The sequence below is a fragment of the Pseudonocardia acidicola genome (genome assembly GCF_012911935.1).
In the GTDB taxonomy this organism is placed as follows: Bacteria; Actinomycetota; Actinomycetes; order Mycobacteriales; family Pseudonocardiaceae; genus Pseudonocardia; species Pseudonocardia acidicola.
This window is the reverse complement of record NZ_JAAXLA010000009.1, coordinates 1-55,431: the sequence shown is the minus strand read 5'-3', so window position 1 is coordinate 55,431 and position 55,431 is coordinate 1. Positions and strand designations below refer to the sequence as shown.

Annotated in this window: 58 protein-coding genes, 1 tRNA gene, 1 other RNA gene and 2 pseudogenes (1 of these 62 only partly in view); 35 read left to right on the top strand and 27 right to left on the bottom strand. The window is 71.1% G+C overall.

The window, feature by feature from the left end; genetic code table 11:
- Positions 1–145: the 3' portion of an antibiotic biosynthesis monooxygenase gene (locus HF526_RS07230; protein WP_169380493.1), read on the top strand. It extends 449 nt beyond the left edge of the window; only the last 145 of its 594 coding nucleotides appear in the window; its start codon lies beyond the left edge, outside the window; its stop codon occupies positions 143–145.
- Here the strand turns inward: HF526_RS07230 and HF526_RS07225 are convergent.
- On the bottom strand, positions 139–576 hold the full coding sequence (locus tag HF526_RS07225) for a Fur family transcriptional regulator (protein WP_169380492.1): 438 nt from the start codon (positions 574–576) through the stop codon (positions 139–141). The two genes, HF526_RS07230 and HF526_RS07225, sit on opposite strands and share 7 nt — an antisense overlap.
- Before the next feature lie 134 nt (positions 577–710).
- Between HF526_RS07225 and HF526_RS07220 the strand changes: the two genes are divergently transcribed.
- The 3 genes from HF526_RS07220 to HF526_RS07210 all read left to right on the top strand — a co-directional run bounded on the left by HF526_RS07220 (position 711) and on the right by HF526_RS07210 (position 3,090).
- Complete coding sequence (locus HF526_RS07220) at positions 711–1,352, top strand: Dps family protein (protein WP_169380491.1); 642 nt, start codon at positions 711–713, stop codon at positions 1,350–1,352.
- 212 nt (positions 1,353–1,564) lie between these two features.
- Positions 1,565–1,903 carry a Rieske (2Fe-2S) protein gene (locus HF526_RS07215; protein ID WP_169380490.1) on the top strand — a complete coding sequence of 113 codons (339 nt, stop codon included), beginning with the start codon at positions 1,565–1,567 and terminating at the stop codon, positions 1,901–1,903.
- Between the two features lie 167 nt (positions 1,904–2,070).
- Positions 2,071–3,090, top strand: coding sequence for an amidohydrolase family protein (locus tag HF526_RS07210; RefSeq protein WP_169380489.1), 1,020 nt, complete (start codon positions 2,071–2,073; stop codon positions 3,088–3,090).
- A gap of 66 nt (positions 3,091–3,156) precedes the next feature.
- Here HF526_RS07210 and HF526_RS07205 read toward each other — a convergent pair whose 3' ends face one another.
- A complete protein-coding gene (locus tag HF526_RS07205) occupies positions 3,157–4,305 on the bottom strand; it encodes a glutathione-independent formaldehyde dehydrogenase (RefSeq protein WP_169380488.1) in 1,149 nt (382 codons plus the stop codon).
- 107 nt (positions 4,306–4,412) lie between these two features.
- Between HF526_RS07205 and HF526_RS37305 the strand changes: the two are divergent.
- The 3 genes and pseudogenes from HF526_RS37305 to HF526_RS07195 all read left to right on the top strand — a co-directional run.
- Positions 4,413–5,303 (top strand): annotated as a pseudogene (locus tag HF526_RS37305) (FAD-dependent oxidoreductase); the annotation flags it as partial.
- A 602-nt stretch (positions 5,304–5,905) separates the two neighbouring features.
- Positions 5,906–6,193 carry a hypothetical protein gene (locus HF526_RS34510; protein WP_211176905.1) on the top strand — a complete coding sequence of 96 codons (288 nt, stop codon included), beginning with the start codon at positions 5,906–5,908 and terminating at the stop codon, positions 6,191–6,193.
- 109 nt (positions 6,194–6,302) lie between these two features.
- On the top strand, positions 6,303–6,545 hold the full coding sequence (locus tag HF526_RS07195) for an RNA-binding S4 domain-containing protein (RefSeq protein WP_169380487.1): 243 nt from the start codon (positions 6,303–6,305) through the stop codon (positions 6,543–6,545).
- Between the two features lie 123 nt (positions 6,546–6,668).
- Here HF526_RS07195 and HF526_RS07190 read toward each other — a convergent pair whose 3' ends face one another.
- Positions 6,669–8,711 carry an acyltransferase family protein gene (locus HF526_RS07190; protein WP_169380486.1) on the bottom strand — a complete coding sequence of 681 codons (2,043 nt, stop codon included), beginning with the start codon at positions 8,709–8,711 and terminating at the stop codon, positions 6,669–6,671.
- Between the two features lie 333 nt (positions 8,712–9,044).
- Here HF526_RS07190 and HF526_RS07185 point away from each other — a divergent pair, with 333 nt between their 5' ends.
- Entirely contained in the window at positions 9,045–9,947 is a 903-nt protein-coding gene (locus tag HF526_RS07185; protein WP_169380485.1) for a hypothetical protein, read from the top strand.
- 47 nt (positions 9,948–9,994) lie between these two features.
- Here the strand turns inward: HF526_RS07185 and HF526_RS36830 are convergent, their stop codons facing one another.
- The gene (locus HF526_RS36830) at positions 9,995–10,813 is read right to left on the bottom strand and encodes a transglycosylase SLT domain-containing protein (RefSeq protein ID WP_169380484.1); all 819 of its coding nucleotides are present in this window, start codon (positions 10,811–10,813) and stop codon (positions 9,995–9,997) included.
- A 312-nt stretch (positions 10,814–11,125) separates the two neighbouring features.
- Complete coding sequence (locus HF526_RS07175) at positions 11,126–11,704, bottom strand: SDR family oxidoreductase (RefSeq protein ID WP_169380483.1); 579 nt, start codon at positions 11,702–11,704, stop codon at positions 11,126–11,128.
- A gap of 56 nt (positions 11,705–11,760) precedes the next feature.
- Between HF526_RS07175 and soxR the strand changes: the two genes are divergently transcribed.
- From soxR to HF526_RS07160, 3 genes are all read left to right on the top strand, one after another.
- The gene (gene soxR, locus HF526_RS07170) at positions 11,761–12,231 is read left to right on the top strand and encodes a redox-sensitive transcriptional activator SoxR (protein WP_169380482.1); all 471 of its coding nucleotides are present in this window, start codon (positions 11,761–11,763) and stop codon (positions 12,229–12,231) included.
- A 338-nt stretch (positions 12,232–12,569) separates the two neighbouring features.
- Positions 12,570–12,890 carry an NIPSNAP family protein gene (locus HF526_RS07165; RefSeq protein WP_169380481.1) on the top strand — a complete coding sequence of 107 codons (321 nt, stop codon included), beginning with the start codon at positions 12,570–12,572 and terminating at the stop codon, positions 12,888–12,890.
- Positions 12,891–13,023: 133 nt separating this feature from the next.
- Positions 13,024–13,776: a tyrosine-protein phosphatase gene (locus tag HF526_RS07160; protein WP_338051343.1), complete on the top strand. Its 753-nt coding sequence runs from the start codon at positions 13,024–13,026 to the stop codon at positions 13,774–13,776.
- Positions 13,777–13,796: 20 nt separating this feature from the next.
- Here the strand turns inward: HF526_RS07160 and HF526_RS07155 are convergent, their stop codons facing one another.
- Both HF526_RS07155 and HF526_RS07150 read right to left on the bottom strand, forming a co-directional pair.
- Positions 13,797–14,189 carry a hypothetical protein gene (locus HF526_RS07155; protein WP_169380480.1) on the bottom strand — a complete coding sequence of 131 codons (393 nt, stop codon included), beginning with the start codon at positions 14,187–14,189 and terminating at the stop codon, positions 13,797–13,799.
- Positions 14,190–14,199: 10 nt separating this feature from the next.
- Positions 14,200–14,442 (bottom strand): ribbon-helix-helix domain-containing protein, encoded by a 243-nt coding sequence (locus HF526_RS07150; protein WP_169380479.1) that lies wholly within the window; start codon positions 14,440–14,442, stop codon positions 14,200–14,202.
- Between the two features lie 146 nt (positions 14,443–14,588).
- On the opposite strand from HF526_RS07150, the gene HF526_RS07145 reads away from it, so the two are divergent.
- Both HF526_RS07145 and HF526_RS07140 read left to right on the top strand, forming a co-directional pair.
- On the top strand, positions 14,589–15,758 hold the full coding sequence (locus HF526_RS07145; protein ID WP_169380478.1) for an acyl-CoA dehydrogenase family protein: 1,170 nt from the start codon (positions 14,589–14,591) through the stop codon (positions 15,756–15,758).
- Between the two features lie 12 nt (positions 15,759–15,770).
- The gene (locus HF526_RS07140; protein WP_169380477.1) at positions 15,771–16,808 is read left to right on the top strand and encodes an acyl-CoA dehydrogenase family protein; all 1,038 of its coding nucleotides are present in this window, start codon (positions 15,771–15,773) and stop codon (positions 16,806–16,808) included.
- Between the two features lie 161 nt (positions 16,809–16,969).
- Here HF526_RS07140 and HF526_RS07135 read toward each other — a convergent pair whose 3' ends face one another.
- The 5 genes from HF526_RS07135 to HF526_RS07115 form a co-directional block, all read right to left on the bottom strand.
- Positions 16,970–17,821, bottom strand: a complete 852-nt coding sequence (locus tag HF526_RS07135) for a hypothetical protein (protein WP_169380476.1) — start codon at positions 17,819–17,821, stop codon at positions 16,970–16,972.
- A gap of 146 nt (positions 17,822–17,967) precedes the next feature.
- Positions 17,968–19,659 carry an ABC transporter family substrate-binding protein gene (locus HF526_RS07130; RefSeq protein ID WP_169380475.1) on the bottom strand — a complete coding sequence of 564 codons (1,692 nt, stop codon included), beginning with the start codon at positions 19,657–19,659 and terminating at the stop codon, positions 17,968–17,970.
- 36 nt (positions 19,660–19,695) lie between these two features.
- Entirely contained in the window at positions 19,696–21,849 is a 2,154-nt protein-coding gene (locus HF526_RS07125) for a dipeptide ABC transporter ATP-binding protein (protein ID WP_169380474.1), read from the bottom strand.
- Positions 21,846–22,817 carry an ABC transporter permease subunit gene (locus HF526_RS07120; RefSeq protein WP_169380473.1) on the bottom strand — a complete coding sequence of 324 codons (972 nt, stop codon included), beginning with the start codon at positions 22,815–22,817 and terminating at the stop codon, positions 21,846–21,848. Before HF526_RS07120 ends, HF526_RS07125 begins: the two co-directional genes overlap by 4 nt.
- Before the next feature lie 27 nt (positions 22,818–22,844).
- Positions 22,845–23,822, bottom strand: a complete 978-nt coding sequence (locus tag HF526_RS07115) for an ABC transporter permease (RefSeq protein WP_169380472.1) — start codon at positions 23,820–23,822, stop codon at positions 22,845–22,847.
- A 628-nt stretch (positions 23,823–24,450) separates the two neighbouring features.
- Here HF526_RS07115 and HF526_RS07110 point away from each other — a divergent pair.
- From HF526_RS07110 to ftsX, 4 genes are all read left to right on the top strand, one after another.
- Positions 24,451–24,960, top strand: a complete 510-nt coding sequence (locus tag HF526_RS07110; protein ID WP_169380471.1) for a PadR family transcriptional regulator — start codon at positions 24,451–24,453, stop codon at positions 24,958–24,960.
- A gap of 60 nt (positions 24,961–25,020) precedes the next feature.
- Positions 25,021–26,136: a peptide chain release factor 2 gene (prfB, locus tag HF526_RS07105; protein WP_169380470.1), complete on the top strand. Its 1,116-nt coding sequence runs from the start codon at positions 25,021–25,023 to the stop codon at positions 26,134–26,136.
- Positions 26,137–26,273: 137 nt separating this feature from the next.
- Positions 26,274–26,963: a cell division ATP-binding protein FtsE gene (gene ftsE / locus HF526_RS07100; protein ID WP_169380469.1), complete on the top strand. Its 690-nt coding sequence runs from the start codon at positions 26,274–26,276 to the stop codon at positions 26,961–26,963.
- Between the two features lie 4 nt (positions 26,964–26,967).
- The gene (gene ftsX / locus HF526_RS07095) at positions 26,968–27,870 is read left to right on the top strand and encodes a permease-like cell division protein FtsX (protein WP_169380468.1); all 903 of its coding nucleotides are present in this window, start codon (positions 26,968–26,970) and stop codon (positions 27,868–27,870) included.
- Here ftsX and HF526_RS07090 read toward each other — a convergent pair.
- Entirely contained in the window at positions 27,830–29,089 is a 1,260-nt protein-coding gene (locus tag HF526_RS07090) for an MFS transporter (protein WP_338051342.1), read from the bottom strand. The two genes, ftsX and HF526_RS07090, sit on opposite strands and share 41 nt — an antisense overlap.
- A gap of 13 nt (positions 29,090–29,102) precedes the next feature.
- Complete coding sequence (locus HF526_RS07085; protein ID WP_169380467.1) at positions 29,103–29,753, bottom strand: GntR family transcriptional regulator; 651 nt, start codon at positions 29,751–29,753, stop codon at positions 29,103–29,105.
- 150 nt (positions 29,754–29,903) lie between these two features.
- Here HF526_RS07085 and smpB point away from each other — a divergent pair, with 150 nt between their 5' ends.
- From smpB to HF526_RS07065, 4 genes are all read left to right on the top strand, one after another.
- Complete coding sequence (gene smpB / locus HF526_RS07080) at positions 29,904–30,389, top strand: SsrA-binding protein SmpB (protein WP_169380466.1); 486 nt, start codon at positions 29,904–29,906, stop codon at positions 30,387–30,389.
- Entirely contained in the window at positions 30,386–31,351 is a 966-nt protein-coding gene (locus tag HF526_RS07075; RefSeq protein ID WP_169380465.1) for an amidohydrolase family protein, read from the top strand. Before smpB ends, HF526_RS07075 begins: the two co-directional genes overlap by 4 nt.
- A gap of 54 nt (positions 31,352–31,405) precedes the next feature.
- Positions 31,406–31,777: a transfer-messenger RNA gene (gene ssrA, locus HF526_RS07070) on the top strand.
- Positions 31,778–31,937: 160 nt separating this feature from the next.
- On the top strand, positions 31,938–33,170 hold the full coding sequence (locus HF526_RS07065) for a cytochrome P450 (RefSeq protein WP_169380464.1): 1,233 nt from the start codon (positions 31,938–31,940) through the stop codon (positions 33,168–33,170).
- Between the two features lie 5 nt (positions 33,171–33,175).
- On the opposite strand, the gene HF526_RS07060 is transcribed toward HF526_RS07065, so the two are convergent.
- Positions 33,176–34,243, bottom strand: a complete 1,068-nt coding sequence (locus tag HF526_RS07060; RefSeq protein WP_169380463.1) for a tartrate dehydrogenase — start codon at positions 34,241–34,243, stop codon at positions 33,176–33,178.
- Between the two features lie 111 nt (positions 34,244–34,354).
- Between HF526_RS07060 and HF526_RS07055 the strand changes: the two genes are divergently transcribed.
- Positions 34,355–35,662 (top strand): MFS transporter, encoded by a 1,308-nt coding sequence (locus HF526_RS07055; RefSeq protein ID WP_169380462.1) that lies wholly within the window; start codon positions 34,355–34,357, stop codon positions 35,660–35,662.
- 521 nt (positions 35,663–36,183) lie between these two features.
- Here the strand turns inward: HF526_RS07055 and HF526_RS07050 are convergent.
- Positions 36,184–36,921 carry a VIT1/CCC1 transporter family protein gene (locus tag HF526_RS07050; RefSeq protein WP_169380461.1) on the bottom strand — a complete coding sequence of 246 codons (738 nt, stop codon included), beginning with the start codon at positions 36,919–36,921 and terminating at the stop codon, positions 36,184–36,186.
- 270 nt (positions 36,922–37,191) lie between these two features.
- Between HF526_RS07050 and HF526_RS07045 the strand changes: the two genes are divergently transcribed.
- The 3 genes from HF526_RS07045 to HF526_RS07035 all read left to right on the top strand — a co-directional run bounded on the left by HF526_RS07045 (position 37,192) and on the right by HF526_RS07035 (position 38,663).
- Complete coding sequence (locus tag HF526_RS07045) at positions 37,192–37,338, top strand: hypothetical protein (protein ID WP_169380460.1); 147 nt, start codon at positions 37,192–37,194, stop codon at positions 37,336–37,338.
- Between the two features lie 66 nt (positions 37,339–37,404).
- On the top strand, positions 37,405–37,887 hold the full coding sequence (locus HF526_RS07040; RefSeq protein ID WP_169380571.1) for a MauE/DoxX family redox-associated membrane protein: 483 nt from the start codon (positions 37,405–37,407) through the stop codon (positions 37,885–37,887).
- A 2-nt stretch (positions 37,888–37,889) separates the two neighbouring features.
- Complete coding sequence (locus HF526_RS07035; RefSeq protein WP_169380459.1) at positions 37,890–38,663, top strand: thioredoxin domain-containing protein; 774 nt, start codon at positions 37,890–37,892, stop codon at positions 38,661–38,663.
- A 43-nt stretch (positions 38,664–38,706) separates the two neighbouring features.
- Here HF526_RS07035 and HF526_RS07030 read toward each other — a convergent pair whose 3' ends face one another.
- Entirely contained in the window at positions 38,707–40,695 is a 1,989-nt protein-coding gene (locus tag HF526_RS07030) for a S9 family peptidase (RefSeq protein WP_338051341.1), read from the bottom strand.
- Between the two features lie 121 nt (positions 40,696–40,816).
- Here HF526_RS07030 and HF526_RS07025 point away from each other — a divergent pair.
- Positions 40,817–40,889: transfer RNA gene (locus HF526_RS07025), tRNA-Ala, on the top strand.
- A gap of 230 nt (positions 40,890–41,119) precedes the next feature.
- On the opposite strand, the gene HF526_RS07020 is transcribed toward HF526_RS07025, so the two are convergent.
- Positions 41,120–42,421, bottom strand: coding sequence for an NRAMP family divalent metal transporter (locus HF526_RS07020; protein ID WP_169380457.1), 1,302 nt, complete (start codon positions 42,419–42,421; stop codon positions 41,120–41,122).
- 163 nt (positions 42,422–42,584) lie between these two features.
- On the opposite strand from HF526_RS07020, the gene HF526_RS37300 reads away from it, so the two are divergent.
- The 6 genes from HF526_RS37300 to HF526_RS06990 all read left to right on the top strand — a co-directional run bounded on the left by HF526_RS37300 (position 42,585) and on the right by HF526_RS06990 (position 47,418).
- Positions 42,585–42,857, top strand: coding sequence for a transposase (locus HF526_RS37300; protein WP_420821597.1), 273 nt, complete (start codon positions 42,585–42,587; stop codon positions 42,855–42,857).
- A gap of 372 nt (positions 42,858–43,229) precedes the next feature.
- Entirely contained in the window at positions 43,230–45,257 is a 2,028-nt protein-coding gene (locus HF526_RS07010) for an erythromycin esterase family protein (RefSeq protein ID WP_169380455.1), read from the top strand.
- A 60-nt stretch (positions 45,258–45,317) separates the two neighbouring features.
- Complete coding sequence (locus HF526_RS07005; RefSeq protein WP_169380454.1) at positions 45,318–46,007, top strand: alpha/beta family hydrolase; 690 nt, start codon at positions 45,318–45,320, stop codon at positions 46,005–46,007.
- A gap of 75 nt (positions 46,008–46,082) precedes the next feature.
- Entirely contained in the window at positions 46,083–46,403 is a 321-nt protein-coding gene (locus tag HF526_RS07000) for a hypothetical protein (RefSeq protein WP_169380453.1), read from the top strand.
- Positions 46,400–46,927: a phosphate-starvation-inducible PsiE family protein gene (locus HF526_RS06995; protein ID WP_239028410.1), complete on the top strand. Its 528-nt coding sequence runs from the start codon at positions 46,400–46,402 to the stop codon at positions 46,925–46,927. The genes HF526_RS07000 and HF526_RS06995 overlap by 4 nt, the downstream gene beginning before the upstream one ends.
- Positions 46,924–47,418, top strand: a complete 495-nt coding sequence (locus HF526_RS06990) for a hypothetical protein (protein ID WP_169380452.1) — start codon at positions 46,924–46,926, stop codon at positions 47,416–47,418. The genes HF526_RS06995 and HF526_RS06990 overlap by 4 nt, the downstream gene beginning before the upstream one ends.
- 12 nt (positions 47,419–47,430) lie before the next feature.
- Here the strand turns inward: HF526_RS06990 and HF526_RS35175 are convergent, their stop codons facing one another.
- The 4 genes and pseudogenes from HF526_RS35175 to HF526_RS35165 form a co-directional block, all read right to left on the bottom strand.
- On the bottom strand, positions 47,431–47,793 hold the full coding sequence (locus tag HF526_RS35175) for an ATP dependent DNA ligase (RefSeq protein ID WP_239028414.1): 363 nt from the start codon (positions 47,791–47,793) through the stop codon (positions 47,431–47,433).
- 21 nt (positions 47,794–47,814) lie between these two features.
- A pseudogene (locus HF526_RS36250) lies at positions 47,815–47,904 on the bottom strand (hypothetical protein); the annotation flags it as partial.
- A gap of 4 nt (positions 47,905–47,908) precedes the next feature.
- On the bottom strand, positions 47,909–48,043 hold the full coding sequence (locus HF526_RS35170) for a hypothetical protein (protein ID WP_338051340.1): 135 nt from the start codon (positions 48,041–48,043) through the stop codon (positions 47,909–47,911).
- Between the two features lie 17 nt (positions 48,044–48,060).
- A complete protein-coding gene (locus HF526_RS35165) occupies positions 48,061–48,603 on the bottom strand; it encodes a DNA polymerase ligase N-terminal domain-containing protein (RefSeq protein WP_169380451.1) in 543 nt (180 codons plus the stop codon).
- Between the two features lie 127 nt (positions 48,604–48,730).
- On the opposite strand from HF526_RS35165, the gene HF526_RS06970 reads away from it, so the two are divergent.
- Positions 48,731–48,916, top strand: coding sequence for a DUF2795 domain-containing protein (locus HF526_RS06970; RefSeq protein ID WP_420821592.1), 186 nt, complete (start codon positions 48,731–48,733; stop codon positions 48,914–48,916).
- Between the two features lie 127 nt (positions 48,917–49,043).
- Here HF526_RS06970 and HF526_RS06965 read toward each other — a convergent pair whose 3' ends face one another.
- Positions 49,044–49,523: a DsbA family protein gene (locus HF526_RS06965; protein WP_211176872.1), complete on the bottom strand. Its 480-nt coding sequence runs from the start codon at positions 49,521–49,523 to the stop codon at positions 49,044–49,046.
- 632 nt (positions 49,524–50,155) lie between these two features.
- Between HF526_RS06965 and HF526_RS06960 the strand changes: the two genes are divergently transcribed.
- Positions 50,156–51,145: an AI-2E family transporter gene (locus HF526_RS06960; RefSeq protein WP_338051339.1), complete on the top strand. Its 990-nt coding sequence runs from the start codon at positions 50,156–50,158 to the stop codon at positions 51,143–51,145.
- Between the two features lie 222 nt (positions 51,146–51,367).
- Here HF526_RS06960 and HF526_RS06955 read toward each other — a convergent pair whose 3' ends face one another.
- The 4 genes from HF526_RS06955 to HF526_RS36240 form a co-directional block, all read right to left on the bottom strand.
- On the bottom strand, positions 51,368–52,036 hold the full coding sequence (locus HF526_RS06955; protein WP_211176871.1) for a DedA family protein: 669 nt from the start codon (positions 52,034–52,036) through the stop codon (positions 51,368–51,370).
- Positions 52,037–52,414: 378 nt separating this feature from the next.
- Positions 52,415–53,110 carry an HdeD family acid-resistance protein gene (locus HF526_RS06950; RefSeq protein WP_169380448.1) on the bottom strand — a complete coding sequence of 232 codons (696 nt, stop codon included), beginning with the start codon at positions 53,108–53,110 and terminating at the stop codon, positions 52,415–52,417.
- Between the two features lie 217 nt (positions 53,111–53,327).
- Positions 53,328–53,687, bottom strand: coding sequence for a lyase family protein (locus tag HF526_RS36245; protein WP_275403914.1), 360 nt, complete (start codon positions 53,685–53,687; stop codon positions 53,328–53,330).
- The gene (locus tag HF526_RS36240; RefSeq protein WP_275403913.1) at positions 53,591–54,094 is read right to left on the bottom strand and encodes a lyase family protein; all 504 of its coding nucleotides are present in this window, start codon (positions 54,092–54,094) and stop codon (positions 53,591–53,593) included. The genes HF526_RS36245 and HF526_RS36240 overlap by 97 nt, the downstream gene beginning before the upstream one ends.
- Before the next feature lie 781 nt (positions 54,095–54,875).
- Between HF526_RS36240 and HF526_RS06940 the strand changes: the two genes are divergently transcribed.
- A partial coding sequence (locus HF526_RS06940; protein ID WP_169380447.1) for an acetamidase/formamidase family protein occupies positions 54,876–55,431 on the top strand: 556 nt, incomplete at its 3' end.

Genomic DNA, 55,431 nt, shown 5'->3' with positions numbered 1-55,431 from the left:
GGCCTTCGTCGTGCCCCGGTTGGCGGGCTGGCCGCTCTGGGCGAGGGCGGCGATGTTCCCGCTGATCATCCTGACCCTGATGACGTACGTGGTGATGCCGATCGTCAGCCGGCTGCTGCGCCGGTGGCTCTACAGGGGCTACTGAGTACGACAGCCGGAGCAGACACCCCAGTAGAGGACCTCCACCTCCGCGATCTCGTAGCCGTGGTCGTCCTGCGCTTTCAGGCAGGGCGCCTCGCCCACGGCGCAGTCGACGTCGCTCACCGCGCCGCACGAGCGGCACACCAGGTGATGGTGGTTGTCGCCGGTCCGGGCCTCGTACTGGGTGGGGTGGCCCATCGGCTGGATCCGGTGGACCAGGCCGCGCCGGTCGAGGACGTGGAGCACGTCGTAGATCGCCTGTTGGGAGACGTGACCGAGACGCCGGCGGGCCCGGCCGGTGATCTCCTCGACGGTGAGGTGACCGCCGCTCTGCAGAATGTTCAGTACGGCCAGTCGCGGCGCGGTGACCCGGAGGCCGGCGGCCCGCAGCCGGGCGACGTGCTCATCTCTCAGGGACGGGCGGGACTCGGTCATCCCAGCACCTCGGCGGTCGTGTCTGTTGACGGAACACGGTACTTCGTACCCTAGACGCGCCCAAGCCTCCGGATTACTCAGTCCCTGGGGTCTTCCCAGAGGACGCAGTGATCCCACCACGATGGAGGAATGTCATGGGCCGCGTAGCGCGAGAAATGGTGGAGAAGGCCGGCCTGGACGTCAACACGCTGATCGAAAAGCTGGTGGCGGCGGCCGGGGCCGAGTTCACGACATTCTATTACTACACGATCTTGCGGGTGAACTCGATCGGGCTCGAGGGCGAGGGCATGAAGGAGATCATCGAGGACGCCCGTATCGAGGACCGTAACCACTTCGAAGCACTGGTGCCGCGGATCTACGAGCTCGGCGGCCGGCTGCCCGACGACATCCGGGTGTTCGCCGACCAGGCCGGCTGCCCGGACGCGTACCTGCCGGAGAGCCTGAACGGCGGGGCGGGCGAGCGGCGCGGCTCGGGGCAGGCCACGATGGGCAGCTACCCGGTCGTCGTGGGCGAACCGACCCGCGACCTGCTCACGGTGCTGGTGGAGGCCGAACGATGCGCGATCCGGACCTACACCGACATCTGCAACTACACGGCCGGCAAGGACCACCGCACCTACGAACTCGCCCTCGCCATCCTCAACGAGGAGGTCGAGCACGAGTCCTGGTTCTCCGAGTTCCTCGGTGAAGGCCCGTCCGGGCACTTCCGCCGTGGGGCGCCGGGGCGCTCGCCCTACGTCGGGCGGTTCATGACGGCGGACGTGGGCCGTGGTTGAGGCGGATGACTGCGCTCGCAGAGTGCGCGTGAGCTGGACACGGCTGCGCGCTACGAACCGGGACTGGACGGTGCGGCTGCAAGAGTCGTGAGGCGGCACGTGGTCGGCACTCGCGCTGGACGGACGCCGCGTCGCCGGCGTGGGGGCCGGGGCCTCCCGGGAGGAGGCCGTCGCCGTTCTCGCCACCCGGCTGCCGGACACGGGCGAGGAACATGCAGTGGCACAGGGCGGCCCCGAGCGCTGAGGTGGGGCGTGATCTGCGCCGGGTCGAGATCGCGGGCCGCGCGGTGCTCGTCGGCCGGACCGCCGACGGCGACCCGATCGCGACGGATCCGATCTGCCCGCACCAGAACCGGCCGATGGACGGCGCCGCCGTGTACGGCGACGAGATCGACTGCCCGCATCACCACTACACCTACGACGCGCACACCGGGGAGAACCGGTACCCGAAGCGGGTGTTCCCCCGGGCGCGGGCCGCGGCCGTGCAACCGATCCGGGTCTTTCCGGCGCGCGAGGACGCCGGGTGGGTGTGGGTGGGGCTGGTGGACTGAACCTCGGTATGCCGTCGGGTCCGCTCAGCCTGCCGGGGTCCGCCCGGCCGGTGCGCGGACTTTCACGGCGCCCGGAGGCATCCGAATGGCCGAACGGCCCTATTCCGGGCGAGCGACCGCTCACACACTGGCCGGTCATCGATAGCGATCGAAGGGGGCTCGGGATCATGTACGAAAAGGATGGCGAGAAGTATTTCATCGTTGACTCGCATATGCACTACTGGGACGCCAGCCGGGAGAACTGGGTACCGGGGAAGGAAAAGTTCGCCAAGGGTTGGATCGACTGTTTCTACGGCTACCACCAGCTCGGCCCGCCCGACGCCCAGTGGGACTACGAGAAGTACCTGAAGTACTCCGAGGGCGACCTGATGCGCGACGTCTTCGAGGACGGCCACGTCGACATCGCGATCACCCAGCCGACCTACCTCAAGGAGTGGTACGTCAACGGCTTCAACACCGCCGAGCGCAACAACACGCTGGCCGAGAAGTACCCGGGCAGGTTCATCACCAACGGCCGCTGGGACCCCCGGCACGGGCACGCCGGGCTGGACAAGCTGAAGGAGGACGCCGAGCGGTACGACCTCAAGGGCGTCAAGCTCTACACCGCGGAGTGGGAGGACGGCTCCCGCGGCTGGCAGCTCACCGACCGGGAGGCCTACAAGTACCTGGAGAAGTGCCAGGAACTGGGCATCAAGAACATCCACGTGCACAAGGGCCCGACGATCTGGCCGCTGGACAAGGACGGCTTCGAGGTCACCGACGTCGACCACGCCGCGACCGACTTCACCGACCTGAACTTCATCGTCGAGCACGTCGGCCTGCCGCGCATCGAGGACTTCTGCTTCATGGCGGTGCAGGAGCCCAACGTCTACGCGGGCCTGTCGGTGGTGATCGGCGGGCTGATGCACGCCCGGCCGAAGTTCTTCGCCAAGGTGATGGGCGAGCTGCTGTTCTGGGTCGGCGAGGACAAGATGACCTTCGGCAGCGACTACGGCATCTGGGAGCCGAAGTGGCAGGTCGAGGGCTTGGTCGACTGGCAGATGCCCGATGACGAGCAGTACGCCGACTACCCGCGGCTCACCACCGCCGGCAAGAAGAAGATCCTCGGGCTGAACGCGGCGAAGCTGTACGACATCGAGGTCCCGGCCGAACTCAGGCCGAAGGCCCCGATCGCGGCGCCGGCCTGATCGGCCGACGGCTCCGGCCCGCCCGGTGGGCAGGCCGGAGCCGTCGGAACGGCCGGATCAGGCGGATCAGGCGGTCATCTGCGGCTTGAGGACGACCTTGGTCCAGCCCTGCGCGCGGGCGTCGAAGTTCTTGTAACCCTCGGGTGCCTGCTCGAGCGGCAGTTCATGGGACACGATCCATGACGGCGTGCACTTGCCCTCGTGGATCAGGTCGCGCAGGTTGCGGTTGTACCGCTTGACCGGGCACTGGCCGGTGCCGATCGCCTGGCCCTTGAACCAGTGCATCCCGAAGTCGAAGGGGACCTTGCCCTGCTTGGCCAGATCGTTCGGGCCGCCCGGGTCCTGCGGGATGTACACACCCACGCAGCCGATGCGGCCGGTGAACTTCACCGAGGCGACCAGAGCGTTCAGCGTGGCCGAGTTGTCCTCGTGGCCCTCCACGTCGTGGGCCTGGTAGCCGACGCACTCACAGCCGCAGTCGGCGCCGATACCGCCGGTCTGGGCCTTGACCTGTTCGGCAGGGTCGCCCTTCGAGCGGTCGATCGGGATGGCGCCGATCTCCTCGGCCAGCTTCAGCCGGTCGGGGTGCCGGTCGACGACGAAGACCTTCGACGCGCTCTTCAGCGTCGCCGACAGGGCGGCCATCAGCCCGACCGGCCCACCCCCGTAGATCACGCAGGTCTCACCGGGCATCAGGCCTGCCATCTCCGTGGCGTGCCATCCGGTGGGGAAGATGTCGGAGCACATCACGTAGTCGTTCTGCTTCTCCCGGCCGTCCTCGGGCAGGCGCAGACAGTCGAAGTCGGCCCACGGCACGCGCAGGTACTCGGCCTGGCCACCCGGCCACGGGCCCATGTCGGCGAACCCGTAGGCGGCGCCGGCGATGCCCGGCGCATTGGCCCGTTCGCAGTAGTTGGTCAGGCCGTGCTCGCAGTTGGAACAGTGCCCGCAGCTGACGTTGAACGGCGCGGAGATCATGTCCCCGACCTTGACCTTCTCCACGGCGCTGCCGACCTCGACCACCTCGCCGAGGTTCTCGTGGCCGAAGATGTTGCCGGGTTCGAAGTCGGTGCGGCCCTCGTACATGTGCAGGTCGGAGCCACAGATGTTCGTGCTGGTGATGCGTACGATCGCGTCGGTCGGCTTCTCGATCTTGGGGTCGGGAACGTTGTCGACGCTCACATTTCGCGGCCCGTGGTACACCACTGCCTTCATGGCCTGCAGGTCCTTCCGGTTCGAGTTCCAAAGTGGACGCGCCCGCCCGCGCTCTGTCCCGCCGATTCGGATCGGGGAGCGCCGGCTGGTTCACGCCGAGCCGACATATGCCGGACGAGTCATGCTTTCGATTCGGGGCCCCGGCCGCGTCGCCCTGCCGGACCGAAGCCGGGCGCGCGAAACCGTCCTCGCATGAGGTGTCGGGCGCGGGTCCTCGCCTGAACGCTGACGCCTCCCGGTTGCGCCACGTCGCGCCGGCTGCAGCCGCCCGGTCGGCGTGGACCCACGGTCGGGCAGGGGACCGCAGCATCGTTCGGGACCGTTTCCACACGGCCGATGCCGGGCGGCCGGACGGCCGCTTTCCCGCGCATCACCTCGGCACGAAGCTGGATGTGCGGCGGCGGGAGTCAGGGGCAGGAGGCCGGTGTCCCGGCTGCTCGATCTCGACGTCGCGTCCGCTGTCCGCCGGATCGCCCTGGGAACGGAGGATCGAGGTGTATGACGTCATCGTGGTCGGTGCCCGAGGCGCGGGCGCCTCCACCGCGATGCTGCTCTCCCGTCGTGGACACCGGGTACTGCTGCTCGACCGGAACACGTTCCCGTCGGACCTCACGCCGTCCACCCACCTGCTCCGGCAGCCGGGCGTGGCCGCGCTCGCGTCGTGGGGGCTGCTCGACGACCTGATCGCCACCCGGTGCCCGCCGGTGACCACCGGGTGCCTCGACTGCGGCCCGTTCGCCCTGACCGGCAACTTCCCGGCCGTCGACGGTGTGTGCGAGGCGTACCCGCCGCGGCATATCAGCCTCGATCAGATCCTCGTGGATGCGGCGGTCGCGACCGGTGCCGAGTTCCGGGACGCCTCCACGGTCGAGGGATTCGAGTTCGACGACGGCACGGTGACCGAAGTGCCGTGCCGGAGCGGGGACGGCACGCTGTCGATCGAGGGCGCCCACCTGGTGGTCGGTGCGGACGGGATGAACTCGACGATCGCACGATCGGTCCAGGCGCCCGAATACCGGGCCGGGCCTGCCCTGCAGGGCACCTACTTCACCTACTGGAGCGGGGTGCCGATCAAGGGGGTCCGGCTCAACCCGCGGGAACACCGCGCCGTCGGCGACCGGCTGACCGAGGACGGCCTTGCCCTGGTCGGTGCCAGCTGGGCGGCCGCGGACGTCCCGGACGTCCGCGGCGACGCAACGACGCAGTGCTGCCGATGTAGGAGTTCACCTGCTCGCCGGCGTCCCTTGAGCCGCCCACACCGCAGGTGGCCGAGCTGTTCGGATCGCTCGTCGGCGACCGGCAGCGGACCGCGTGCTTCCTCGGGGTGTTCGCCGGCTCGGTCCCGCTCGCCGAGTTCTTCCCGGCACCCGTATGACTCCGGCACGGAACAGCACCGTGCCGGTGGGGGAGGGGGTGCCGCCCCGGCCTGCCCGGAAGATCAGCCGGCCGGGGCGGCTGCACCGGTTCGCACACCACGGGCCTCCACGGCCGCTTCGCGGCGTCCGGGCCCGGTGCGCCCGCGACGTTCACCGCCCTGCTGTCGAAGGCGCGGGCCGTCCTCGCGCCCGCCGAGATCCGCGGCGGGAGCAGCCTGCAACTGGTGCTGCCGCCCGGTTCGATCATCGACGCCGCGGTGGCCGACGCCGCGCTGCACCGCGCCGAGGCGGCAACCGCCCTGCACGACCGGCGCCGGGCCTGGACGCAGGCGCTGAGCGCGCTGTTCGTCACCCAGCGCCGGTTCCTGTCCGACTTCGACGATCCGTGGGTCGAGCAGCGTTGCGAGGAACTGGCGTACGGGCACCGCCGGGCGCTGGCCTGCTACGCCGAGGCATGCCTGCAGCTGGGGCCACCGAGCTGGCCGGTGCCGATCGCAGCGCCCGCGCGCTGATCGCGCAGGACCCGCTGTCGGAGACCGGGAACTGCCTGCTCATGCGCGCACTGGCCCGGCGCGGTGACCGCGGCGCCGCGTCGCGGGCGGGACCGGACATGATGGACCCATGTCGAAGGCCCCGATCCAGGACGTCGAGATCGCCGAGGAGCCGATCCGCCTCGGTCAGTTCCTCAAGCTGGCCGGGATCGCCGAGGACGGCGGGCATGCCCGGGAGCTGCTGGAGGCCGAGCAGGTGCTGCTCAACGGCCGGTTGGAGACCCGCCGCGGGGCACAGCTGCGGGCCGGCGACGTGGTCGCGGTGGGTGAGCGGCGGGCCCGCCCGGTCGCGCCGCGTGACCCCGGCGCCTGAACCCGCAGTGCAAACCCGCCGAACGCTGCACTACGGCACCCGCCCGGTCACGCCGACTGCCACATCGCAGAATTCGGCGCCGGATGGTGGCGGCTCTGGCAGCCCGGCCGGTCCGAGACGGGCTCACCAGCCCAGCGCGGCGTTCAGCTCCTGCTCCACGAACGGCGCCATCGACGTCAGGTAGGTCGCCGTCAGGTGGTTGAAGTCCATGTACACCAGCACGTTGCCGATCTCGGCGGGACAGAACCGGTCGTCGCACAGGTAGTCGGTGAAGTCGAGGAACGAGACGTTCGGTGGCACATCCGGGATCTGCGCGTACGGCGCCACCGGCGAGAAGACGGCGTCGCGCGCGATTCCGCACTCGGGGGCACCGCGGCCGTGCTGCTGGATGCAGTCGGGCGGGGAGAAGTCGAAGCGCGGGTTGTCCCGGACCGCGATCACCCGGATGCCCAGGTCGTTCATCCGCCGCCACTGTTCGACGAACCCGGGCGGGGTCTGCTCGGTCAGCCCGGCTCGCACGTCACGGGTGGCGAGGGTGAACACCGCATCAGGCCGTAGGTCGGCGATCTCGTCGGCCGCCGCGGCGTTCCACTGCACACAGCCCTCGTTGACGGGGTCGGTCTCGGAGACGGTGGAGAACGGGCAGGCCCCGCGGAGCATGGAGATCAGCTGCCAGTTCCGCTTGGCGGCGATCGGTTCGAGCGCGGCGATGTACTGCTGGGCGTGTGAGTCGCCGACGACGACGATCCGCCGCTCCGGCGGCGCCGGCATGGCCTGCGAGCAGACCTCCAGCTCCGTGTCGTGAGCGGACGCGGCGCAGTCCCAGGCGCCGGCCTTCTGAGCCCAGTCCTCGGTCACGGTGACCATCGGGGGCACCAGGGGCGCGTCCGTCCTGCCCGCATAGCTGAAGCCGTCGAGGCGGGCGACTGCACCGGGATGATCGGCGTCGCCCGCGGCCGACAGGTCGTGGGCCCGCTGCCCCGCAGCGAACTGCCAGATCCCGGCGGCCAGCAGCACGACGGCCATCGACAGCGCGCCCAGCCGGTACTGCGCGCGGATCCCGAACGACGCCCGCCGCACCGGCTCCTCGACGAGGTGGTAGGTGAGCACGGCGAGGACCAGCGAGATGGCGATGATCACCGCCCCGGCACCGGGGCCGACCGTCGCCTGCCCACTGACGACGAGGAAGAACAGCAGCACCGGCCAGTGCCACAGGTACAGCGCGTAGCTGACGTCGCCGAGGTGATGCATCGAGCGGCTGCTCAGGACCCGGTCCACCCCGTGCGCGCTGCCGGTCGCGCCGGCCAGGATGACCAGCCCGGCGCACACGGTCGGCCACAGCGCGGCGTAGCCGGGGAAGATGCGGCCGACCTGCAGCACCATCCCGCAGGACAGCAGCCCGATCACGCCGATCCAGCCGATCGCGATCCGCACCCGGCGGGCCAGCACGATCGCGTTGATGACCAGCGCGAGTAGTCCGCCGAGCGCGAACTCCCAGGCCCGGGTGAGCGAGTGGAAGTAGGCCAGCGGCTGGTTGGTGATCGTCAGGGCGACCGAGAAGGACAGCGAGGCGACGAGGACGCCGATCAGCGTCACGGTGAGGTATCCGCGCAGCCGGTCGCGCGCCTCCCGGGCGACCAGCGCGACGAGCGCCACCAGCAGCGGCCACACGACGTAGAACTGCACCTGGATCGACAACGACCAGAAGTGCTGGACCACACTGGCGGTGTTGTGCTGGGCGGCGTAGTCGACCGACGCCGCGGCCAGCCGCCAGTTCTCCAGGAAGAAGACCGAGGCGACGACCTCACGCACGGTCTGCAACCAGCGCGCCTCGGGAAGCAGGAACATGCCGGCGATCACGGTCGCGAGCAGCACCGTCAGTGCCGCTGGGAACAGCCGGGTGATCTGACGGCCCCACATCGCGCGGAACCTGATCGGGCCCCGCTCGGCCGCGCGGACGAGCTGCCCGGTGATCAGGAAGCCCGAGATGAGGAAGAAGACGTCGACGCCACCGGAGATCCGGTCGAACCAGACGTGGTAGATCACCACGAGCGTCACGGCGAGCGCGCGCAGCCCCTGCAGTTCGGGCCGGAACCGGCGTTCGCCGGTGCCTGCGTGCAACGCCGTGGCGGGGGAGCCGGATGCCGTCGGTGGAACCTGCGTCATCCGGTGTCGGTCCTCCGCTGCATGGTCGGCACGGCGTGCGGGGCTCCGCCGGGACCCCGCCCCATGATGACATCGGCCGGTCACTGACCGTTCGCCCAGGTGCCCCGCTCGGTGACCGTCCGTTGCCAGTATGCGAGATGACCTGCCCATTTCCGGACGAAGCAGGCGGGTGGCCGCGATATTCGGCGGACTGGGCCGAAGGACTGAAAACGGACAGGTCGCCGGAGTGAAGGAAACGTTCGTCGCCGATCAGCCGAGGTTCACCCCACAGATCACCCGCTCCTCCGGCGACGACACGGGCGTACCGCGTGGGGCCGACGAGAGGTGCCCGACGTGCTCCTGCTGCTGTGGTCGCTGGTCGGGCCGCGCCGAGCACCGCAGAACCCTGGCGGGGCCCGGTGGTACGGCCGGTACTTCCGGCGGCCGCCGGACCCGCGCATCCGCGCGAATTACCAGGTGATCGGTGGGATCTCCGACCTGCTGCTGCTGTTCGCGCTCATCGCCATGGTGCAGGTGGCGCCGACCGCGGCCCTCGTGCTGGCCGGGCTGGGTGCCATCGCCGGAGGGCTGGCCGTGGCGAGGCGCGCAGGCTACGAACGCCACGTCGGTGACGTGTCGCCGCGGCCGTCGGACGAGGAGATGGACGCCGCGCTCGCCGGGCACCTCATCGAGATCCAACGGCGCGCGTTGACCGCGCTGGGCCTCGCCGGCGACGACATCGTGCCGGCCGGGACGTTCTGGGATCCGGTCGGGGTACTGCAGGGGATGAACTGGCTCAGCCGCCGGGACAACAGCCCGCTGATCGTCTACTCGCCGGTGGTGACGACGCGATCCGCGATCGGGTTGGACGGCATCTGGCGGTTCACCGCGTACGAGGTCACGGTGCTGTGCCCGACGCGCTGTCACCTGGCGGTGTTCCACTGCCGGCAGGATGTGCTCACCGGCAAGCGCAGCGACGAGCACACCCACGAGTTCTTCTACCGGGACCTGGTCTCGGTCCAGACGGCCGCGGTCCCCGGCCCGGACCTCGTCACCGATCCGGTCGACCACCGGCCGTGGGGCTGGCTTCCGTTGTCCAAGCCCGGTCGCCGCGAACTGCAGTTCGCCGTGCCGAGTTCGGACCGGACCGTGGTCGCCGTCGGGGTCACCGGCCCCACGAGCGGCGCCGAGATCCGGGCTTCCGGCATCGACGCCGCGACCGAGGCCGTGCGCACTCTGCTGCGGGCGACGACGTGACGCAGCGGGGTGGCTTCGGGGATCTGGTCCCCGGGTGACCCGTCGGCTCAGTAGCCGATGTAGCTGCCCGCGCCGTTGCTGCGCCCACCCGCCTTCACGGTGGCGATGCCGTAGTTGGCGATCATGTACCGGACCCCGGCCGTGATGTTGGCGACCGGGTCGGTGATCGGCCGACCGGCCAGGCTCGGGGCCACGTACGCCCGGAACGTCGACGGGATCACCTGCATGAGCCCCTGCGACGGGGTCCCACGCTGCGCGTTGGCGTCCCAGTTGTTGATGGCCCGCGGGTTGCCGCCGGACTCAGCCATGATGATCTTCTTGACGCCCGGGGCCAGCGACTGCGGCAGGTCCATGATGTTCAGCGCCTCGGCGATCCAGCCGTCGATCCCGCCGGTCGCGATCACAGCGTTCAGGCGGTCCTGCGCGGCCTGCTCCTGTGCGGCCTGCGCGTGCATCGCGGCGATCTGGTCGGCCAGCTTGCCGGCCTTGTCGAGCGACGCGAGGCTGGGGTCCTGCCCGGCCGGGGGGTCGTTCGTCGTGTTGTCGGCGCCGGTGATGAACGCGACCGGGGTGAGGTACCCGCCGCTCGCGGCGTGCGCGCCGCCCTGGCTCGGGGCGAGCGTCGTGGCGTTGGCGGCCAGCGCGGCCGGGCCGATGCCCTCCGCGGCGTCGGCCGTGGTCGAGGTGCCGTCCAACGGGGTGGGTACGACGACGGCGAACGCACCGGTGGCGACGACACCTACCGCGGCGCCGACCGCCGCGGTCGTGTTGGCGACGGTACGACGCGGTGACGCACCGGCGATTGCCGGTGTGCGGGCAGCATGGTGCCGGGGTGCGGTCCGGTTCGGGGCCGGGACCGCCGGCACACGTCTGCCGCTGGGGGAGCGGTGACCTGCCAAGACCTGTCCTTCCGCGTTCGGGCGATCCGCGGGCGGGCAACCGGTCGGGGGTCCGGTGAACCGGCTGGGGAGTCCGGCTCGATGCTCGCTCGTGATCGGATCGTGACGACTGCGGAGCGAGATTACGGAAGGTCAACGGGCGCTCACAAGTGGCGTCCATGCATGTCGGCGCTGCCTGGGGGCCGCTCACCTCGTAGATGAGATTGTTACTGAACCGCCGAGCTGTCGACGAACGGTCACCCTGGGCGACCGGTGGTCATCCGCGCAGGATGACGCCGGTCAGCGGCGTAGCAGCAGGCAGGAGTCGCCGAACTCGTGCCGGAGGTAGTGCCGCGCGAGCGCCGCCGCGTAGGCCTGCTCGACCGCGAGCACCGCCGCGAACTGGTCCAGCGCCGCCTTGCCGGAGTCGTATCCACCCCTGCCCGGGTAGGCCTCGACGGCTGCGTCGGAACTGATGGTCACGACGGTGGGTGCGCTCGCCGCCCCGAGCAACGGCAACGCGAGCCGGGTGAGGGCGATCGGTGCGAACAGCGTGGTCTCGAACACCGCCCGCAGTGCGTCGAGGGGTGGTCGGCCGGTGTGGGCAGTGGACTCGGGCCCAGCTCGCCGGCGTTGTGCACGAGCAGGACGAGTCCGCCGGTGCGGGCGGCGGCAGCGACCACTTCGGCCCGGTGGGCGGGTCGGGACGTCCCGGGGGACGGCCACGACGAGCTCGGAGCGGTGCAGGCCGGCGGTGGCGGCGTGCAGCCGGGCTGCGTCGCAGGCGTCGACGACAACGGTCCAGCCGTGCGCGGTCAGGCCGGCGGTGAGAGCGAGACCGAAGCCCCGAGCTGCTCCGGTGCCGATTGCCGTACTCATCTGCCTACCATGTGAGCTGAAGTCAGCTTCAGGTCACGGGGGCGCGGGGATTCCGGGTGGACGCGAAAGATCTGCTGAGCATCGGGGAGGTCGTCGAGCGCAGCGGCTTCCCGCACTCGGCGTTGCGCTACTACGAGCGCGCGGGACTGGTGCAGGCCGCCCGGACCCCGGGCGGGCAGCGGCGTTACGAGCGCGGCGTACTGCGCCGGCTGGCCTTCATCCGGGCGGCCCGGGCCATCGGCGTGGGGCTGGACGACGTGCGCGAGGCGCTCGACCGGCTGCCCGGGAGCCGCACCCCGACCAAGGCCGACTGGACCCGGCTCTCCCGCGCCTGGCGCGGCCGGCTCGACGAGCAGATCGAGGCGCTGGTCGCCCTGCGCGACGGGCTGGACTCCTGCATCGGCTGCGGCTGCCTGTCGCTGGCCCGATGCCGGCTGTGGAACCCCGACGACCGGGTCGCCGCGCACGGCGGCGGCGCGAGGCTGCTGCCGCCGGCGCTGCGGCGCACTCCGGCGCAGGGCGTCTGAGCCAGCGCTCCGAAGCGACGAACGACGCCTCCGGTGGGTGGCCGGAAGCGCCGTTCGCCGCTGGTGGTCCAGGGCTTCCCCGGTCCCCGGACCGCCCGGTGACCAGGCCCCAGGAGGACCGGGCCGGTCGCCGGCAGCGTGATCGCATTACGCCGAACGGGCGTAGTGGCGCCGTTAATGTACATCGTATGGGGTAATCACTGACGGTGACTGCCCACAATGGCGGGGCCGGCCACGGCTGAGCGCCGTCGTCATGCGGCTACGTGTCCGATCATGAACCATCGGGTGGCCCGAGGAGCGACTTACGATCCGGCGGGTTCGCACAGGAGGGATCGAGGATGATCTACGAGATTCGCGAGTACACGACGGTTCCGGGTCGGATGCCGGCGCTGGTCACGCGGTTCAAGGACCACACGCTCGGGCTGTTCGAGAAGCACGGCATGGAGTGCGTGTTCATCTCCCTGACCGAGCTCGGCGACAACGGCAACAACGAGCTCGTCTACATGATGAAGTTCGATTCCTACCAGGAGATGGCCGACAAGTGGGCGGGGTTCATGGCCGACCCGGAGTGGGTCAAGGTCAAGACCGCCAGCGAGGCGGACGGCCCGATCGTCGCGAAGCTGTCCCGGCGGGTGCTCAACCCGGGTCCCTTCGCCTGACCCGGCGAGCGCCGGGACGTGCCGGTCGGGGTGGTGCCGGTGGCCCGGCCCGGGAGACGGGCCGGGCGACCGGCGGGCGGGAGCCCGGTCGGGGCGGACGCACCGGACGGCGGCGTGCGGATACGGTGCCGGGGTGGCCGACGCCGTGACAGGACAGGGGATCCACAACCGCTGGCTCGCGCTGGAGGGCCTGGACAACGTCCGTGACGTCGGCGGGCTCCCCCTCGCCGGCGGCGGTACGACCCGGGCCGGGATGCTGCTGCGCAGCGCCTCGCTGCACTACGCGACGCCCGGCGACGTCGCACACCTCGTCGAGGTGTACGGGCTCAGCCTGGTGCTCGACCTGCGGACCGCCCGCGAGATCGACCGGGACGGTCCGACGGCGATCACGCGGGCGGGCGTCGAGACGGTGGCGTTGACGTTCCTCCCCGAGGAGGGCCGGACGCTACCGGAGACCGGCGACGACAGCGATCCGCTGCTGCGTCACTACCTCGGCTACCTGGCCGACCGGCCGGACAACGTCGTCGAGGCCGTCCGCAGGCTCGCCGCGCCGGGGACCGGTCCGGCCCTGGTGCACTGCGCCGCGGGCAAGGATCGCACCGGTGTGCTCGTCGCCCTCGTGCTCGACACGGTGGGTGTGCACCGGGAGGCCGTGATCGCCGACTACGCGCTGTCGGCGGAACAGGTCGAGGCGATGTTCCGGCGGTGGACCACTGCGGCCGGCACCGAGATGCCCGATGACCTCACCCCGCACCTGCCCCGGGCCGAGGTCATCGCGACCGTGCTGGCCACCCTGGATCAGCGCCACGGCGGCGCGGCCGGCTGGCTACGCGACAACGGACTCGACGACGCGTCGATCGACCGCCTCCGCGACCGCCTCGCCTGAGGCTGCTCCCCGGCGTGCGGTCAGGGGAGTTCTTCGATGGCGACGGCGTGGTCGATCTTGCGCAGCGCGCCGGGCTCGCCGGTGACGGCCGGCCAGCCGCGCCGCCGGGCCGACGACGCGACCTGGCCGGCGGCGATGTCGTCCTGCCCGCAGGCGGCGAGCAGCAACCCGGACTCCTGCGCGACGGCCGGGCTCAGCTCGTCGATGACGGTGTTGGGCAGGTCGAGCAGCACCTGCAGGGCCGCGTGGTGTTCCGGGGACAGCAGTGCCCAGGCCCGGCCCAGCGCTGCGCTCGGGATGGCCAGCACCAGGTTCTCCTCGACCGCGGCCCACACCAGGGCACGCACGTACACCGGCCGTCCGGTCGCGAAGGCGGCCAGGGCCGTGGCATCGAGCACCCGCCCGCCGATCACGACGGTCCCATCAGACGGCGGCCACGGGTGGAACCAGGCGCAGCGAGCGCCGCGCCGCGTCCAGTTCGTCCGGTGGCGGCGGACCGCCGTAGAGATCCGCCAGAGTGGCCAATGACCGGTCCCTGGACTGCCGGTTGGCGACCGCCTCGGCCACGTAGGCCGACAGGCTGGCCGCACATCCTCGCCGCACCGCGTCCCGCGCCTCGGCCACCAGTTCGGCCGGCAGGCTCACGGTCACCCGCTCGCTGCGCATACTCGCAGGCTACTCGGTGCATACCGGTGGCCCGGGGACAGGCTCGCCGTAGGCCCTTCGAGGGACGCCCGCCCGCGGGTTACTCGCGGGTATGCCATGGTGGGCCCAGCGCCCGGGTGTGGCGACCAGCGTGCGAGGAGGCCCTGATGGAGCTGACCTACACCGAGGCCGAGGAGGAGTTCCGCCGCGAGCTCCGCTCCTGGCTGTCGGCGAACATCCCCGAGGAATGGACCCGGCCGGGATTCTGGGAGTCCCTCGACGACGCCGAGAGCTTCCGGTTGCGCCGGGACTGGGAGCGGGACAAGGCACTGGCCGGGTTCGCCGGCATCCAGTGGCCGACCGAGTACGGCGGCCGCGGCGGCACGCCCGGCATGAAGGCGATCTACGACGAGGAGACCGTCCGGGCGCACGCGCCGCGCACGGTCAACCCGCTCGGCCTGACCTTTCTCGCGCCCACCGTGATGGCCATCGGCACGGACGCGCAGAAGAAGGAGATCATCGGCCCGATGCTGCGCAACGAGGTGATCTGGTGCCAGGGCTTCTCCGAGCCCGGCGCCGGCTCCGACCTCGCGGCGCTGAGCACCAAGGGCGTCCGCGACGGTGACGATTTCGTGGTCAACGGCCAGAAGGTCTGGACCACCAACGCCGTGCACGGCGACAAGATCTTCACGCTGGTGCGCACCGAGCCGGGCAGCGCCAAGCACCGCGGCATCTCGATGCTGCTCATCGACATGCACCAGCCCGGCGTCGACGCCCGCCCGCTCAAGCAGATGAGCGGGGCCAGCGAGTTCGGCGAGGTGTTCTTCGACGACGCGCGGGTGCCGGCGACGGAGTGCCTCGGTGAGATCGGCGACGGCTGGCGCACCGCGATGCTGCTGCTGTCCTTCGAGCGCGGGGCGTCCGGCATCGCGCAATACACCGAATTCCGCCGCCAGTACGACCAGATCGTCCAGGTGGCCCGTGCGCGCGGCCGCGACCGCGACCCGGTGGTCCGCGGCAAGCTCGCCCGGGTGCTCACCGAGCTGGAGTGCCTGCGGCTGCACGCGATGCACGTGCTCACCCAGGTCGAGCGGGGCCGCGACCTCGGCTTCGAGGCCTCGATGACCAAGCTGCAGTGGTCCGAGGCGTTCCAGGACCTGTGGGAGGTCTTCGACGACATCCTCGGCGAGGACGCGACGCTGGACTCGGTCGACGGCATCGACCTGAAGGCGATGCACGCGCAGGCGATGTGGTCCCGGTCGGTGACCATCTGGGGCGGGTCCTCGCAGGTGCAGCGCAACATCACCGCCGAGCGCGTGCTCGGCCTGCCGCGATAGGAGGTCGGGCACATGTTCTTCGCACTCACCGACGACCAGCGCGAGTTCGACGCCGCCGTGCGCGGCTACCTCGCGGAGCGGTTCGATCTGGAGGCCGTGCGCGGGATCGTCGAGGACCCCGCCGGCAACGGTCACCCGGAGTCGCTCTGGAAGGCGGCGGCCGAGCAGGGCTGGCTGGCCGTGCTCGTGCCCGAGGAGCACGACGGCCTCGGACTCGGTCTCGTCGAGGCGCAGGTGATCTCCCGGGCGCTCGGTGCCGGGGTGGCGCCGGGGCCGTGGCGCGGCAGCGTGCTCGCGGCCGAGGCGATCCGGCTTGCCGGGTCCGACGAGCAGAAGGCGGCCTGGCTGCCGAGGCTGGCCGGCGGTGACGCCGTGGGCGCGCTGGCGCTGCGCGGCTCGGTGCCCGGGACGATCCCGGCGGTGGAGTACGCAGCGGTCGCCGACGTGGTCGTCGTCCGCTCCGGTGAGGGCCTCGCGCTCGTCGAGGCCGCGGCGTTCACCGCGACCCCGCAGGGTTCCTACGACGCGACGACGCGGCTCGCGGCGCTCTCCGTGGACGGCACCGGCGAGGCGCTGCCGGGCGCGACCGCCGAGGTGGTCGACCAGCTCACCGCCCGGGCGACCGTGCTCGTGGCCGCCGACCTGGTCGGCATCGCCCGCGAGGCGCTGTCCCGGACCGTGGCCTACGACCGCGAGCGCCAGCAGTTCGGTGTCCCCGTCGGTTCCTTCCAGGCCATCAAGCATGCGCTGGCCGACCTGCACGTCGGGGTGACCATGGCCGAGCACGCTGCGCTGTACGCGTCGCACGCCGTCGACGCCGCGCTGCCCGACGCCGCGCTCGCCGTCGCGGTGGCCAAGGCCAAGGCCGGTGACGTGGCCCTGCAGTCGACCGCCGCGATGATCCAGTACCACGGCGGCATCGGCTACACCTGGGAGCACGAGGCGCACTTCTACTACAAGCGCGCCAAGCGACTCGCGGGCCAGCTGGGCGACTCCGACGCCCAGCGCGAGCGGATCGCCGCACTGACGGTGGACACCGTTCCGGCCTGACCCCGTCCGTCCGGGCGCGGCCGCCGGCCGTGCCCGGACGGCGTCACGCAGGTCGGCCGAGCGCTGCGCTACGGCCGTCGGTGAGCCCGTCCGGCCGTCACATCGCAGAGTTCGGCGGGTCGGCGTGAGCTGAGGGCGTCCGCGGCGTCCGGACGCCGGGGTCAGGAGGGATCGGAGCCGCGGAGGGCGGCCCACCAGAGGGCGAGGACGGCGAAGAGCACGCTCGTCGACAGCCACGCGAGGAACCCGTCGCCGGCGACGTAGACCCACAACAGCCCGACGAACGGCGCCGGGACGACCAGGGGCAGGTCGGCGCGGAGCTGGCGGGACAGCCGCGCCAACCGGTCGGCCCGCTCCGCGGCGGTGTCGTCCGGGCGGGACGGGTTGTCGATCCGGCGCCCCCGCGGCTCGCTCGTCCGCACCGGCCCGGACGGCCAGAGCACGTGCCCGTCCACCGAGGCGACCACCAGCCGGTCCCGCAGCGGATCGCCGTGCAGCAGCACCGTGGTCGGCGACGCCAGCCCGACGAGCACCGGATCGAAGTGCACCGGGATCCACCGCTGCGGCGCGGACTCGGTCTCCAGGTAGGACCGCGTGCTCAGCCCGGACTGCACCCGCATCCTGCGCGCGGCGGCGCGGTGGCCGGGTCTGTCAGCGGCCCGGCGCCGGCTCACCAGCTGCCAGCCGCCGGCGCCGACGACCACGATCATGATCGCCGCGATCAGCGCCACGGTGCTGACGGCCCGGTCGGCGGCGGCCAGGACCGCGGCGCCCGGCACCAGGGGTGGCGACGGGCGGGCGGGGTCGTAGGCCACCTCGGTCCGCGTTCCGGGCGCCGGGGCGGTGCCGGCGAGGGCCACCACGTCGTCGCGCTGTGCACCGTCCCGCGGTGTCCACCGCACCACGACCTGCGCGTCGTGGCTTGCGACGATCGTGCCGAGGGCCCGGCCGGTCGCGCCGCGGATCACGGTGGTGGCCGCGGAGTAGGACACCAGGGCCATGACCGTGAACACGGCACAGACCGCGACGACGAGCGCCGTCGCGGCCAGCCCGTGCCGCAGCGGACGAGGCAGCGGCGTGCGGGGGGCGCCGGGGCGCCCTGCGCCGCCGGCGGGCCGGGAGCTCAGGGCCTCATCGATTCGTCACGGGCTTCCCGGGGTCATCGGGTGAAGCCGATCTTGGTGTAGTCGACGTCGGCGAATCCGAACGCGCCGAAGTTCGCGACGTCGTTGCGGACGGCGACGGCGTCCGGCCGCTGGTAGAGCAGCAGCGAGTGGCCGACGTTCCAGATCTCCTGATCCAGCTCGTTGGCCAGGGCGCGCTGCTTGGCCGGGTCGAGCTCGGCGTTGGCCTGGTTCAACAGGTCGTTGATCTTCTGGTTGCCGATCCGGCCGTAGTTCTGCTCGACGCCGTCCCCGGTGCGGTAGATGCCGCTCGAGGAGCTGATCGGCGTCTGCGTGCCGAGCCAGGAGAAGTGTGTGATGTCGAAGTTGCCGACGTTGACGTACTGGCTGAAGAAGTTGTCCGTCGGCACGGTCTGGATGTCGACCTGCACGCCGATCGCGGCGAGCTGCTGCTGGACGATCTTCGCCTCGGCCTCGCTGACCGGTGTCGCACTGGGGATGACGTCACGGATCACGAGCGGCTTGCCGTCCTTGACCCGGACGCTGCCCTGCTGTCGCCAGCCCAGCGCGTCGAGTTCGGACTTGGCCTTCTGCGGGTCGTAGGCGACGACCCCGGAGTTGTCCTGATAGCCCTCGAGACCCTGGACGTAGATGTGGTTCCCCAGGGGCTCGGCGTTCGGGATGATCGGGCCGATCTGCGACCGGGTGATGACCTCCCGGTCGATCCCCCGCATGATCGCCAGGCGCAGCGCCGGGTCGGACAGGATCGCACCCGGGGCCCCGTTGAAGGTGATGTGCCGGTAGTTCGGGCCGTTGGAAGTGCGGATCACGGCGCCGGGCACCTGCTGGGCGCGCTGGAAGGCCGAGACGCTCGGGCCGATGTCGACGAAGCTCAGCGAGCCGTTCGCGAACGCCTCGGGCTGCGCAGCCGGGTCGAGCGCGACGTAGATGATGCGGTCCAGCTTCGGTGGAGCACCCCACCACTTGTCGTTGCGGACGAGGGTGAGGCGCTTGGCGGTCTGGTCGACGCTGTCGAATCTGAAGGGACCGGCGCTGATGGCCTGCGGCCGGCCCACCCAGCCGGTGTTGAAGGCGTTCGGGTCGCTGTTGGTCGACTTCGGGTAGAGCGGGCTGAACAGCGCCCGCCAGTCGGCGAAGTTGTGTTTGAAGGTGACGACCACCTCCTGGGGGTTCGCGCCCGGCGCCACGGTCGCGATGTCGCTGTATCCGGTCGTCCCGGCGACCTGGTAGGCCGGGTTCGTGCCGTTGAGTGCCGTGAACTGGGCGTCGAAGTCCGTCCAGTCGAGCGGCCGGCCGTCGGACCAGACCGCCTTCGGGTTGATCGCGTAGGTGACGACCTGGGGGTTCGTGCCGGTGACCTCGGCGGAGGTCAGATAGTTCGGGTCGGGCTGCAGCACGCCCTTGGCGTCACCCCGGAAGATGCTGGGCAGCATCGCGCCGATGATGGCGCGGTTGCCGGCCGCGGTGCCGTCGACCTGGTTGAAGTTGAACTGCGGCGGCAGGCTGTCGATGGGCCACAGGAAGTCCCCGCCGTTGCGCAGCCGGGCCGGGTCGACCGGGTTGATGTCGTTGCCCGACAGCGCCGCTCCGCCGCTCGCATTGCCTGCGGAGCCCGCACCGCCGCCTCCGCCGCAGCCGGCCAGGACGAGTGCGACGACCGCGGCAACGGCCGCCCATCCCAGCCCTCGACGTCGCAACGCGTTCATCGATCCTCCCCAGTGTTGAGAAACCGCAACCACGGCTCAGACGACCTCGCGGATCCGCGCGTGGTGACAGGCGACCTCGTGATCGGACGCCGTCGCGCCGGCGGTGGCGGGCTCGGCGGGTGTGCGCTGCGGATCGACCTCGATGCACCGGGCCTGCCGATCCGGGTCGAGGGTCACGAACAGCGGGCATCGGGTCCGGAAGCGGCAGCCCGCCGGCGGGTCGACCGGGCTCGGCAGGTCGCCGCGCAGCAGGATGCGCTCGCGGGACCGTTCGATCACCGGGTCGGGCACCGGGATCGCGGACATCAACGCCTGCGTGTACGGGTGCTGCGGCGCGGCGAACACCTCGTCGACGTCGCCGATCTCCACGACGCGGCCCAGGTACATGACCGCCACCCGGTCGGCGATGTGCCGTACGACCGACAGGTCGTGGGCCACGAACAGGTAGGCCAGGCCGAGGCGGGCCTTCAGCGCGTCGAGCAGGTTGAGCACGCCGGCCTGGACGGAGACGTCGAGTGCGGACACCGGCTCGTCGAGAACCAGTAGCTTCGGTTCCAGGGCGAGCGCGCGAGCGATGCAGATGCGCTGCCGCTGGCCACCGGAGAACTCCGACGGATAGCGGTCGAGCTGCTCGCGGCGCAGCCCGACCAGGGACATCAGCTCCGGGATGCGCCGGTCGATCTCCGCCCGGCCGAAGCCCTGGATCTGCAGCGGTTCGGCGATCAGGTCGCGGACCGGCAGCCGCGGATCCAGTGAGGCCATCGGGTCCTGGAACACGATCTGCAGGTCCCGGCGGATCCGCCGCCGATCGTCGCGGCTCAACGAGCCGACGTCGGAGCCCAGGACCCGGATCGAGCCCTCCGTGGGCCGTTCCAGGCCGAGGATCTCCAGGATCGTCGTGGACTTGCCGCAGCCGGACTCGCCGACCAGACCGAGGGTCTCGCCGGCCCGGATGTCGAAGGAGATCCCGTCGACGGCCTGCACTGCGCCGACCTTGCGCCGCAGCAGCCCGCTGGTGGTCACCGGGAAGTGCTTGACCAGGCCGTGGACGTCGAGCACCACCTCCCGCTCGTCCCGCGGGATCGTGTGCAGGGCGGAGGTGTCGACGGCCTGCGCCCGGTAGATCTCCGCGGCGAGGGCGGCGGCATCGGTGTCGGCGCGGTCGAGCCCGGAGCTGCGGATGCAGGCGGTGGCGTGGTCGGCGCCTATCGGGGCCAGCGGCGGTTCCGCCTCGTCGCAGGCCGCGACGTGCAGCGGGCAGCGGGGGCCGAACGGGCAGCCCGGTGGCAGAGCCACCAGCGACGGGGGCTGGCCCTCGATCGGCACGAGCGGTTGCCCGCGGCCGGCGTCGAGCCGGGGGATCGAGCCGAGCAGGCCCAGTGTGTAGGGCATCCGGGCGGCCCGGAACAGGGTGTCCACCGGGCCGGACTCGACCGCTCTGCCGGCATACATGACGATGACACGGTCCGCGGTGCCGGCAATCACGCCGAGGTCGTGCGTGATCAGCACGATGCCCGCCCCGGTCACCTCCCGGGCGGTCTGGAGCACCTCGAGGACCTGCGCCTGCACGGTCACGTCGAGTGCCGTCGTCGGCTCGTCCGCGATGATCAGGTCGGGATCGTTCGCGATGGCCATCGCGATCACCGCGCGCTGGCGCATGCCGCCGGAGAACTCGTGCGGGAACGCCTTGACCCGGGAGGCCGCGTTCGGGATGCCGACGAGGTCGAGCAACTCGACGGCGCGCGCCCGCGCCGTCTTCCTGGTCATCGACCTGCCGCCGTGCACGAGCACGGCCTCGGCGACCTGGTCGCCGACGGTGTACACGGGTGTGAGGGCCGACAGCGGGTCCTGGAACACCATGGAGATCCGCTTGCCGCGCACGTGGGAGAGCTCGGTGTCCGAGAGCCCGAGCAGCTCCCGGCCACGGAAACGGATCGACCCGGAGATCCGGGCCTGCCCGGGCAGCAGACCCATCACCGCCAGCGAGGAGACGGACTTGCCCGACCCCGACTCGCCGACGATGCCCAGCACCTCACCGGGGGCGACGTCGTAGGACAGGCCGCGGACGGCACGCACCCGACCGGCGTCGCTGGGGAAGGAGACCTCCAGATCCCGTACCTCGAGCAGCGGGCTCCCGGCCGGTCCACCGGGTCCGGGATCGGCGAGCGGGTCGGCCTGCGACAGGCTCACCGGCCGGCCGCCTTGCGGTCCTCACGACGGCGGGTGCGCGCGTTCGGGTCGAGCGCGTCGCGCAGCCCGTCACCGATGAAGTTGACGGCGAGCACCGAGACGACCAGCAGCCCGCCGGAGAACGCGAACAGCCACGGCGTGCTGAGCGAGGACTGGCTGCCGTCGCGGATCAGCGTGCCGAGCGAGACGTCCGGCGGCTGGACGCCGAAGCCGAAGTAGCTCAGGCCGGTCTCGATCAGGATCGTCGAGCCGACGGTGATCGTCGCGTCGATGATCATGATCGACGCCATGTTCGGCAGGATGTGCCGGCGGATGATCGTCCACGACGGGGCGCCCATGAATCGTGCGGCCTTGACGAACTCGCGCTCGCGCAGGGTCAGCGTCATCCCGCGCAGGATCCGCGCTGTGATCATCCACGCGAATGCGGCGAGCAGCAGGACGAACCAGAGCCAGCTGGTGCCGCGCAGTGCCGGGCTGATCACCGCGATGATCAGGAATGACGGCAACACCAGCAGCAGGTCCACGACCCACATCAGGACGCGGTCGACGATCCCGCCGAAGTAACCGGCCGTGGCGCCGACGACGGACGCGAGCACGATCGAGATCGCCGCGGCGAGCAGCCCGATGGTCAGGGACTTCTGCAGCCCGCGCATCGTCTGGGCGAAGACGTCCTCGCCGATCTGAGTCGTGCCGAACCAGTGGCTGGCCGAGGGCGGCTGCAGGAACGCGGTGTAGTCGTACTGGTCGTAGGCCCAGGGTGAGTACAGCGGGCTGAGCACCGCCGCCGCGTAGAGCAGGACGAGGACGACGAGCCCGGCGAGAGCGACCCGGTTGCGCAGGAAGCGGCGCAGCACGAGGCGGCCGCGGGCGGTGCCGGCGCCCCCGGTGGCGGCGCCGGGCTCGACGGGCGAGGCGGCGGCCTGGACGGCGGGCCGGCTGCCGGACGCCGACGCGGTCGATGGGGTCACAGCGAACTCCTGAGCACAGCGGCCGCCTCAGCGGACCCGGACGCGGGGGTCGAGCAGCGCGTAGAAGACGTCGGAGAGCCAGCCGGAGATGAGCACCAGCACGGCGACGAACAAGGTCACCGTCGCGGTGATGTTCGTGTCGTTCTGCTGGATGCCGTAGACGAGCCAGTCGCCCATGCCGAACCAGCCGAAGATCCGCTCGGTGAACACGCCGCCGGTGATCAGCAGGCCGAACCCGAACGCGAACAACGTGGCCATCGGCACCAGCGCGGTGCGCAGGCCGTGTTTGAACAGCGCACGGCGCCGGGTGAGGCCCTTGGCCTGGGCGGTGCGCAGGAAGTCGCTGCCGAGTACGTCGAGCATGGCACTGCGCTGGTAGCGGCTGTAATAGGCGATCTGCCCGAGGGCGATCGTGAGCGTCGGCAGGATGAGGTGCTGCAACCGGTCGAGGAGCTGCGCGCCGAGGCTGCCCTCGAACCCGGGTGTGCTCTCCCCGGTGAACACCAGTACCCGGCTGCCGGCGGCGCTGTTGATCTCCAGTGCGCCGTACTTGATGAACAGGCCCAGCAACAGCACCGGGGTGCTGAGGACGACGAAGGACAACAGGGTGGCGAAGTAGTCGCTGAACTTGTACTGCCGGATCGCGCCGGCCACGCCGAGCAGGACGCCGAGCGTGACCCCCAGCACCGTGCCGGCCAGGAACAGCCGCAGGCTGACCCCGATCCGGCGGCCCAGCTCGTCACCGATCGGGGTGTTGACCACCGTCTGCCCGAAGTCGCCCTGCACGACCCCGCCGAGCCAGACGACGAACCGCTCCGGTATCGGCTCGTCGAGGTGCAACTCGGCGCGCTTGGCGTCGATCGTCGCCTGTGGCGGCGGAGGGTTGCGCTGCTGCAACTGCCCGAGCGGATCGAACGTCAGCGATGCCAGCGTGTAGGCCAGGAACGTCGCCACCAGGCAGAGCACCAGGTAGTTGAGCAGCCGGCGCGCGAGAAAACGGATCATTCGCCTGCTTTCTGTGCCGGTGACCGATCGGTGGTGGACGTCCGCTTCGGGTGGAGCCCGGAACGTGTCCGGGCCACGGTCCGGTGCACGACGGGAGGGGTGCACTCTCCGGGGTCGGCCATGCGCGCTCCGATACGAATCCGTGCTGTCGAACGCGGTCCAGTGTGCTCTGATCCCTCGGGGCATGGGCTCTGCTCCGGGTACCGCGCCACGGTGACAGTTGCGGGGCTGCCGCGCTGCCGAGCGCCGGCCCGCCAGGGCCCGCGGCAGCGGGCGACCGATGGGACCTGGGTGATCGACGGGGCCGGGCTCGGGACGCTGTGGACACCGGAGGTCCCGCCGGCCGGCGCGGGCGCCGGCGACCTGATGCACATCGGTCCGCCATCCCCGTTGAGAATGCCGGTGGACCGGGTACCAGGGGCGGCCACCGGCGCACATCGCCGGCGGGCGATCGGTTGAGCTGCATCGACCGTCGCAGCGGGGACCGGGTGGTGGGTGCGGCCGATCGCGCCGGTCGTACCCCCGGACGCCGTGCTGCGCCGCCCCGGAACGGACGGATCCGCCCACACTGGACCGTGACCCCCCATTGTGGATGCGATCAGTGCCGGAGCGTGGCACGGTGGAGGGCATGCCCGGGCCCACGACCGTCAACGCCACTGCCGCAGCCCTGCTCGGCCTGCTGCACTCCGGGCCGATGACGGGGGGACAGTTGGTCGCCGCGGCGGGGGACCGGTTCGGCTCCTTCTTCTCGGTGACCCGCAGCCAGGTCTACCGGGAGCTGCCGGCACTGGCCGAGGCCGGACTGCTGCGGCTCGGCAAGCAGGGCCCCCGCGCTTCCCAGCAGTACGTGATCACCGCGGCCGGCAAGCGCGCGTTCAAGAACTGGCTCACCACGGGCAGCGGATCCGACGCGCTGCGCAGCCCGCTGGTGCTGCGCCTGCTCCATGCCGGGTCGCTGACCGCCAAGCAGCGCGGGGAACTCGTCCGGACCTCCAAGGAGGCATACAGCGCCCGGTTGGACGCTGCCCGTGCGGCCGCCCGCGGTGAGCCCGACCCCTATCGCAAGGCGGTCGCCGACTTCGCCGTCGCCCACACCCGGGCGATGGTCAAGCTGCTCGACTCCATTCCGGCCGAATAGCAGGGCCGGCCTGGTAGGAGGCCGCGACCGCGCGCTGCGTGGTGCGTACCCTGGAGTGTTGTGAACCCCGACGTCGCAGCCGACCTGAAGGACCTCTCCGGCACCTTGGAGAGCATCGAGGCGGTCGCCGACCTCCCCGCGCTGCGTGCCGAGATCGCCGACCTCTCGGACCAGGCGGGGCAGCCCGACCTGTGGAACGACACCGAGGCCGCTCAGAAGGTGACCAGCCGCCTCGCGCACGCGCAGGGCGACCTGCGCCGCCTCGAGGAGCTGCGCCGGCGCCTCGAGGATCTCCCCGTCCTCTACGAACTGGCGGACGAGGAGGAGGGCGCGGACGCCGACGCCGCCCGCGCCGACGCCGACGCCGAACGCGCCAAGCTGCGCGAGGACATCGCCGCGCTCGAGGTGCGCACGCTGCTGTCCGGTGAGTACGACCCGCGCGAGGCCCTGGTGACCATCCGCGCCGAGGCCGGCGGCGTCGACGCCGCCGACTTCGCCGAGATGCTCATGCGGATGTACCTGCGCTGGGCCGAGCGGCACGGCTACCCGACCGACGTCTACGACACCTCCTACGCGGAGGAGGCCGGTATCAAGTCGGCCACGTTCCAGGTGCACGCGCCGTTCGCCTACGGGACGCTGTCGGTCGAGCAGGGCACGCACCGGCTGGTCCGGATCTCTCCGTTCGACAACCAGGGCCGGCGGCAGACCTCGTTCGCCGGGGTCGAGGTGGCGCCGGTCGTCGAGTCCACCGACCACGTGGAGATCGACGAGAAGGACCTGCGCGTCGACGTGTACCGCTCGTCCGGCCCGGGCGGGCAGGGCGTCAACACCACCGACTCGGCCGTCCGGCTCACCCACATCCCCACCGGGATCGTGGTGTCCTGCCAGAACGAGCGCTCCCAGCTGCAGAACAAGGCCACCGCGATGGCCGTCCTGCAGGCCAAGCTCCTCGAGCGGCAGCGCCAGGAGGAGCAGGCGAGGATGGACGCGCTCAAGGACACCGGCTCGTCCTGGGGCAACCAGATGCGCTCCTACGTGCTGCACCCGTACCAGATGGTCAAGGACCTGCGGACCGAGCACGAGGTCGGCAACCCCTCGGCGGTGCTCGACGGCGAGATCGACGACTTCCTCGAGGCCGCGATCCGCTGGCGCCGCACCCAGGCCGCGGCGGACTGATCGCCGGCCGGGGCCGGTCCGGTTCGGCCGGTTCGGCCGGGTCCCTCGCTGTGAACCAGCCGAGCGGTAGCGTGCGGGCGCCCAGGGGGCGGGTCGGGTAACGGCCCGGCCGCGGCCCGCCGGTAACCTCCCGCCCCGTGATCCGCCTGGAACGCGTCACCAAGCTGTACAAGACGTCAACACGTCCAGCCCTCGACCGGGTCTCGGTGAGCGTGGACAAAGGCGAGTTCGTCTTCCTCATCGGGCCCTCGGGCTCGGGGAAGTCGACGTTCCTGCGGCTGCTGCTGCGCGAGGACGTGCCCACCCGGGGCAACATCTTCGTCTCCGACCTCAACGTCGCGAAGCTGCCGCGCCGGCGCGTCCCGCGGCTGCGCCAGCGCATCGGCTGCGTGTTCCAGGACTTCCGGCTGCTGCCGAACAAGACCGTGGGCGGCAACGTCGCGTTCGCTCTCGAGGTGATCGGGAAGCCGGCCTCGACGATCCGCAAGGTCGTCCCCGAGGTGCTCGAGCTCGTCGGGCTCGAGGGCAAGACCGACCGGTTGCCGAACGAGCTCTCCGGCGGTGAGCAGCAGCGGGTCGCGATCGCCCGCGCGTTCGTGAACCGGCCGCTGGTGCTGCTGGCCGACGAGCCCACCGGGAACCTCGACCCGGACACCAGCCAGGACATCATGCTGCTGCTGGAGCGGATCAACCGGACCGGCACCACCGTCGTGATGGCCACCCACGACCACTCGATCGTCGACTCGATGCGCCGGCGCGTCGTCGAGCTCGACCTCGGGCAGGTCGTGCGCGACGAGATCCGCGGCGTCTACGGCGTGGGGCGGTAGCAGGGTGCGTAGCGACTTCGTCGCGCGGGAGGTCTTCACCGGCCTGCGCCGCAACGTCACGATGACCGTGGCGATGATCCTGACGACGGCCATCTCGCTGGGCCTGGTCGGCACCGGCCTGCTCGCGGTCGGGACGATCGACAGCACCGAGAAGCTCTACAGCGACCGGCTCGAGATCCAGGTCGCGCTGACCCAGGACGTGTCGAACAGCGACGCCGACTGCAGCCAGCCGATCTGCCAGAACCTGCGCACCACCCTGCAGAACTCGCCGCTGGTGCAGTCGGTGGGCTTCGAGAGCCAGCAGCAGGCCTACGAGCGGTTCAAGCAGCTCTTCGCCGGACAGTCGCTCGGTGATCTGATCCGGCCGCAGTCGCTGCCGGCCACGCTGCGGGTGAAGCTCAAGGACCAGAACACCGGGTCCGATGCGATCCGCCAGGCCATGAACGGCCAGGTCGGCGTGCGTAACGTGATCGACCAGCGGGACGTCGTGGCCAAGCTGTTCGACTTCCTCGCCGGCGTGCGGAACGTGACGTTCGCGCTCGCGATCGTGCAGGCCGTCGCCGCGTTGCTGCTGATCTCCAACACGGTGCAGGTGTCGGCCTACACCCGGCGCACCGAGGTCGGCGTGATGCGGCTGGTCGGCGCGACCCGCTGGTACACCCAGCTGCCGTTCCTGATCGAGGCGGTGGTCACCGGCGTGGTGGGCGCGATCCTGGCGTCCATCGGGTTGATCGTGGCCAAGTTCCTGTTCATCGACAAGCTGCTGTCGGGGATCGCGCAGAACGGGGTGATCCCGCCGATCAGCCTGATGGACGTGCTGCAGACCTCGGCCTACCTGGTACCGATCGGGGCGGCGATCGCCGGGATCACCGGATACGTGACGCTGCGGCTGTACGTCCGGCTGTGATGCGCCGGCCGCTGCGCACGGCCACGGCCGTCACGACGGCCAGGACCGTGCCGGCGGCGAACATGGTCGGGTAGTCCCACCAGGTGTGCAGGACGGCGAGCACGACCGGCACGAAGAAGCCCAGGTAGCTCACCGAGTAGAAGACGGCGGTCAGGCCCGCGAGATCGTCGGGCCCGGCGATCCGCTGGATCTCCAGGAGCCCGGAGACCAGCAGCAGCCCGTACGCCGAGCCGAGCACCGCCGCGGCGACGACGGCCACCCCCGGCGAGAGCGTCGCGGCGGCCGCTGCGGCTGCGAGCATCCCGGCGGTGCCGATCACCAGCGCCAGACCGACCGCGCGGGCGCTGTGCGGGTCGTCCAGCCGGCGGGCCAGCGGCTGCACCGCGACCCCGCAGCCCAGTGCCACCAGGCACAGCAGCCCGGAGAACGCGATGCCCACTCCCGGGGTGCGGGGGAGCAGGACGCCGGGCAGGATCGCGTAGGCGCTCGCCGCGGAGCCGAACACCCACGGGGCCATCGGGACCACGACGCGCAGGAACCGGCGGTGGGCGGCGGCGGGCACCCGCAGGTCGGCGAGCAGCGATCCGACCCGTCCCCGTGAGGGGCGCGTCTCGGGGGCCCGCAGGAGCAGCATCCCGGCGGGCGCGGTCACCACGATGTTCAGCAGGTAGGGCGTCAGATACGGCCACGGTCCCCACTGGGCCAGCCCGGCGGCCGCGACGGCGCCCAGCCCGAACCCTGCGGTCAGGGCCATGGAGGCGCGCCGCGCGCCGGCGCCGGGGTCGGCGTCGTCGTACGGGGCCGACGAGAGCTCCTTGACCCAGCTGCTGCCCACGGCCATCACCAGCCCCAGCGCGAGTCCGGACAGCATCCGCCCGGCGAACAGCAATGCGGCGGAGTCGTGCCCGGCGGCGAGGACGGCGCTGCCGGCGATGCCCAGCGGCGGCGCGAGCAGCAGCAGCGGGCGACGGCCGTAGCGGTCCGACAGCGGCCCGCCGAGCAGCAGCGCGGGCACGATCCCCAGCACGTACGCGCCGAGCAGCAGGTCGACCACCTGCGCGGAGAACCCGCCGGCCTGCCGGTACATCACCAGCAGCGGAGTGAACTCGTTGCCGCCCCAAGCCACGGCGAACATCGCCGCGCCCACGGCGAGCCAGGGTCGCCGGCGCGACGCGGGAGCCCGGTCGGTGTCGGGAGAGGGGTGGGCGAGGGTGGTCACGGCATGTCCTCGTTCAGCGATGGATCGCGGTCAGGTGGGCGGCGAGCGCGGCGGCGAAGCCGTCGGCGTCCCGGGCGACGATGAGGGCGGCCAGCTCGTGGTGCTGCCGGACGACGTCCTCGGCGACCGCGTGCCGGCGGCCCACCGAGCTCGCGGTCATCCGGTGCTGGCGGTCGCGGATCGTGGCGTAGAAGCCGGTGAGCAGTCCGTTGCCGCCCGCCTCGACGACGATGCGGTGGAACTGCGCGTCGAGCACGGCGAAGCCGTGCCGGTCCCCGGCGGCCCACGCTGCCGCCTGGGCGTCGGCGCACTCGTGCATCCGCTGTCCGACGCCGGCGGCCACGGCGGCGTCGGCGCAGATCCGCCGGGCGGCGTGCGCCTCGAACAGCTGGCGGGCCTCCAGGACCGTCTCCATCTCGTCGGCCGGTGCGGGCACGATCAGCGCGCCGCGCTTGGGGTAGAGCCGCATCCAGCCCTCCGCCTGCAGGCGCAGGAACGCCTCACGCACCGGCGTACGGCTGACGTCGAGGGCGGTGGCGATCTCACCCTCGCTGACGAACCTGCCGCCGGGCAGCTCGCAGTCCAGGATCCGGGCCTTGACGTGCTCATACGCCCGCTCGGCCGCGGACGGCGGTGGCGTGGGGGCGGGCTGCTGCGTGGGCATCCGGCACCTCTCGGCTCTTGTATGCAAGATAGATACAAGAATACGACGCGGCGGTCCGCGCGAAAGTCCGAGGCTGTGTGAGGTGCGGCGCGCTCAGGCCCGGGCGCAAACCTCCCGTGCGCAAGAGCACGCCCCGCGTAGTCTGGACAGGTGAAGGAGAAAGGCCGCAAAGTGATCGCGCAGAACCGCAAGGCGCGTCACGACTACACCGTTCTCGACACCTACGAGGCCGGGGTCGCGCTCATGGGCACCGAGGTGAAGAGCCTGCGCATGGGCCGCGCCTCGCTGGTCGACGCGTTCGCCACCATCGACGACGGCGAGGTGTGGCTGCGCGGCCTGCACATCCCGGAGTACACCCAGGGCAGCTGGACCAATCACGAGCCCCGGCGTACCCGCAAGCTGCTGCTGCACCGCGGCGAGATCGAGCGACTGATCGGCAAGACCCATGAGGGCGGTCTCACGCTGGTGCCGCTGTCGCTGTACTTCAGCGACGGCAAGGTCAAGCTGGAACTCGCCCTCGCCCGCGGCAAGAAGAGCTACGACAAGCGCTCCGACCTGGCCAAACGCGACGCGCAGCGGGACATCGCCCGGGCGATGGGCCGCGCCGTCAAGGGCCGGGCCCGGGAGATGCGGTGACGGGAGCCCACGGGAATCCCGCACTGCCCACCCCGCCCGCCGACGATGCCGACGTCTCCCGTTACGTGGCCGATCTTGGGCTGCCCGGGCTCGTCGACGCGCACGTGCACTTCCTGCCCGAACGGGTGTTGCGCAAGGTCTGGGCGTACTTCGACGAGGCCGAGACGCACTACGGCATGCCGTGGCCGGTGCAGTACCGCACGCCGGAGCCCGACCGGATCGCCACGCTGGACAAGTTCGGCGTCCGCGCGTTCGCCCCGCTGGTCTACCCGCACAAGCCCGGAATGGCCCGCTGGCTGACGGAGTGGGTCACCGAGTTCGCGGCGCAGACGCCGGCCGCGGTGCCGACCGCCACGCTCTACCCGGAACCCGACGTCGCCGACTACCTCGGCACTGCCGTCGAGGCCGGCGCCAAGCTGGTGAAGGTGCACGTCCAGGTCGGCGCGTTCGACCCGCGTGACCCGCTGCTGCGCCAGGCCTGGGGCCTGCTCGCCGACGCCGGGGTCCCGGCGATCGTGCACTGCGGACACGGCCCGATCCGGGGCGAGCACACCGGGCTGGACATCTTCGCCGAGGTGCTCGCCGAGCACCCCCGGCTGCCGATCGTGCTGGCGCACGCGGGCATGCCCGACTTCGTCGGGGCGTTGGACCTGATGCGCCGGTTCGAGCGGGTGTACATCGACACGACGATGGTCGGCACCCCGTTCAGCCTGCGGATCGCGCCGCTGCCGGCGGACTGGCCGGCCCGGCTGGTCGACGTCGCCGACCGGGTGGTGCTGGGCACCGACTTCCCGAACATCCCGTACCCGTACCACGAGCAGCTCCAGGCGATCGCCGGATGGGCCGCGGCCGACGACCGGCTCGGGCGGGATTTCCTGCGCTCGGTGCTGCACGACGCGCCGGCCCGGCTGCTCGGGGTCGCCGATCCCGACGTGGCAACCGATCCGGCGGATCCGGAATGATCCGGGGCCCCGGAGGCGTTATATTCGACGTACCGCCCGTACCAGGGTGGCCAAGGGGGTGAACGGTTTCGACTCCGGCTGTCGATCAAGGGGAAGCGTGCCGAGGAAGGCGACGATGATCTCGATAACCACCCGTCGCAACCCTATAAGCGCCGACACCAGTCAGCGCGAGTTCGCCCTCGCCGCCTGAGCGAGGAGCGACTCTGTCGGACCGGGGGCGTCCCTGCCCCGGACCCCGGCATCAGCTAAGGGACTCACCGTGCGGCCCGGTCGCGGGGCCGCACGGGACATCGAACAGCGACTGGGATCGTCACACCGGCACGTTCGCATGACCGGTGGATCCGAGTAGAGGCACAGCGGACTGCGCACGGAGAAGCCCTTGTGAGGCAACGGAGGACCCGGGTTCGATTCCCGGCACCTCCACCAGCACGACCGACGGGGTCGTGGTCACCACCGGTGACCACGACCCCGTCGTCGTCTCCGCCCTCGCGTTACGCCGATCGGGCGGGATCGGCGGCGGAGCGGGCGCCCATCTAGTTAGCGTCGCTAACGTCTTAGTCATCGCTTCGGGGAGCGGAGGACGTCCATGACCACCAGCACGACGACCACCCGGCGGCCCGCGGACCAGGCTCCGCCCCGCTATCCCATGCGCCGCGGCTGCCCGTTCGACCCGCCGGCCGAGCTTCGCCGGCTGCGCGAGGAACGCCCGATCAGCCGGGTCCGCCTGTGGGACGGCAGCACACCCTGGCTCGTCACCCGCTACGAGGACGTGCGCGCGGTGCTCGCCGACCGGCGCTTCAGCTCCGACTCCTCGCGGCCCGGCTACCCGGCCAACAGCCCCGGCGTCCAGGTCACCCGCCGGCAGACCCCGTCGTTCATCGCGATGGACGATCCCGAGCACGCCCGCTACCGCAAGATGCTGATCGGCGACTTCACCGTCCGCCGGACCGAAGCGCTGCGCCCGGCCATCGAGCGGATGGTCGACGAACTGCTCGACGCGATGGCGGCCGGGCCGCGCCCGGCAGACCTCGTCGAGGCGTTCGCGCTGCCGCTTCCGTCGATGGTGATCTGCCGGCTGCTGGGCGTGCCCTACAGCGACCACGACCTGTTCCAGCGGCTGAGCCGCAGGCTCCTCGACACCCGGGTCACCGCCGAGGAGGCCGAGCGGAACAACGGTGAGCTGCGCGACTACCTGCGCGAGCTGGTCGCCGCCAAGCAGGCCGACCCCGGCGACGACCTGGTGAGCCGGCTGGTGGGGCGGATCCGCAGCGGTGAGCTGACCCGCGACGAGGTCGTCGGGATGGCCCGGCTGCTGCTCGTCGCCGGCCACGAGACCACCGCGAACATGATCGGGCTCGGGGTGCTGACGCTGCTGCGGCATCCGGAGCAGGCCGCGGAACTGCGCGAGACGCGCGATCCCGCCGTCGTCAGCGCGGCCGTCGAGGAACTGCTCCGGCTGCTCACCGTCGTGCACACCGGCCGCCGCCGCGTCGCCACCGAGGACGTCGAGCTGGCCGGGGCGCTGATCCGGGCCGGGGAGGGCGTGATCGCGGCGGGAGAGTCGGCGAACCGTGACCCGGCCCGGTTCGCCGACCCCGATCGGCTCGACATCCACCGCGGCACCAACCACCACGTCGCCTTCGGCTTCGGTATCCACCAGTGCCTCGGCCAGCCGCTGGCCCGGCTCGAGCTGCAGATCGCCTACCCGGCGCTGCTGCGCCGGTTCCCGGACCTCCGGGTGGCGGCCGACCTCGACGACATCGCGTTCCGCGACGAGATGGTCGTCTACGGGGTGCACGCGCTGCCTGTGACGTGGTGAACTGATCAGCCCGCCGTGGGCAGTGCCGCGATCACGGCCTCGGTGAACTGCGCGGTGTCGGCGGTCCCGCCCAGATCGGCCGTCCGCACGCCGGAGCCGGCGAGTACCGCGGCGATCGCGGTCAGCACGTCGGCGCCGGCCTCGGGATGGCCGAGGTGGTCGAGCATCATCGACGCCGACCAGATCGCCCCCAGCGGGTTCGCGACCCCCTTGCCCGCGATGTCCGGCGCGGAGCCGTGCACCGGCTCGAACGTCGACGGGAACTCCCGCTCCGGGTTGAGGCTGGCCGCCGGGGCGATGCCGATGCTCCCGGCCACCGCGGCGGCGAGGTCGCTGAGGATGTCGCCGAACAGGTTCGACGCGACGACCACGTCGAAGCGCTCGGGGGACAGCACGAACTTCGCGGCCAGCGCGTCGATGTGCTCCTGGTTCCAGGCCACCGACGGGTACCGCGCGGCCCGCTCCCGGACCAGCTCGTCCCAGAACGGCATCGTGTGCACGATCCCGTTGGACTTGGTGGCAGAGGTGAGCTGCCCGCGCCGCTTCGTGGCGAGGTCGAAACCGTAGTCGAGCAGCCGGGTCACGCCGGCACGGGTGAACACCGACTCCTGGACCGCCGCCTCCTGCGGCGTCCCGCGGTACATCCGGCCGCCGATCTCGCTGTACTCGCCCTCGACGTTCTCCCGGACGACCACCAGGTCCACCTCGCCCGCCCGGGCCGACCGCAGCGGGCTCGGCACGCCCTCGAACACCTTGATCGGGCGCAGGTTGACGTACTGCTGGAACTCGCGGCGCATCGGGATCAGCAGCCCCCACAGCGACACGTGGTCGGGTACGCCGGGGTAGCCGACGGCGCCGAGCAGGATCGCATCGTGGTGGCGGACCTGGTCCAGGCCGTCGGCGGGCATCATCGCGCCGGTCTGCAGGTAGCGGTCGCAGGACCAGTCGAACTCGTCGTAGGTGAAGGACAGGCCGTGGCCGATGGCGACGGCGTCGAGGACGGCGCAAGCCGCGGGGATGACCTCCTGGCCGATACCGTCGCCGGGGATCAGGGCGATGCGATGACTGCTCACGGTGACAGTGCAACCCCCGATCGCGCCGCCGTCCACCACCCCACGCCGCCTGATCGACGTAATTCCGGACTCATCGCGTAGCGTCGCCAACACGTGGACGAAGGGGGCGAGATGGCAGCGGGGGACGATTCGGGAGCGCGCGCGGGTGCCGACACCGCGGGACGGCCCGAGCAGTTGCCCCGGGAGATCTGGGTGCTGGTCGCCGCGGCGTTCGTGATCGCGGTCGGGTACGGGCTCGTCGCCCCGGCACTGCCCGCCTTCGCCCGCAGCTTCGACGTCGGGGTCACCGCCGCGTCCGTCGTGATCAGCCTGTTCGCGCTGTTCCGGCTGGGATTCGCCCCGGTCAGCGGACGGTTGGTCGCCCGCTTCGGCGAGCTGCGCGTCTACGTGGTCGGGCTGAGCATCTCCGCGATGTCGACCGGGGCCACCGCGTTCGCCGCCGACTACTGGCAGTTGCTGCTGTTCCGTGGACTCGGCGGGATCGGCTCCACCATGTTCACCGTATCGGCGATCTCGCTGCTGGTCCGGCTGGCCCCGCCGAGCCTGCGCGGGCGGGCCTCGGGAATGTGGGCCACCGGCTTCCTGCTGGGCAACATCGCCGGACCGCTGCTCGGCGGGCTGCTCATCGCGGTGAGCCTGCGCGCGCCGTTCCTCGTGTACTGCGCGGCGCTGATCGTCGCGCTGGTGCTGACCGGTCTGCTGCTGCGCGGCCGCACCGGGCCCGCTGCCGCCACCGACCCCGACGCGTTGCCCGCGGCGACATTCCGCAGCGCCCTCGGGCACCCGACCTACCGGGCGGCGCTCGCGGCGAGCTTCGCCAACGGGTGGACCGTGTTCGGGGTCCGGATCGCGCTCGTCCCGCTGTTCGTCGTCGAGGTGCTCCGCCGGCAGGAGGCGTGGGCGGGGTACGCGCTCGCGGTGTTCGCCGTCGGCAATGCGGCGACGCTGCTGGCCGCGGGCCGGTTCGCCGACCGCCGCGGCCGGCGTCCCCCGGTGCTGGCCGGGCTGATCGTCTCGGCCGTCGGCACGGCGTGCCTGGGCGTCACCGGGTCGCTGCCGCTGTTCCTGGCCGTGTCGCTGCTCACCGGGATCGGCAGCGGTCTGGTCAACCCGCCGATGACGGCGGCCGTGGCCGACGTGATCGGCGCGAAGGCGCGCGGCGGGACGGTGCTCGCCGGCTTCCAGATGGCCGCCGACCTCGGTGCGATCATCGGGCCGGTGCTGACCGGGGCGGTCGCCGAGCTGGTCGGGTTCGGGACGGCGTTCGCCCTGACCGGCGCGATCTCCGCGCTGGCCCTGGCGTTCTGGCTGCGCGCCCCGGAGACGCTCCCGTCCCGCGCAGCACCCACCGCGGTTCCGCCGGCCACGATCGCCCCGGAAGCGGCCGCCCCCGGCGCGACCGCTGGCCCCAAGGCCTGAGCCGACAACCCGCCGAACGCTGCGTTACGGCACTCGGCCGCTGGTGCGGACGGCCATGACGCAGAGTTCGGCGTCAGCCGGCGACGGCCCTGATCCCGGGGCGCGGCGGACGTGGTCGGCGATCTCGCCGTCGTGGTCACGGATCCGGTACCGCACCTGCGGCGGGGACAGGCCGCGCAGGACGAGGGCGAGCCGGCAGCGCGTCTCACCGGGCGACTCCGCTTCTGGATCCGCCGGCCGGACGACGTCCGGTACCCGTTGGTTGCCGCGCGCCCCGGGTGGCGCTCGGCGAGGGTCAGGCCGGCGCCGGGTTCGAAGCGGCGCACCCGGGCGAGCGTGTCCACGCAGACGACGGCCTCGATGCGCGACAGACGCCGAGCGAGGCCGTATGCGGTGCGAAGCGGGCTGGTCACGGGCACGCCCGAGCGGGTGGTGATCTCCTCCGGGGACGGCCTGCCGCGGCACGGCGGTCGACGGCGCGACCCGGCTGCCGTAGCGCAGTGTCCGGCACGGCCGGGCCGCTACGAGGTCGCGACGCCGATCAGCGAGCCGACGAGATAGGTCGCCCCGGCCGCGATGGCGCCGAACATCAGCTGGCGCAGCCCGCCGAGCCACCACGAGCGGGTGGTGAACCGCGAGGTCAGGGCACCGGCGGCGAACAGCCCGACCGCGCCGACGAGCAGCCCCAGCGCGAGCGAGGAGTAGCCGAGCAGGTAGGGGATCAGCGGGATGAGCCCGCCGACGGAGAAGCAGATGAACGACGAGACGGCCGCGGCCCCCGGCGAGGGCCGCTCGTCCGGGTCGACGCCGAGCTCCTGGTTGATGTGCACCTTGACTGCCAGGTCGGGGTCGGCGTGGACCTCGCGGGCGACCGCCTCCGCGGTGGGCTTGGACAGGCCCATCTCCAGGTACATCTCGACGAGCTCGGCCTCCTCGGCGTTGGGGTGACGCTCGAGCTCCTGGCGTTCGACCTCCACCTCGGCCTGCACCGCGTCGTTCTGCGTCTCGACGGAGGCGAACTCGCCCAGCGCCATGGAGAACGCACCGGCGACCAGGCCGGCCGTCCCGGTCAGGATGATCACCTGCCGGTCGGCCCCGCCGCCGCCCACGCCGGCGATCAGCGCGATGTTGGTGACCAGCCCGTCCATCGCGCCGAACACCGCGGCCCGCAGCCGGCCGCCGGAGACGTCCGAATGCGTGTGGTCGCCGTGGTGCGCGGCGAACTCATCGGGCTTCTCGGCCCCGGACCCGTCGCCCATGCCGGTCAGATCACCTCCCGTAACCGTCCACGATGGACCGAAGCGAGGCTTCCCCCAGGTCGCGGAAGCCACGCCTGCACCCGAGACCGCCCCGGTGAGCAGCGCCTCGGCGACCGGAGACGAGCCCCTCTGGCTGTTCGCCGACCAGCTCGGCCCGCACGTGCACGACCTCGACGCGCGCCGGCATCGCGAGGTGGTGCGGGTGGAGTCGACCGGGGCGTTGCGGCGTAAACCGCATCACCGGCAGAAGTTGCACTGCTGCTCTCCGGGATGCGCCATCTGGCCGATGAGCTCGGCGACCGGTCCACCTACCTGCGCACCCGGAGCTACCGCGAGGCCCTCGAGCAGCTCGGCCGCCCGGTCGTGATGCACGAACCGACCGTGCTGGGACAGGAGCCCGCCCGCGAGTCCTACTGACCACCTTCACCCGGGAGGGTCGGGCGCCCTCGTTACGCTCGACGCGTGAAGCAGGGTTCAGCGCAGCTGCGTGACGTCGTCGGCACGCTGGCCCGGCTCGGGCTGGCCGCGATCTGGTTGGTCTCGGGCGTGCTGAAGGCCGTCGATCCGGATCAGACCTACGTCGCCGTGCGCGCCTACGACGTGCTGCCCAAGCCGGGGGTCGCCGTGATCGCGGGCGTGCTGCCCTGGTTGGAGATCGCGCTCGGGTTGCTGCTGCTCGTCGGCGTGGGCACGCGGGCGGTGGCCGGGCTGTCGGCCGCGGTGCTGGTCATCTTCATCGCGGGGGTGGCGCAGGCCTGGGCCCGCGGGCTCTCGATCGACTGCGGCTGCTTCGGCGGCGGCGGTCAGGTCGCGCCCGACCAGACCGCCTACGGTCTGGAGGTGCTGCGGGACACGGGCTTCCTGCTGCTCGCGGTCTGGTTGCTGATCCGGCCCCGGACCCTGTTCGCGCTCGATGAGCGGCTCGATTCCCGGCCGGTGGTCCGGTCGGGGGAAGGAAGGATCTGAACGTGGGCGGAGCCTCGCGCGCCGACAAGCAGCGGCGCAAGCAGGCCGCGGACCAGCGGCTCGCCGCAGCGGGCATCACACCGAAGAAGAACGGGCTCGTCGGCAATCGCACCGCACTCGTCGTGGTCGCCGCCGTCGTCGCGATCGCCGTCGTGATCGGCGTCGTCGTCGCGGTGAACCGCAACAGCAGTTCGACCACCACCCCGGTGGCGGCGAACTACCCGGTCGCGGTGAACGGGACCGTCGTCACCGCCGGTCAGGCGAGTGCGCCGGTCACGGTCGACATCTACGAGGACTACCTCTGCCCGATCTGCGAGCGGTTCGAGCAGAGCTACGGCAGCGACATCAGCACCGCGCTGAACGACGGCAAGATCAAGGTCAATTACCACGCGACCGCGATCCTGGACCAGTCCACCAAGCCGACCGGCTACTCGACCCTTGCCGCGAACGCCGCGTTGTGCGCGGCTTCGGCCGGGATCTTTCCGCAGTTCCACAAGCAGCTCTACGACGAGCAGCCCGCGGAGGGCAGCGCCGGGCTCACCGCAGCGCAGCTCGCGGCGAAGGGCAAGGCACTGGGTGCCGGCGGTGACTTCGAGCAGTGTGTGACCGCCAACGGCCAGGCCAAGGCCATCGCCGCGGCGACCGAAGCCGCCGCGAAGACCCCGGCGCTGACGACCAACGGCAGCTTCGGCACCCCCACAGTCGCGATCAACGGCAAGAAGATCGACCTCAGCGACAGCAACTGGCTGACCGACGCCATCGGCGGCCAGGTCTGATCCGGGTGGGTGCCCGGACTTCGGGCCGGGCACCCACCCCGCGTCACTGCGACAGCGCGGAGACCGTCTCCGGCCGGCGCCCGCCCAGGTGCCGGCCGAACCAGTCGAGGATGATCTCGGCGCGCTGCACCCGGTGCTTCGGCGAGCCCGATCGGGACAGCTCGTGGCCCTCCCCGGGGAAGCGCCAGTACTCCACCGGCTTGCCGAGCAGGCGTAGCGCGACGAAGAGCTGGTCGGCCTGCTCGATGTGGCAGCGAAGGTCGTCCTCGGAGTGCAGGATCAGCAGCGGGGTGTCGATGTCGCGGACGTAGCTGATCGGCGACATTCGCCGGTAGCCCTGCGGGGCGTCGAGGTGGGAGACGCCGAGCTCGTGCCGGAAGGCGCCCGCGTAGTCGGAGCTCCACTCCTCGGACTCCAGGTTGTTCACCGCCCGCTCGCTGCACGCCGCGGCGAACCGGTTCGTGTGCCCGATGAGCCAGCTGGTGAGGTAGCCGCCGTAGGAGCCGCCGAGCACGCCGACCCGGTCCGGATCCAGCATCGGGTCGCGCTCGAGCGCGGCGTCGAGGACGGCGAGCACGTCGTCGGCGTCGATGCCGCCCCAACCGGTGCCGGGCGCTTCCGGTGCCTCCGGCGCGCGGATCGAACGCACCCACGACTCGGTGAAGCCGCTGGACCCGTGCGGGTTGCAGTAGACGACCCCGTAGCCGGCGCCGGCCCAGAGCTGGAACTCGTCGAACCACGCGTTCGGGTACTGCGTCATCGGGCCGCCGTGGATGGAGAGCAGCACCGGGCAGCGCTCATCCGCGGCCAGGCCCGCGGGCCGAATCACCCACGCGTCGATCTCGCCGTCGCCGGCGGGCGAGCGCACCGTGAGGTGTTCCGGTGCCGATGCCGGGTGCGCGGCGTGGAACGCGGCGCCGAGGTCGGTCAGCCGCCGCTCGGTGCCGTCGCCGTCGCGGACGAACAGCTCCGGAAGCTCGGTCGGGGTGCTCGCGACGAACGCCAGCGTGCCGCCGACCAGATCGAACCCGGTGACGTTGCGGGTGCCGCCGATCAGTCGCTCCGCCTCACCGGAGCCGTCGGCGGCCACCCGGTAGAGGTGCACGTCGCCACGGTCCTCGAGGGAGAACAGCAGGTGCTCGCCGTCCCATATCGGGACCCGCACACCGGGCATCGGGGCGCACTGCCGGTCGAGCCCCGCGGTGAGCACGCGCATGGCACCGGTCGCCGCGTCGAGCACGACGAGTTGCGCGTGCGACGGCACGATCCTGCTGTCCTCCGCCAGAGTCGCGATCCGTCCGCCGTCCGGGTCGAATGCGGGCAGCCGGTGCGACAGGTCCTGCTCGGTGAGCGGACGGGGCTCGGCAGGCCCGCCGGGGGCGGGGTCCGGGTCGACGAGGAACACGTCGTCGACGGGCTGCAGGTCCCAGTCCTTGTGCCGGGCCGCGGTGACGGCCAGCCGGCGGCCGTCCGGGGACCAGGCCGGGGCGTGGTGCTCGAACGGGCCACCGGCCACGATGCGCGGCGCGGCCGACCCGTCGGCCGGGACCACGAACACGCTGCGCGGGCGGTCGATGATCCAGCCCTCGCCGTCGAGGCGGGACATCAGCCGGTCGATCCGCCGCGGCGGCCGGGCGCGCTCGTCCTCGGCTCCGTCCGCGCGGTAGCGGCCGGTCCGCTCCCGGGAGGTGAACGCGATGCGGCGGCCGTCGGGTGACCACGCAGGCTCCTCGACGGCCTCGGGACGCTCGCACAGCGTCAGGATCTCGCCGGGGAGGCCGACGGGTGCGACGTGCAGGGTGCTGTGGTCCGGCTCGTCGGAGCGGCGGCTGGTGAAGGCGAGCCGTCGCCCGTCCGGCGACCACACCGGCTGGGCGTCGCCGTGCTCGCCGGTGCTGAACTGATAGGGCGGAGCCGACCCGTCGGCCGCGGCCAACCAGACGGCGCTGCGGTAGCGGTTGCGCTCGAGATCGACGCGGGTGACCACGAAGGCGATCAGTCGGCCGTCCGGGGAGACTCTCGGATCGCTCACCGAGATCAGTTTTGCGATGTCAGCGGGCTGCACGAGTCCCGACCGTAGGGGACTTCGACCGTGAGGACGACCCGGTTGCGAGGGGCCTGAGGGGGCCGTGTACTGTTCTCTACATCGGCAAGGGGCTGTGGCGCAGCTGGTAGCGCACTTGACTGGCAGTCAAGGGGTCAGGGGTTCGAATCCCCTCAGCTCCACCCTGACCGGTGGTTTTCGTCGCCGGATCCGCTGTTGCTCTTTTTTCGGCGGTCAGAGTGTCGCAGTCTTGAATCCTTCCGTCCAGTCGGGCGGGTTGCGTTTCCCTGGTCGAGGCGTTTGCTTCGAGTTGAGGATTCGAGGTTCTGGGCACTTGACTCGGGCCGGCTACCTCACCGTCGTGAGGCCGCTTCCGCCCGGTTGTACGGTTTTCTTCCGTTTCGGAACGCGTTCACGATCCGTTCCCACCGCCGATGACCTGCTGAACAAGGTAGGCGAGGCTGAAGAGCGCGACGATCGCGGTGACGGCCCAGCCGGCGACTCGCAGCGGGCCACGCACCGCTCGGTCGCCCATCATCCTCGAGTCGGTCGTGACGAGCATCAGAGCGGCCAGGCCGATGGGTGTGGCGACCCCCGCCACGATGCTGGCCAGGAACAGCAGTCGGATCGTGGAAACTCCGATCGCGCTGATCAGTACCGCCACCACGGTCGACGCCGTGATCACGCTGTAGAACGCCGGGGCATTGCGGACCGGCTCGGACAGTCCTCTGTGCAGGTCGAACTGGGCACACACCGCATAGGCCGTGGTCGCCAGCAGCACCGGGACGGCGATCAGCGCGGACCCGAGCAGCCCTACCCCGAACACAGCGCTGGCGTAGGGGCCCACGACAGGCGCCAGCGCCTGGGCCGCTTGCTCCGCGGTGTCGACCGGTCGGTGCTGCACGCCGAGCGTGGCGCCGGTGGCGATCAGGATGAACCACATGATCGCCACCGAGAAGAAGGTGCCGACGATGGCATCGAGCTGTCGCACCTTGCGGAGCCCTTCGCCGGGCTGTTCCTCGGCTACCTGCACCGTCTGCCACACATAGACGTAGCCGGTAATGGCCGTACCCAGCATCGCCACGGCGCCGGCGACGTAGTCACTGTTCGTCGAGAAATGGGGCAGGAAGGTGTTCCCGAGCACCTGTCGCCAATCGGGATGGGCCAGCGCCGCCGAGACCGGGTAGGCGAGCAGAATCAGCAACGCGAACTTCAGCACTCGTTCGACCTCGTCGTAGGTGCCCCACAGCAGCAGCGCCAGCGTCGCGCCGCCGAACAGCAGCAGCAGCCAGTTGCTGTCGCGGTGGATCAGCAGACCCAGCGCTGCACCACCGGCGTGGATGTCCGCGGCGAGTGTGAGGATGTTGACCCCCACGACGGACAGCAGCAGGACCCACTGTGGAGCCGGACCGTACCGGTCGCGCACGGCTTCTTGCAGGTTGCGTCCGGTGACGGCCCCGACCCGCGTGGCGATGACCAACACGACACACAGCATGGGAAACAGCAGCCAGGCCAGCCAGGACAACGCGTAGATCGTGGTGGCGCCGACGACCGCCATCGTCGCCACGGTCGTCGGATCGATATCCGAGGCCCCGGCGACCAACCCGGGACCGAGCGTCTTCAGGGTGGCCAGGGTGCGATGCGGGCCGTGCGCGACGGCTTCCCATCGGGTTCCCGACCCGACACTGCCGTGGCGCTCCTCCCCGTCTGGCATCCCGCCTCCGCGTTCCTCGGGTGACAACCGCACACGAGGCCGACCGGGTACCCCGGCAGGCAGGCCACACACCGCGCGAGCCGGGCCGGCGCCGCCCCGGTCCTCCACGCCGAACCCCCGCTTGCCCGGCTCGGCTCGCGCCGCCAACGGCTGAAGCCGCAGTCTGCTGCCACCGTCGGGGGCGTGTGGGCGGCCGCGGGTGGATGACCGGCGACTGATCAACGGGATGCTGTTCGAGAGCGGGCCCCGGCGGGACCTGCCCGAGCGGTACAGGCCGTGGAAGGCGCTCTACAACCGGTTCCAGCGTTGGTCGCGCAACGGTCGAGTCCCAGAGCCGCCTGCCGCTCGACTGCACTGTGAGAGCGAACCCGGCCTTGGTCCTTGTGCTGGCAGAGTGAGGTTTTCCGGTCCCAGGGCGGGCAGGATCACCAGGTGAAGCCACCAGTAGGGCCCCAGGCCTGACTCGCGGCGCCACGTTCCCTGCCGCACTCACCACGCACAGCGGGGATGTGATGAGGGCCTCACCCGCTTCGCGGAGGTCATTGTCATGCAATCCGATCCGGCGTCAGGGTCAGCATCGCCCTCGGGACCTGGACTCGGGCGGGGCCCCACCCGCCAAGACCGGACGCGAGCTCGGCAACGGGATGGTCCGGCCGAAACAGCTTCCGCTACGTCCGGGATGTGCCCGTGCTCAACGATGGCGAGCGCCGCCGGTTCGAAGCGCCCGAGCACCCGATCAAGCTCGATGACCCGGACCTGGCCACCGTGCTGCGCAGCATGAGGCTCCACGCACTTTCAGGGGGATGGCATGGCGGATCGCGTTTTCCGGGATCGCCGGGATGCCGGGCGGGTGCTGGCCGGGCTGCTGGACCGTTACCGGGGCCGGCCGGATGTGGTGGTCCTGGGGTTGCCGCGGGGTGGGGTGCCGGTGGCCTACGAGGTCGCCCGCGCTCTGGGCGCCCCGCTGGATGTGTTCGTGGTCCGCAAGCTGGGCGTGCCCGGCCGCGAGGAGGTGGCCATGGGCGCGATCGCCAGCGGCGGGGTGCTGGTGATCAACGACGATGTCGTGCGCGGCCTGGGCATCACCCCGGAGGTGGTCGAGCGGGTGGCCGAGCAGGAGGGCCGCGAGCTGGCGCGCCGGGAGCGGGTCTACCGGGACGGGCGGGCGATGCCCGAGCTCGCCGGTAAGACGGTCATCGTCGTCGACGACGGCCTCGCGACGGGCGCGAGCATGCACGCGGCGATCATCGCGCTGCGCGAGCACCGGCCGGCCCGCATCGTCGTCGCGGTACCGGCGGCGCCGAAGTCGACCTGCCAGGAGCTCGCCGCGCTGGTCGACGAGGTGGTCTGCGCGACGACCCCGTCGCCGTTCTTCGCGGTCGGCGAGTCGTACTGGGACTTCGCCCAGACCACCGACGAGGAGGTCCGAGACCTGCTGCGCGCCGCGGCGGCATCGGCCCCCGCGCGTGCTGGCGGGCGACTCCTCAGCGACACCGACGTGATCCGATCGGCTGCGATCCCGACCGAGGAGGGCGTACCGCCGGACGAGGTGCTGTTCGATCGGGTCGGCGACACGCATGTCGTACTGATCGGGGAGGCGTCGCACGGTACTCGCGACTTCTACGCCGCGCGCGCGGCGATGACCCGGCGGCTGATCGAGGAGAAGGGGTTCTGCGCGGTGGCGGTCGAGGCGGACTGGCCGGACGCCTACCGGGTGAACCGGTATGTCCGGGGCCGCGGTGACGACGCCGACGCCGAGGAGGCGTTGCGCGGCTTCCAGCGGTTCCCCACCTGGATGTGGCGCAACGCGACCGTCCTCGACTTCGCCGGCTGGCTGCGCGAGCACAACGACCGCGTCGGTGACGAGCGGCGCAAGGCCGGCTTCTACGGCCTGGACCTCTACAGCCTCTACCGCTCCATCGACGAGGTGATCACCTACCTCGACCGGGTGGACCCGCAGGCGGCCCAGCGGGCCCGGGAACGCTACGCCTGCTTCGACCACTACGGCACCGACGACGGCCAGACCTACGGCCTGGCCGCCGCCCTGGGTGCGGGAGAGACCTGCGAGCAGGAGGTGGTCGACCAGCTCGTCGACCTGCAGCGTCACGCACTGGAGTACGCCCGCCGCGACGGGTTGCTGGCCGAGGACGAGGTCTTCTACGCCGAGCAGAACGCCAAGGTCGTGAAGGATGCGGCCGAGTACTACCGCTCGATGTTCAGCGGCCGCGTCCTGTCCTGGAACCTGCGGGACCGCCATATGGTCGAGACGCTTGACGCGGTCCAGAACCACCTGACCCGGCAACGCGGTGACCCCGCCAAGATCGTGGTGTGGGAGCACAACTCCCACCTCGGCGACGTGCGCGCGACCGAGATCGCGGCCCAGGGCGAGCTGAACGTGGGCCAGCTCGTGCGCGAACGGCACGGCGATGACTGCCGGCTCCTCGGTTTCACCACCTATACCGGGACCGTTACCGCTGCTGATGACTGGGGTGGGGAGGCGCAGCGCAAGTGGGTCCGCCCGGCGCTGCCGGGCAGCGTGGAGGAGCTGTTCCACGAGGTCGGCCAGAAGGAGTTCATGCTCTCGTTCGCGGCCGACCCCGGCAGAGCTGCTGCCACGCAAGCGGCTGAGGTGCTCCGCGCGGCGCGCCTGGAACGGGCGATCGGCGTCATCTACCGGCCCGACACCGAGCGGCAGAGCCACTACTTCCACGCCCGGGTGGCCGATCAGTTCGACGCTGTGATCCACATCGACGACACCCGCGCGGTCGAACCGCTGGAGCGGACGTCTCTCTGGGAGACCGGCGAGGTCCCCGAGACCTACCCGTTCGCGGTCTGACAATGCGGCGGCCCGAGCAGTACGAGTGCCCTCGCCGCCGCCCGTCTGAGAGGGGACGCAGTGAGCGCGCCAAGCGTCATCCACCGGAGCCTGCAGATTCCGGCCGCCGGCGTGGTGCTGGAGGCCGACCTCGGGGTGCCGCAGGAGCCGGCGCGCGGGGCGGTGCTGTTCGCCCACGGCAGCGGCAGCGGCCGGCACAGCCCGCGCAATCGATATGTCGCCGACGAGCTCAACCGCGCCGGCCTGGCCACCGTGCTGGCCGACCTGCTCACCGCACAGGAGGAGCAGATCGACCTGCGGACCGCGGAATTGCGGTTCGACATCGACCTACTCGCCGTGCGGGTCACCGCCCTGGCTGACTGGATCGCCCACAGCGAACCCGCCGCCGGGCTGGGTATCGGCCTGTTCGGGGCCAGCACCGGCGCCGCCGCCGCGCTCATCGCCGCCGCGAACCGGCCGAACACAGTGCAGGCCGTCGTCTCCCGCGGAGGGCGCCCCGACCTGGCCGATACGCACCTGCCCGAGGTGCACCAGCCGACCTTGCTGATCGTCGGAGAACGCGACCCCGTCGTCATCGAACTCAACCGCCGGGCCATGCGGAAGCTCGGCGGCCGAACCCGGCTCGCGGTCATCCCAGGTGCGACGCACCTGTTCGAAGAACCCGGGGCGTTGGAGCAGGTGGCCCGCCTGGCGCGGGACTGGTTCCTTCGCCACCTCCAGCCGCTCCCGCCCGGCGCGAACGATGGCTGACGTGCGGCGACACCGGCCGCGACGCAGCCGGGCCGGGCGAGCCACACCACCACCACCACATCGGATGGAAGGACCATGACGGTCAAACTGAACGAGCGGGCGTTCGACCGCGCCCGGGACCTGATCATGGCGGGCCGCTACGTCGTCGACGATCGTGACGCCTGGAGCGAGCACGCGCCGTCCCGACAGCAGGAGAACGACGTCATCGCCCAGCACAGCATCGGCGAGTACGCCAGGTGGCATCTCGGGTTCGACGATGACGAAGACGAGGACAACAAGGGCCGCTACAAGTTTCCCTACGGCGATTTCGAGAAGGTCCACCGCTGCGCGCTGCTGGCCGCCGAGTCCCGCGCCGGGCAGCGCAAGTACTACGACATCGAACTCGCGGTGGCATGACGCTGCGGCCCGGCGGGCTCCTGGCGCACGCCGTTCGTGCCATCGAGGTCGCCGAAGACACGATCCACGTGGTCGTCGCGATCCTGCTCACGGGGCTGGGGCTCGTGCTGATCACCGACACCGTGCGCCACATCGCGATCGTCCTGGCCGGGGGCTACGACCTGCCGGTGATCGTGCTCGCGGTCCTCGACGAAACCCTGCTGCTGTTCATCGTCGCCGAACTGCTGCATACCGTCGCCATAGCGATCCGGCACCGGGGCGCCCTGGATCCCGAACCCTTCCTCGTCGTGGGCCTGGTCGCCGGCATCCGCCGTGTGCTCATCCTGACTGCCGAAGCCGAACAGTCGTTCCGCTGGAACCCACAAGGACTCGAACTGCTCATCCTGATGGCACTGATCCTCGTCATGGCCATCACCACCCTGGTCTGGCGGCACTCGATCCGCCTCCACAGGCCGGCAACCGCAGCAACGACCCTGCCTCCGGTGCGAGGGAGGCAACCTTCAGCGGGAGGGAGGCAAGGATGATCGACCCCAACGTCACCCCGCAGGACACGTGGACCGCTGCGGACTGGTTGCATCAGGCGGCCGAGGTGCTGCGGCGGATCGCCCGCAACGCAACGCCGGGACCGTGGCGGTGGGGCGACCGCGACGTCGACGGCGGCGTGCTGGAGCGACACCGCACGACTCTGGAGCACGTGCCGGTGCCCGCCGCGTTCCCGGCCGTCCGGCCGCGACATGATGAGGGCGAGGGGGTGCTCCCCGGACTGAAAGACCCGTTGGACGAGTTCGACGCGGTGGACTCCATCTACCCACACGTGCACGCCAACGCCCGCTGGATCACCATCCTCACCCCCTCCATCGCCGAATCCCTCGCAGCCCTGCTGGACTCCCTCGCCGAGGACGCCGAGCAGACCCTGAAGGCGGGCGGGTCGATCGATCACGAGCCCTACCGCTCCGCGGTCACCCTCGCGAAGCAGATCGTCGAGGCGGCGCAAGATTGGTCGCCTACGGCCTGAACCCGAGCCGTATCAGGATTCGCGCACGACCTCGGCAGGCGATGTGTCGAGGCGCAGGCCGCGCCAGGTGGGATGCCGCAACCGGCCGTCGCGGGTCCATTCGGTGAAGGCCACCTCGCCGACCAGTTCTGGGGTGACCCAGTGGGCGTCCTTGGTCTCACGCGCCGGCGGGTCCTCGGCGAAGGGGGAGGTCTCGCGTTCCAGCGTGCGCAGCCTGGGGAGGAGGTCCTCGAGGATCTCCCGGTTGAAGCCGGTGCCGACCTTGCCGACGTAGTCCAGCCCGCGCGGCCCGGGTATGCCCAGCAGCAGGGCTCCGATCGTGTCGGCACGTCGGCCCTTGCCCGGCTGCCAACCGCCGATCAGGACCTCCTGCATCAGCTGATGCTTGACCTTGATCCAGTTCTTGGAGCGCCGCCCGGGCTCGTAGACGGAGACGAGCCGCTTGGCGAGGACGCCCTCGAGGCCCCGCCTGCGCGACTCGGCCAGCGCCTCAGGCCCTGTACGGCGGGGTGTCCCAGTGCGGCCCGTGCAGCTCCAGCGATTCGAGCAGCCGCCGCCGCTGTCGGTAGGGCAGCCCGATGGTCAATCGGCCGTCGCGGTAGAGCACATCGAAGGCGTAGTACACGACGGGCACCTGTTGGGTCAGCTGCCGGATACGGGTGGCGTCCTGTACATGGGGCGCAGCAGCGTCGGCATGGGATCCGCACCCTCGGCGGTGGCCGATGGTGCCGGCGGGTCCATCCGGTGGATGAGCCAGCGGTTGCCGTCGGTGTGGATCAGCACGTAGCGGCCCTGCGCCCGGTGTCCGTGCAGGACCACCTTGACCTCGTCATCGGTCCATTTCTCGCAGTCGTAGGTGCCCCGGTCCCAGATCTCGACCCGGCCGGCGCCGTACTCGCCCGGTGGGATCTCCCCTTCGAAGCTCGCGTAGTCGAGCGGGTGGTCCTCGGTCTGGACCGCGAGGTGATTGGTCCGCGGATCGGTGGGCAATCCCTTGGGCAGCGCCCAGGACACCAGCACCCCGCCGCGTTCGAGCCGCAGATCCCAGTGCAGCCGGCGTGCGTGGTGCTCCTGGATGACGAACACGTCATCGCGGCCGCGCGGCGGTGTCCCCGCGACGGGCATCGGCTCGGGCGTGCGCGACGCGGAGCGCTTCCGTCGGTACGCCGACAGTGCGTCGCCCATAGTTCGTTTGTACGCCTGGGCCGTGGCCAGCCGAGTCGGAGAGCGCCCCGCCCGAAGGCTGATCGCACCGGCGGGATCAGGCTCGTTTCATCCGCCCGGCCATGGGTAGCCGCGTCCCATGGCCGTTGTGAGCCCAGTCGAGGTGCAGCGGCACCTCTCCGGTGTCGACTATCCCGCGACCAGGGAACAGCTGATCAACCAGGCGCAGAAGGAGGGCGCCGACGAGCGGGTCCTCGAGGCGCTGCGCAAGTTGCTCGACAAGGAGTACCGGTCTCCCGCGGAGGTGAGCAAAGCCATCGGAGACGAGGACTGACACCAGCACGGAACCCGCGGCACCGTCAGCGGGGCCTGTGCCGGAGCGTCACGCGTGCCGGGCGCCCGTCCAGACGAAGCGGCGGCCGGTCAGCGCCGCATGGTGAGGCAGCAGGGCTGGCCACGGGCTAGCCAGTGACGGCGTGGACGGCGCGGAGGATGTGGTCGGGTCGGGCCGGCACCTCATGGCCGTCGACGAAGACGCTCGGGGTGTTGTCGACACCGCGTCCGAGAGCCGCCGCGGTCACGTAGGACGGCCAGTCACGGTAGGTGCCGGCGCGCACGCAACGCGCAAAGCCTGGCCCCGACAGGCCTGCCGCCGCGCCCAGCTCGATGAGCTCGTCATCGGTGAGCCCGGACCCGCCCCCGGGCGGTTGGTGGGCGAACAGCGTGCTGGCGTACCTGACGAACTTCGCCGCGTCCGCGGCGCAGCCGGCGGCCGCCGCCGCCCGGGTGGAGTACTGGGTGGCCGACCTGCCGTCGAGAAGGTTCGTCGGGTAGTAGATCAGCCTGATCTCGCCGAGGCGTACCAGTTCGGCGAGCGTCGGGCCGGCCAGCTCCTGGAACTGGCGACTGGCCGGGCTCTGGAAGTCGATGTACGCCTCCACGGTAACCGGACCGATTCCGACGACGACCCCGTCTCCGTCCGGGGTGGTGCCGGTGGGAACGCGGTCCGGTAGCGGCAGGGGTTGTCCGTCAGGGCCGCGGGGCCCGAGCCGTGCCAACGCCCCGAGGACTCCCAGCCACGTCCACCAGCTCTGCCGTGGCCTCCGGACCTCGGGCCGTCGGCCCGGTCGCGTCGAGAGGCCGGAGCGCGTCCACCACCTGCTCACGGCAACCATGTTCACCGGCCGCAGGCTCACCGATCATGAACCCGACAGGCCAAAATCCGCGCCGGTGCTCGTCCCCCGGGATCAGACCTCCTGCGGGTACTCGACGGTCGAGCTGGCCGCGAATCCGGGTGCCGTGCAGCCACCGCCCGCGTGGGTCAAGGTCGGTGACGACCCGGCCCGCGGAGCAGCCAGGGCGGCACGTTGGCGTCGGAGTTCCGTGCGCCTGGCTCATTCCTGCAGGGCCGGGGCGGACCACCATGACGTGGTGGCCGGACCTCACAAGCGATGAACGGTGGTGACCTATGGCGCCGATAGCTGCGGTACTCCCGAGGGCGTCCGCTGCCGACCGGCAGGCGAGGCGGTCGGACCGAGCGGGGGAGCGCCGATCGCCTTTCCGGGTCGGCCTGGTGGGCGCGGCGGGGGTGGCGCTCACCGGCGGACTGGTCGCGCTGATCGTCAGCGCCCGGAACGTGTTGGTTCTGATCGGGTTGGCGTTGTTTCTCGCGGTGGGGCTCGAACCGGCGGTGGCCTCGCTGGTGCGCCGGGGGGTGCCACGCTGGGCGGCGATCGCGGCGGTGTGCGGGGGGTTGCTCGCCGTCGTCGGCGGAGTGGTTGCGGCCGCGGTCCCGCCGCTGATCGCACAGGTCGGTGCCTTCAGGGCACACGCGCCGACGTACCTGAAGGTGCTGACCGATCACAACTCGCTCGTCGGCAGGCTGAACGATCGGTTCCACCTGCAGCAGAGTCTGGAGCAGGCTCTCACGAGCAGGAGCGGTGGCATCGTGGGCGGTGTGTTCGGAGCCGGGGTCGTGGTGGTCAACGCCGTGGCCTCCACCGGTGTGGTGGTGGTGCTGACCGTGTACCTCCTCGGCTCGCTGCCTGAGCTGCGCACCGGATTCCACCGGTTGATCCCCAGGTCACGGCGGTCCCGGGTCATCCGGCTGGGGGACGAGATCGCCGCCAGGGTCAGCGGGTACGTGCTGGGCAACCTCGCCACCTCGCTGGTCGCGGCGATCCTGACCTACATCTGGTTGCTGATCTTCAAGGTGCCGTATCCGCTACTGCTGTCGGTTCTGGTCGGGCTCCTGGACCTGATCCCCACCGTCGGCTCCACCATCGCCGGTGTCGTCGTCTGCCTGGCGGCGTGGACCGTGTCGCTGCCGGTCGCCCTGGGCACAGTCGGGTACTTCGTCGTCTACCGGCTCTTCGAGGACTATCTGCTGTCCCCCCGGATCTTCAGCCGAGCCGTGCAGGTGTCGCCACTGGCGACCATCGTCGCGGTGCTGCTCGGCGGAACGCTGCTCGGCATCATCGGCGCCCTGGTCGCCATCCCCATTGCGGCCGCCGTCCAGCTCATCGTGCGCGAGGTGGCCCTCCCGCGGCTCGACGAGTGCTGAACGAAGACTCAGACGACGGCGCTGTGCCCGGTGATGGCGCGCCCGACGATGAGGGTGTTCATCTCCCGCGTGCCCTCGTATGAGTGGACGGCCTCGGCGTCGGCAGGCCCTCGCCGCGGATGATCTGTTGGGCGGCGCTGCCCGTGGCCGGTCGAGCACGGGAAGCTCTCCGAGGTCGGCGGTCTCGGTCGGCGGTCGTGGGCGCGGCGGGTGCGGGCGGCGTCAGCTGCCGTTGGGGGTGTCGGCGCGCCGCTCGGCGAAGTGCTTGCGCACTCGCCAGATGACGAGCGCGGCGCCGACGACCCCGGCGACGACCAAGGCGGTGACGCCGCCGAAGGTCTTCTCGACCTGGGCGTAGGCGGCGCCGGCGGCGTAGCCGAGCATGACCACGGTGGCGCCCCAGGTGAGACCGCCAGCGGCGTTGTAGCCGAGGAACTGCGGATACTGCATTCGGGAGGCGCCGGCGAGGAACGGCATGACGGCGCGGAAGAAGGCGACCCACCGGCCGAGGAAGATCGCGCTACCGCCGCGGCGGGCCAGGAACTCCTGGGCGTCGTCGAGACGCTTGCGGTACCTGGTGAAGATCCGCAGCCGCCGCACCCGCGGGCCGGCGTGGCGGCCGATCTCGTAGCCGACACTGTCTCCGACGATGGCGGCGACGATCACCACGACGAGCACCGCACCCAACGGGACGTCGCCGAGTTTCGCGGCCGCGCCGCCGAGGAAAGCGGCCGTCTCCCCGGGGATCACAAAGCCGACGAAGAGCGCGTCCTCGGCGAACACGAGCAGGCCGACGAGCAGCAGGACCAGCCAGCCGGGCAGGGCCAGGATCCGCTCGACCAGCCCGGTCACCGTGCGCGCACCGTTGCGCTGGTCGGCGCGCCCCGCCACAACAGCCCCTCCGGCCACGGAGGCATCCGACAGCGGGCATCCGGTCCTCGTGACGGCGCAGGGCGTTCATGCGTGCGCGCTCCTGGAGGCGGCGTGGGCCTCGAGAAGCACGACTGTAATGGGAGCCGCCCGCAGCGGGCCGGGCACGGGCCGCCCTGTCGGCCGCTGTGGACGATCCACCCCTGACGGGGACGGGTGCCGTGTCGGCTGTACGTGCCCACGACAACGGCGCGCGATGGCGGGTTACGAATCGACGTGTCCCTCGGGCAGGTCGACGTTCGGCATGCTCGGGCCGAACCCACGCCGCCGACTGCGTCCGGGCCGATCTGAGCAGGTGACCGGCTGGGGCGCCGCTCGGCACGGAGGCCGCATCCCAGGCTACGAGCGGGGCTGCTTGTCCGGCTGCGCCTGCGCCGGTGCACGGCGTTCCTCGGCGGGGATGGGCGGCGGCGCGCCGACGCCTACCGGTTCCCGGTCTTGCGCCCCTTGCCCCAGCCGGCGGAGCTCGAAGGCCAGCACGATGTCGGAGATCCCTCGGAAGATGGCCATGAATCCCACCCAGAGCAGGATGAAGGCCGCGCGGCCGGCCAGGTCCCACACCCGGTCGGAGGTGGAGACCCACAGGGCGAGCAGGACGATCAACACCCCGCAGGTCAGCCCCAGCCACCAGTAGGGGCTCTCGTCGCGCAGCGCGAGGCTGCGGGCGATGTAGAAGACCCCTTGCAGGAACAGCAGCAGGCCCAGCGTCGAGGCCAGGGCGAAGAAGGTGTTGATCGGCCGGACGAACGACCACAACGCGCCCAGCAGGAACAGCACGGCGAGCGCGTAGTGCACGATCTTCCAGCCGCCGATCATGATGCCGCCCAGGGCTCCCTCGGTGACCGCGGCGACGAGGAAGACCACGCCGACGAGAACGCCGACGGTTGCCAGCGAGGTGACGTTCGCGCGCAGCACCAGCCAGGCGATGAGGAACCAGATGATCCCGGCCACGAGGGGCGCCCACCACCACCGGGCCGCCTCCCGTTGCAGCAAGTGCCCAGCGAGACCCCGTGGTTGCGGAATGTCTGTCTGCATGTCGTCCCTCCTTGTCTGTATCGGCGTCTGTATCGGCACGGACAGCCCCCGTCTCGGCGGGACCGGGTGAGCGCTCCGCCCCCTGCCGGGGGAGAGCGCGAGTGCCATCCTCGGGCCCGGTGGCCGGGATGGAGGACGGACTTTCGTCCCGCCTGCGCCCGCGAAGGTCAGCACTTCGCAGTCATCTTCGGTCGATATCGGCGCCGTGCTCGCCACATCACCCGCTGCCCCGCAGCCCGAGGTCCTGCCTCGGGTGTCCGACCATTGCGTGGGGGTCGACGATCCGCTCGAAGCCGGCGGCGGAAACGCCGAGGGCGAGGACAGCCTCGCGCAGGGTACGGGCGGTGTGCAGGATGTTGTTGACGACGATCGGCCGCATCGTGACCGCCACGCCGCGCAGGCCGGCGCTGGTCGCCACCATCGCATCGAGCGAGTCCTGCGCGGCGAACTTGCTGGCCGCGGTGGCCAACGGCAGCCCGGTCAGCTCGGTGAGCTTCGCGGCGATCGCCGCACCGAACCCATCCGGGGCGTTGAGCCCGGTGCCGACGGCGGTGCCACCGGAGGCGAGCTCGTGCAGCCTGCCTTCGCCCGGATCGCGCCGGCGAGCTCACCGACCGCCGGCAGTGGGTGGTTGCGGATCGCCGACAGGGTGGCCAGGTGCATGGCGATGGGGAAGGTGTCGTTGGACGACTGGCCCATGTCGACGTGGTCGTTGGGGTGTACCGGGGTCTTGCTGCCCAACTGGCCGCCGAGCAGCTGGTCGGCGCGGTTGGCGATGACCTCGTTGACGTTCATGTTCGACTGGGTGCCGGACCCGGTCTGCGTGGATGTCCGACACCGTGGGGAAACGCCGTTCTGCCCGTGAATCCGCTTCTTGCGGTGCATGAGATCCTTGCTCTCAAGGGATTGATTGCGCGTCATCCATGGCTGTGGCCCGGCGTAAGTCGTGTCCAATCCGTCGCGTCGGCGGTCGACATAGGCCATCGGGGCGACAAGCCTGGCGGTGCGCAAACCGTGGGGCCATGATGGAACCCCCAATTCTCGGTGATCGAGATCGCCGGAACCGCGGCGACGAGGACGCCGCCATGGCTCTGGTTGACCGCGCGTGAGCTTCCGCAAGCAGTGAGATGACGTCGAGAATCACTTCTCCGGTCGATTCGCGAATTGTGGATCACCCCGGTTTCGGGCGAGAGTTGGGCGGGCGGCTCCACTGCCGGGCACTGCGCCGATCGAACGGGTGTGGAGGGGAAGAATGGAGGAGGGACACGCAACTGAATCGCGGCTGACCGCAGTGCTGTCGGTGTCCGACCTGCGGGGCCGGAGCTTTCAGTTTGATATTTGAGCAGAACGGCAGGTGGCGTGATCCTGTCGTCAGGGAATATATGTGTCGCATGGCCTTCCTGTCCCCATGGACGGCGTTTCCCGGTCCCGATCCTATTGTTCGGCAGGTCCGCTTGGGGCACACTTCACGTGTGCCTCCCAGGCCCATGACGGGCTCGTGGAGGTTGATGGGCGCCGGGGTGCCTCCATTGGCCGCTCGGCGCACCGTATCCGCTGGGTCGCCGCGCCCGGCCAGTAGTCAGCGGATCGTGGGCAAGGAGGTGTTCCTCCGTGGAATCCGTCGGATTACTGTTCGGATCATTGCCGGCGCCCTCCGCGTCACCACGGCTGCCTGCTCGCCGTGCTATCTGCCTGCTGCTGCGCCCCGGCAAAGCCCGTCGTCAGTCTCGACCGCCGCATCTACCACTGAGTAGGGAGTAGCTCGATGCCGCAAGTCGTGTTCCCGCTCGACAACACCAAGAAGTTCACCGACCAGAAGATCGTGGGCCACAATCGCTGGCACCCCGATATCCCGGCCCAGGTGCAGGTCAGGCCCGATGACGTGTTCCGGGTGGAGTGCCGGGAGTGGTTCGACGGGGCCATTCACAACGACGACTCCGCCGAGGACGTGCTGAACGCCCCGCTGCCGGGTGTGCACGTGCTCAGCGGGCCGCTCGCGGTCGAGGGCGCCGAGCCCGGTGACCTGCTGGTCGTGGACATCCTCGACGTCGGCCCGGTGCCGCAGGAGGACTCCGGGCCGCTGGCCGGGCAGGGTTGGGGCTACACCGGGGTGTTCGCCACCCGCAACGGTGGCGGGTTCCTGACCGAGCAGTTCCCGGACGCCTACAAGGTGATCTGGGACTTCCGCGGGGGTACCGCGACCTCGCGGCACATCCCGGGGGTGTCGTTCACCGGCATCGTGCACCCGGGGCTGATGGGCACCGCGCCGTCGCCCGGGCTGCTCGCGACGTGGAACGCCCGGGAGCAGGAGCTCATCGACA

Excerpts from the sequence above, each read along its gene's own strand:
- HF526_RS07190 (WP_169380486.1), bottom strand. The coding sequence starts at position 8,711 with ATGACGCAGGTTCCACCGACGGCATCCGGCTCCCCCGCCACGGCGTTG.
- HF526_RS07115 (WP_169380472.1), bottom strand. The coding sequence starts at position 23,822 with ATGATCCGTTTTCTCGCGCGCCGGCTGCTCAACTACCTGGTGCTCTGC.
- HF526_RS35165 (WP_169380451.1), bottom strand. The coding sequence starts at position 48,603 with ATGGGCGACGCACTGTCGGCGTACCGACGGAAGCGCTCCGCGTCGCGC.
- HF526_RS35175 (WP_239028414.1), bottom strand. The coding sequence starts at position 47,793 with ATGCAGGAGGTCCTGATCGGCGGTTGGCAGCCGGGCAAGGGCCGACGT.
- HF526_RS07205 (WP_169380488.1), bottom strand. The coding sequence starts at position 4,305 with ATGAAGGCAGTGGTGTACCACGGGCCGCGAAATGTGAGCGTCGACAAC.
- HF526_RS06990 (WP_169380452.1), top strand. The coding sequence starts at position 46,924 with ATGATCGACCCCAACGTCACCCCGCAGGACACGTGGACCGCTGCGGAC.
- HF526_RS07140 (WP_169380477.1), top strand. The coding sequence starts at position 15,771 with ATGTTCTTCGCACTCACCGACGACCAGCGCGAGTTCGACGCCGCCGTG.
- HF526_RS07050 (WP_169380461.1), bottom strand. The coding sequence starts at position 36,921 with ATGGGCGACGGGTCCGGGGCCGAGAAGCCCGATGAGTTCGCCGCGCAC.
- HF526_RS07225 (WP_169380492.1), bottom strand. The coding sequence starts at position 576 with ATGACCGAGTCCCGCCCGTCCCTGAGAGATGAGCACGTCGCCCGGCTG.
- HF526_RS07110 (WP_169380471.1), top strand. The coding sequence starts at position 24,451 with ATGCCCGGGCCCACGACCGTCAACGCCACTGCCGCAGCCCTGCTCGGC.
- HF526_RS07165 (WP_169380481.1), top strand. The coding sequence starts at position 12,570 with ATGATCTACGAGATTCGCGAGTACACGACGGTTCCGGGTCGGATGCCG.
- HF526_RS07215 (WP_169380490.1), top strand. The coding sequence starts at position 1,565 with ATGCAGTGGCACAGGGCGGCCCCGAGCGCTGAGGTGGGGCGTGATCTG.
- HF526_RS07065 (WP_169380464.1), top strand. The coding sequence starts at position 31,938 with ATGACCACCAGCACGACGACCACCCGGCGGCCCGCGGACCAGGCTCCG.
- HF526_RS07055 (WP_169380462.1), top strand. The coding sequence starts at position 34,355 with ATGGCAGCGGGGGACGATTCGGGAGCGCGCGCGGGTGCCGACACCGCG.
- HF526_RS07085 (WP_169380467.1), bottom strand. The coding sequence starts at position 29,753 with ATGCCCACGCAGCAGCCCGCCCCCACGCCACCGCCGTCCGCGGCCGAG.
- HF526_RS07210 (WP_169380489.1), top strand. The coding sequence starts at position 2,071 with ATGTACGAAAAGGATGGCGAGAAGTATTTCATCGTTGACTCGCATATG.
- HF526_RS07000 (WP_169380453.1), top strand. The coding sequence starts at position 46,083 with ATGACGGTCAAACTGAACGAGCGGGCGTTCGACCGCGCCCGGGACCTG.
- HF526_RS07010 (WP_169380455.1), top strand. The coding sequence starts at position 43,230 with ATGGCGGATCGCGTTTTCCGGGATCGCCGGGATGCCGGGCGGGTGCTG.
- HF526_RS07220 (WP_169380491.1), top strand. The coding sequence starts at position 711 with ATGGGCCGCGTAGCGCGAGAAATGGTGGAGAAGGCCGGCCTGGACGTC.
- HF526_RS36240 (WP_275403913.1), bottom strand. The coding sequence starts at position 54,094 with ATGGCCTATGTCGACCGCCGACGCGACGGATTGGACACGACTTACGCC.
- HF526_RS06950 (WP_169380448.1), bottom strand. The coding sequence starts at position 53,110 with ATGCAGACAGACATTCCGCAACCACGGGGTCTCGCTGGGCACTTGCTG.
- HF526_RS07150 (WP_169380479.1), bottom strand. The coding sequence starts at position 14,442 with ATGCGCAGCGAGCGGGTGACCGTGAGCCTGCCGGCCGAACTGGTGGCC.
- HF526_RS07045 (WP_169380460.1), top strand. The coding sequence starts at position 37,192 with ATGCGCCATCTGGCCGATGAGCTCGGCGACCGGTCCACCTACCTGCGC.
- HF526_RS07020 (WP_169380457.1), bottom strand. The coding sequence starts at position 42,421 with ATGCCAGACGGGGAGGAGCGCCACGGCAGTGTCGGGTCGGGAACCCGA.
- HF526_RS06995 (WP_239028410.1), top strand. The coding sequence starts at position 46,400 with ATGACGCTGCGGCCCGGCGGGCTCCTGGCGCACGCCGTTCGTGCCATC.
- HF526_RS07195 (WP_169380487.1), top strand. The coding sequence starts at position 6,303 with ATGTCGAAGGCCCCGATCCAGGACGTCGAGATCGCCGAGGAGCCGATC.
- HF526_RS07130 (WP_169380475.1), bottom strand. The coding sequence starts at position 19,659 with ATGAACGCGTTGCGACGTCGAGGGCTGGGATGGGCGGCCGTTGCCGCG.
- HF526_RS07175 (WP_169380483.1), bottom strand. The coding sequence starts at position 11,704 with ATGAGTACGGCAATCGGCACCGGAGCAGCTCGGGGCTTCGGTCTCGCT.
- HF526_RS07145 (WP_169380478.1), top strand. The coding sequence starts at position 14,589 with ATGGAGCTGACCTACACCGAGGCCGAGGAGGAGTTCCGCCGCGAGCTC.